At 36.5% G+C, this 57,671-nt stretch carries 54 protein-coding genes, 1 other RNA gene and 2 pseudogenes (2 of these 57 cut by a window edge); 43 read left to right on the top strand and 14 right to left on the bottom strand.

From position 1 onward, the window contains the following. From KP78_RS12690 to KP78_RS12725, 8 genes are all read left to right on the top strand, one after another. Window positions 1–818, top strand: the 3' portion of a protein-coding gene (locus KP78_RS12690; RefSeq protein ID WP_041089454.1) for a VirD4-like conjugal transfer protein, CD1115 family. It extends 763 nt beyond the left edge of the window; 818 of the gene's 1,581 nt are visible here — the last part of the coding sequence; the start codon falls outside the window, past its left edge; its stop codon occupies window positions 816–818. A 1-nt stretch (window position 819) separates the two neighbouring features. After that, window positions 820–1,323 (top strand): hypothetical protein, encoded by a 504-nt coding sequence (locus tag KP78_RS12695; protein WP_041089457.1) that lies wholly within the window; start codon window positions 820–822, stop codon window positions 1,321–1,323. A gap of 15 nt (window positions 1,324–1,338) precedes the next feature. Continuing rightward, complete coding sequence (locus tag KP78_RS12700; protein WP_041089459.1) at window positions 1,339–2,187, top strand: conjugal transfer protein TrbL family protein; 849 nt, start codon at window positions 1,339–1,341, stop codon at window positions 2,185–2,187. A gap of 878 nt (window positions 2,188–3,065) precedes the next feature. Next, complete coding sequence (locus KP78_RS12705) at window positions 3,066–3,890, top strand: TIR domain-containing protein (RefSeq protein WP_041089461.1); 825 nt, start codon at window positions 3,066–3,068, stop codon at window positions 3,888–3,890. Between the two features lie 480 nt (window positions 3,891–4,370). After that, window positions 4,371–5,210: a BglG family transcription antiterminator LicT gene (gene licT / locus KP78_RS12710; protein ID WP_041089467.1), complete on the top strand. Its 840-nt coding sequence runs from the start codon at window positions 4,371–4,373 to the stop codon at window positions 5,208–5,210. Window positions 5,211–5,364: 154 nt separating this feature from the next. After that, window positions 5,365–7,221, top strand: coding sequence for a beta-glucoside-specific PTS transporter subunit IIABC (locus KP78_RS12715; RefSeq protein ID WP_041089469.1), 1,857 nt, complete (start codon window positions 5,365–5,367; stop codon window positions 7,219–7,221). A 36-nt stretch (window positions 7,222–7,257) separates the two neighbouring features. Further along, window positions 7,258–8,658 carry a glycoside hydrolase family 1 protein gene (locus KP78_RS12720; protein WP_041089470.1) on the top strand — a complete coding sequence of 467 codons (1,401 nt, stop codon included), beginning with the start codon at window positions 7,258–7,260 and terminating at the stop codon, window positions 8,656–8,658. 29 nt (window positions 8,659–8,687) lie between these two features. After that, window positions 8,688–9,116, top strand: a complete 429-nt coding sequence (locus KP78_RS12725; RefSeq protein ID WP_052474799.1) for a DUF6241 domain-containing protein — start codon at window positions 8,688–8,690, stop codon at window positions 9,114–9,116. A 33-nt stretch (window positions 9,117–9,149) separates the two neighbouring features. Here the strand turns inward: KP78_RS12725 and KP78_RS12730 are convergent, their stop codons facing one another. The 3 genes from KP78_RS12730 to KP78_RS12740 all read right to left on the bottom strand — a co-directional run bounded on the left by KP78_RS12730 (window position 9,150) and on the right by KP78_RS12740 (window position 11,862). Continuing rightward, window positions 9,150–9,935 carry a DUF5677 domain-containing protein gene (locus KP78_RS12730; RefSeq protein WP_235420947.1) on the bottom strand — a complete coding sequence of 262 codons (786 nt, stop codon included), beginning with the start codon at window positions 9,933–9,935 and terminating at the stop codon, window positions 9,150–9,152. A 172-nt stretch (window positions 9,936–10,107) separates the two neighbouring features. Further along, window positions 10,108–10,935, bottom strand: a complete 828-nt coding sequence (locus KP78_RS18710; RefSeq protein WP_052474800.1) for an SMI1/KNR4 family protein — start codon at window positions 10,933–10,935, stop codon at window positions 10,108–10,110. 315 nt (window positions 10,936–11,250) lie between these two features. Then, entirely contained in the window at window positions 11,251–11,862 is a 612-nt protein-coding gene (locus tag KP78_RS12740; protein ID WP_041089474.1) for a recombinase family protein, read from the bottom strand. Between the two features lie 338 nt (window positions 11,863–12,200). On the opposite strand from KP78_RS12740, the gene KP78_RS12745 reads away from it, so the two are divergent. From KP78_RS12745 to KP78_RS12760, 5 genes and pseudogenes are all read left to right on the top strand, one after another. Beyond that, window positions 12,201–12,473 carry a hypothetical protein gene (locus tag KP78_RS12745; RefSeq protein WP_041089477.1) on the top strand — a complete coding sequence of 91 codons (273 nt, stop codon included), beginning with the start codon at window positions 12,201–12,203 and terminating at the stop codon, window positions 12,471–12,473. Between the two features lie 517 nt (window positions 12,474–12,990). After that, window positions 12,991–14,184, top strand: coding sequence for a PTS transporter subunit EIIC (locus tag KP78_RS12750; protein WP_422723706.1), 1,194 nt, complete (start codon window positions 12,991–12,993; stop codon window positions 14,182–14,184). After that, window positions 14,111–14,704: a PTS sugar transporter subunit IIA gene (locus KP78_RS21230; RefSeq protein ID WP_422723707.1), complete on the top strand. Its 594-nt coding sequence runs from the start codon at window positions 14,111–14,113 to the stop codon at window positions 14,702–14,704. The genes KP78_RS12750 and KP78_RS21230 overlap by 74 nt, the downstream gene beginning before the upstream one ends. Window positions 14,705–14,784: 80 nt before the next feature. Continuing rightward, window positions 14,785–15,423, top strand: a pseudogene (locus KP78_RS12755) (family 1 glycosylhydrolase); the annotation flags it as partial. Between the two features lie 267 nt (window positions 15,424–15,690). Beyond that, window positions 15,691–17,430, top strand: a complete 1,740-nt coding sequence (locus KP78_RS12760; RefSeq protein WP_041089479.1) for a methyl-accepting chemotaxis protein — start codon at window positions 15,691–15,693, stop codon at window positions 17,428–17,430. An 810-nt stretch (window positions 17,431–18,240) separates the two neighbouring features. On the opposite strand, the pseudogene KP78_RS12765 reads toward KP78_RS12760, so the two are convergent. Next, window positions 18,241–18,711 (bottom strand): annotated as a pseudogene (locus tag KP78_RS12765) (DinB/UmuC family translesion DNA polymerase); the annotation flags it as partial. 483 nt (window positions 18,712–19,194) lie between these two features. Between KP78_RS12765 and KP78_RS12770 the strand changes: the two are divergent. The 8 genes from KP78_RS12770 to KP78_RS12805 all read left to right on the top strand — a co-directional run bounded on the left by KP78_RS12770 (window position 19,195) and on the right by KP78_RS12805 (window position 30,564). Beyond that, a complete protein-coding gene (locus tag KP78_RS12770; protein WP_235420922.1) occupies window positions 19,195–22,143 on the top strand; it encodes a GH32 C-terminal domain-containing protein in 2,949 nt (982 codons plus the stop codon). Window positions 22,144–22,400: 257 nt separating this feature from the next. Further along, a complete protein-coding gene (locus KP78_RS12775) occupies window positions 22,401–23,384 on the top strand; it encodes a LacI family DNA-binding transcriptional regulator (protein ID WP_041089973.1) in 984 nt (327 codons plus the stop codon). A 363-nt stretch (window positions 23,385–23,747) separates the two neighbouring features. Then, on the top strand, window positions 23,748–24,686 hold the full coding sequence (locus KP78_RS12780; protein WP_106388567.1) for an ABC transporter permease: 939 nt from the start codon (window positions 23,748–23,750) through the stop codon (window positions 24,684–24,686). 18 nt (window positions 24,687–24,704) lie between these two features. Beyond that, window positions 24,705–25,613: a carbohydrate ABC transporter permease gene (locus KP78_RS12785; protein WP_106388568.1), complete on the top strand. Its 909-nt coding sequence runs from the start codon at window positions 24,705–24,707 to the stop codon at window positions 25,611–25,613. 92 nt (window positions 25,614–25,705) lie between these two features. After that, window positions 25,706–27,343 (top strand): ABC transporter substrate-binding protein, encoded by a 1,638-nt coding sequence (locus KP78_RS12790; RefSeq protein ID WP_235420923.1) that lies wholly within the window; start codon window positions 25,706–25,708, stop codon window positions 27,341–27,343. A 74-nt stretch (window positions 27,344–27,417) separates the two neighbouring features. Continuing rightward, the gene (locus KP78_RS12795; protein ID WP_041089487.1) at window positions 27,418–28,380 is read left to right on the top strand and encodes a PfkB family carbohydrate kinase; all 963 of its coding nucleotides are present in this window, start codon (window positions 27,418–27,420) and stop codon (window positions 28,378–28,380) included. A gap of 61 nt (window positions 28,381–28,441) precedes the next feature. Next, complete coding sequence (locus KP78_RS12800; RefSeq protein WP_041089976.1) at window positions 28,442–29,932, top strand: glycoside hydrolase family 32 protein; 1,491 nt, start codon at window positions 28,442–28,444, stop codon at window positions 29,930–29,932. A gap of 32 nt (window positions 29,933–29,964) precedes the next feature. Next, window positions 29,965–30,564 carry a YesL family protein gene (locus KP78_RS12805; protein WP_041089490.1) on the top strand — a complete coding sequence of 200 codons (600 nt, stop codon included), beginning with the start codon at window positions 29,965–29,967 and terminating at the stop codon, window positions 30,562–30,564. Between the two features lie 611 nt (window positions 30,565–31,175). Here KP78_RS12805 and KP78_RS20730 read toward each other — a convergent pair. Genes KP78_RS20730 through KP78_RS12815 form a run of 3 tightly spaced genes read right to left on the bottom strand, consistent with a single transcriptional unit; the run spans window position 31,176 to window position 31,761 of the window. Next, window positions 31,176–31,328, bottom strand: a complete 153-nt coding sequence (locus KP78_RS20730; RefSeq protein WP_157841498.1) for a YolD-like family protein — start codon at window positions 31,326–31,328, stop codon at window positions 31,176–31,178. A 27-nt stretch (window positions 31,329–31,355) separates the two neighbouring features. After that, window positions 31,356–31,523 (bottom strand): YolD-like family protein, encoded by a 168-nt coding sequence (locus KP78_RS19240; RefSeq protein ID WP_084220026.1) that lies wholly within the window; start codon window positions 31,521–31,523, stop codon window positions 31,356–31,358. A gap of 16 nt (window positions 31,524–31,539) precedes the next feature. After that, window positions 31,540–31,761, bottom strand: a complete 222-nt coding sequence (locus KP78_RS12815; protein WP_041089492.1) for a transcriptional regulator — start codon at window positions 31,759–31,761, stop codon at window positions 31,540–31,542. Between the two features lie 744 nt (window positions 31,762–32,505). Here KP78_RS12815 and KP78_RS12820 point away from each other — a divergent pair. The 8 genes from KP78_RS12820 (at window position 32,506) to KP78_RS20735 (ending at window position 42,994) form a co-directional block, all read left to right on the top strand. Further along, window positions 32,506–32,721 carry a hypothetical protein gene (locus KP78_RS12820; RefSeq protein WP_041089495.1) on the top strand — a complete coding sequence of 72 codons (216 nt, stop codon included), beginning with the start codon at window positions 32,506–32,508 and terminating at the stop codon, window positions 32,719–32,721. Between the two features lie 29 nt (window positions 32,722–32,750). Continuing rightward, window positions 32,751–34,745 (top strand): galactosyltransferase-related protein, encoded by a 1,995-nt coding sequence (locus tag KP78_RS18715; RefSeq protein WP_052474802.1) that lies wholly within the window; start codon window positions 32,751–32,753, stop codon window positions 34,743–34,745. Window positions 34,746–34,757: 12 nt separating this feature from the next. Then, entirely contained in the window at window positions 34,758–35,801 is a 1,044-nt protein-coding gene (locus KP78_RS12830) for a sugar phosphate nucleotidyltransferase (RefSeq protein ID WP_041089496.1), read from the top strand. Between the two features lie 382 nt (window positions 35,802–36,183). Further along, the gene (locus KP78_RS12835) at window positions 36,184–37,326 is read left to right on the top strand and encodes an exonuclease SbcCD subunit D (RefSeq protein ID WP_041089498.1); all 1,143 of its coding nucleotides are present in this window, start codon (window positions 36,184–36,186) and stop codon (window positions 37,324–37,326) included. Further along, the gene (locus KP78_RS12840) at window positions 37,323–40,454 is read left to right on the top strand and encodes an AAA family ATPase (RefSeq protein WP_041089500.1); all 3,132 of its coding nucleotides are present in this window, start codon (window positions 37,323–37,325) and stop codon (window positions 40,452–40,454) included. The genes KP78_RS12835 and KP78_RS12840 overlap by 4 nt, the downstream gene beginning before the upstream one ends. Before the next feature lie 120 nt (window positions 40,455–40,574). After that, window positions 40,575–41,159, top strand: a complete 585-nt coding sequence (locus tag KP78_RS12845) for an SCO family protein (RefSeq protein WP_041089502.1) — start codon at window positions 40,575–40,577, stop codon at window positions 41,157–41,159. 314 nt (window positions 41,160–41,473) lie between these two features. Further along, the gene (locus KP78_RS12850) at window positions 41,474–42,307 is read left to right on the top strand and encodes a protein-glutamine gamma-glutamyltransferase (protein ID WP_041089504.1); all 834 of its coding nucleotides are present in this window, start codon (window positions 41,474–41,476) and stop codon (window positions 42,305–42,307) included. Between the two features lie 489 nt (window positions 42,308–42,796). Continuing rightward, complete coding sequence (locus tag KP78_RS20735) at window positions 42,797–42,994, top strand: nuclear transport factor 2 family protein (protein ID WP_052474803.1); 198 nt, start codon at window positions 42,797–42,799, stop codon at window positions 42,992–42,994. Between the two features lie 258 nt (window positions 42,995–43,252). Here the strand turns inward: KP78_RS20735 and sspO are convergent, their stop codons facing one another. Further along, window positions 43,253–43,402 (bottom strand): small acid-soluble spore protein O, encoded by a 150-nt coding sequence (sspO, locus tag KP78_RS12860; RefSeq protein ID WP_041089505.1) that lies wholly within the window; start codon window positions 43,400–43,402, stop codon window positions 43,253–43,255. Between the two features lie 340 nt (window positions 43,403–43,742). On the opposite strand from sspO, the gene KP78_RS12865 reads away from it, so the two are divergent. From KP78_RS12865 to KP78_RS12920, 13 genes are all read left to right on the top strand, one after another. After that, complete coding sequence (locus KP78_RS12865) at window positions 43,743–44,015, top strand: hypothetical protein (RefSeq protein WP_235420924.1); 273 nt, start codon at window positions 43,743–43,745, stop codon at window positions 44,013–44,015. Window positions 44,016–44,268: 253 nt separating this feature from the next. Next, the gene (locus KP78_RS12870; RefSeq protein WP_041089506.1) at window positions 44,269–44,553 is read left to right on the top strand and encodes a HesB/IscA family protein; all 285 of its coding nucleotides are present in this window, start codon (window positions 44,269–44,271) and stop codon (window positions 44,551–44,553) included. Window positions 44,554–45,147: 594 nt separating this feature from the next. Continuing rightward, window positions 45,148–46,593 carry a phospholipase D family protein gene (locus KP78_RS12875; protein WP_052474804.1) on the top strand — a complete coding sequence of 482 codons (1,446 nt, stop codon included), beginning with the start codon at window positions 45,148–45,150 and terminating at the stop codon, window positions 46,591–46,593. A gap of 260 nt (window positions 46,594–46,853) precedes the next feature. Continuing rightward, a complete protein-coding gene (locus KP78_RS12880) occupies window positions 46,854–47,342 on the top strand; it encodes a prolipoprotein diacylglyceryl transferase (protein WP_041089507.1) in 489 nt (162 codons plus the stop codon). Between the two features lie 377 nt (window positions 47,343–47,719). Next, a complete protein-coding gene (locus KP78_RS12885) occupies window positions 47,720–47,923 on the top strand; it encodes a hypothetical protein (protein ID WP_041089508.1) in 204 nt (67 codons plus the stop codon). After that, a complete protein-coding gene (locus KP78_RS20740; RefSeq protein WP_235420925.1) occupies window positions 47,886–48,119 on the top strand; it encodes a hypothetical protein in 234 nt (77 codons plus the stop codon). The genes KP78_RS12885 and KP78_RS20740 overlap by 38 nt, the downstream gene beginning before the upstream one ends. A 265-nt stretch (window positions 48,120–48,384) precedes the next feature. Beyond that, window positions 48,385–48,687, top strand: a complete 303-nt coding sequence (locus KP78_RS12895; RefSeq protein WP_041089510.1) for a hypothetical protein — start codon at window positions 48,385–48,387, stop codon at window positions 48,685–48,687. A gap of 192 nt (window positions 48,688–48,879) precedes the next feature. Beyond that, entirely contained in the window at window positions 48,880–49,515 is a 636-nt protein-coding gene (locus tag KP78_RS12900; protein ID WP_041089511.1) for a cache domain-containing protein, read from the top strand. A gap of 329 nt (window positions 49,516–49,844) precedes the next feature. Further along, the gene (locus KP78_RS12905) at window positions 49,845–51,395 is read left to right on the top strand and encodes a glycine betaine uptake BCCT transporter (RefSeq protein ID WP_041089512.1); all 1,551 of its coding nucleotides are present in this window, start codon (window positions 49,845–49,847) and stop codon (window positions 51,393–51,395) included. 133 nt (window positions 51,396–51,528) lie between these two features. Beyond that, window positions 51,529–52,197, top strand: coding sequence for a lytic transglycosylase domain-containing protein (locus KP78_RS12910; RefSeq protein ID WP_041089513.1), 669 nt, complete (start codon window positions 51,529–51,531; stop codon window positions 52,195–52,197). Between the two features lie 90 nt (window positions 52,198–52,287). Next, window positions 52,288–52,998, top strand: coding sequence for a thermonuclease family protein (locus tag KP78_RS12915; RefSeq protein ID WP_041089515.1), 711 nt, complete (start codon window positions 52,288–52,290; stop codon window positions 52,996–52,998). Window positions 52,999–53,057: 59 nt separating this feature from the next. Beyond that, window positions 53,058–53,244: non-coding RNA, 6S RNA (gene ssrS / locus KP78_RS19250), on the top strand. Window positions 53,245–53,408: 164 nt separating this feature from the next. Beyond that, window positions 53,409–53,843 carry a peptidylprolyl isomerase gene (locus KP78_RS12920; protein ID WP_041089517.1) on the top strand — a complete coding sequence of 145 codons (435 nt, stop codon included), beginning with the start codon at window positions 53,409–53,411 and terminating at the stop codon, window positions 53,841–53,843. Between the two features lie 32 nt (window positions 53,844–53,875). Here KP78_RS12920 and KP78_RS12925 read toward each other — a convergent pair whose 3' ends face one another. From KP78_RS12925 to KP78_RS12935, 6 genes are all read right to left on the bottom strand, one after another. Further along, window positions 53,876–54,571: a YetF domain-containing protein gene (locus KP78_RS12925; protein ID WP_041089519.1), complete on the bottom strand. Its 696-nt coding sequence runs from the start codon at window positions 54,569–54,571 to the stop codon at window positions 53,876–53,878. A gap of 285 nt (window positions 54,572–54,856) precedes the next feature. Beyond that, complete coding sequence (locus KP78_RS19255; RefSeq protein WP_084220030.1) at window positions 54,857–54,943, bottom strand: YjcZ family sporulation protein; 87 nt, start codon at window positions 54,941–54,943, stop codon at window positions 54,857–54,859. Between the two features lie 38 nt (window positions 54,944–54,981). Continuing rightward, window positions 54,982–55,134 carry a YjcZ family sporulation protein gene (locus KP78_RS19260; protein WP_084220032.1) on the bottom strand — a complete coding sequence of 51 codons (153 nt, stop codon included), beginning with the start codon at window positions 55,132–55,134 and terminating at the stop codon, window positions 54,982–54,984. Between the two features lie 334 nt (window positions 55,135–55,468). After that, complete coding sequence (locus tag KP78_RS12930) at window positions 55,469–55,819, bottom strand: hypothetical protein (RefSeq protein ID WP_041089521.1); 351 nt, start codon at window positions 55,817–55,819, stop codon at window positions 55,469–55,471. 398 nt (window positions 55,820–56,217) lie between these two features. Beyond that, window positions 56,218–56,343: a hypothetical protein gene (locus KP78_RS20995; RefSeq protein ID WP_268747525.1), complete on the bottom strand. Its 126-nt coding sequence runs from the start codon at window positions 56,341–56,343 to the stop codon at window positions 56,218–56,220. Continuing rightward, a complete protein-coding gene (locus KP78_RS12935; RefSeq protein ID WP_052474805.1) occupies window positions 56,343–56,801 on the bottom strand; it encodes a hypothetical protein in 459 nt (152 codons plus the stop codon). Before KP78_RS12935 ends, KP78_RS20995 begins: the two co-directional genes overlap by 1 nt. A 425-nt stretch (window positions 56,802–57,226) precedes the next feature. Between KP78_RS12935 and KP78_RS12940 the strand changes: the two genes are divergently transcribed. After that, window positions 57,227–57,671: the 5' end (the start) of a murein hydrolase activator EnvC family protein gene (locus KP78_RS12940; protein WP_041089525.1), read on the top strand. It continues 842 nt past the right edge of the window; the window shows 445 of its 1,287 coding nt (coding positions 1–445); the start codon lies at window positions 57,227–57,229; the stop codon falls past the right edge of the window.

The following is a 57,671-nucleotide window of genomic DNA, read 5'->3' on the forward strand; positions in this document are numbered from 1 at the left end:
AAGGTCTTATCAATCTCTTTTTCAATCAAATGTTTCGAGAATTATACCGCATTGGATCAAAACATCACGCGAAGCTGCCGCAGCCGGTCGTTTTCATCCTTGATGAATTTCCGAATCTGGGAAAATTCGATGACTATGAAAAATTTTTGGCCACATGCCGAGGATATGGCATCGGCGTTTCCACAATACTTCAAAACATCACGCAGCTGCAGGCCATCTACGGAAGAGAGAAGGCTGAATCCATTTTAGGCAACTGTGCGATCAAGATTTGTTTAGGTAATGTCAATGAAACCACCGCCAAGTACTTCATGGAATTGATGGGAAAAGCGACGGTGAAAGTAGAGACAGAATCAAGCTCTCATTCAAGAGGACAGAGAGACAGTTCCTCTTCGAGTGAAAGTTATAGCTATACGGGACGTGATTTGAAGAACTTAGATGAAATTTTAACAATGAGTACGGAGGAATCCATTGTTGTGATCGCCGGAAAACATCCGGTTATTGCAAAGAAAACCAAACAATTTGAGATTTTTCCGAATGCTGCTGAACTGTTTAAAGTATCGCAGAACGATTATCAAAATTCACCCTCAAAAGAGTCACTCAAAGCCTTTGATAGTCGCGTTCAAGAATTTGATGACAAGCAGCTGCAGAAGCAAGCAACTACCTCAGAAGAGATTAGAGAAGATGAAGATCCTAAAGAAAATGATTTGGAGGACACGAGCAGGAAGGCAGAAGATTTCTTTCAAATGTTTGAGGATGACGACGAGGATGAGGATCAATTAAAAGAAGAGCGTAAAGAACAGGAAAAGGCAGGTGTCTGATATGAAAAAGAGAATCTCAACGGCTTTATTATTTGTCGCTATCACTATCTTGTCTGCTTGTGGTGGCTTTGATGAAGAGAGTGCTGCAAAAGAAAGTCGAGCGAGTCTAGTTGAGTTTTTAAATTCCCACGGTGAACAAGAAGTTCTGCTTGAAGATTCTTCAGATGTACAAGAAGTTGCAGACATTGTATCGGCTGAATTTGAGCCGTATTTCACAGAACAATATATGACGGCTGTTCAGGAGGCTATTATTGCAAATGATGGAGTGAAATCGAAATTCATGGAAACGGAGTTATTTTTTCTTGAAGAGATGTACGAAAATCTTAATGATGATCCAACAGTCGGGTTTTATAATCTATATACAGTAAATTCGGGTCAAGTGGACGAAGAAAATGAAATAGTTACATATGAACTTGAACGAACTGAATCAGGTCTCGGTAACAGTGGTGGTTTAGTCGAAATGGTTGAGGAAGATGGCGACTGGAAAATAAATTCAGTTCAATAAAGAGAGGGAAATTCGATGTTTGACTTTGAAGGAAAGATCCTTGATTTTTTTGAAAGTTCATTCAGAAGTATCTTTGACTCTATCTTTATATTTTTATCTGATATCGTTTTTTCACATGATAAAATGCCGAATTTTTTTATAGATCTATATGGGGTTTTTCTAGTAATTGGCTCGGCAGTTATGTTGGTTTTGGTTTCATTTAAGGTGGTACAAGCAATGATTCAAAATGCGGCTAGTGGAGGATCAAACCAAATTGCATTATCTGATATTGTCGTCAGAACTCTTTTAGCAAGTGCTATGATTCCAATAATGCCATTCATTCTCTTGTTCATTGTAGGGAAGGTTGTTTATCCTTTAGGAGAATATATGTTTAAGTCGATGGGGGAGTCTTCTGCAAAAGGGGTGGTTGATGTATTGAGGGCTAGTGAGTTAGGTGAGTTTTTAGGTTCTCAAATAATGTTGATCATTGTTTTGGGGATTATTACCATCGGAGTTACAGTATTCACAGTGAAAATGTGTATCTACCATGCAGATTTAATATTACTGCAAGTATTATCGGTTTGGGCAGCCATATCTATTATCGCTGATGATAATAACTATGCCTCGGTCTGGTGGCGTGAAGTGCTTTCGCAAGTAACCACTATTGTTGTGCAGGTCGCCATTATGGCTGGGATGGTTCAATTACTATCAAATGACATTACCTGGTGGAGTTTCATGTTGATTATTGGTTTTTCTGTTTTGTTAATTCGAGGACCAAGCGTTACCCGACACATGTGGTATGCTACGGGATCTGGAAAAGCTGCAATAGGTCAAGCAGGGAAGATAGCAACGAGAATAAGCATGTTGCGGGGAGTAACAAGATAGCTTGAAACTCACTGCTTTAAAAACAAATAAAACTTAAATAGTTAGTCATACGGTTCAAGTTTTATTTATGGGACAAAATGTTTAAGGTGGAGGGCATCAGATTTTTCCGAATGATATAAATTCGAAAGATCTTGTATACTTTGTTTGATAATTATAAAATCACGTTGGACATGTAGGATTTTATGTAGGTGATTGAAAGTTTATAGTAGCTCAAACGATTAAAGATGTTGCGGTTGTTGATATGGCTGTAAGCAAGTCTCTTTACCAGTCCATTAAAATTTTTTTCAATTAACCCTTATTGACTTAAATCAATCTTGTGGCTCACTCTGTTCGATAATTTGCACTGATTTAATTGTTATTTTGCACATTCAAATTTAAAAAACCAATTTCTGTTCGGTTTTAGTTAATATACTTTTTGTATTGACTATTACAATTTAGATGTTTCTGGATTAAGGTACTGGATTAACTGATAGGGAATAAAGATACAAGTTCGTTTATACTTTTAAACCACCAATGAAATTATAATTGGTTAACCACCAAAAAACCCCACTATAGATAATTTCTATAGTGGGGTTTGTTATTACTAAAATTTTGTTAATGATAAATGAAGTATCAGCTTTGTTTAGTCATTCTAAAGTGAAAAGAAAAATCTAAATAAAGTAGACATTAAAAGCCTTCTATCGCGGAGGGCTTTTTTTATTTGGAAAAATTGAATTTTTCATTTAAGGGTTCAATGTAAGCTGGTATTTCAATTCCTTTTGCTTCGTATGCATAATAATACGACCTAAAGTCTTCGGTTTTTCCAATTCGTATACAATTATAAAATAAATATATTATAATATTACTAACAAATAACAATAGTATGGGGCGATCATTGTATGTTTTACCATGTTTTAATAAGAGCAAAAGCTGAAGGTAAATATAAAGAGATGTTTGAACTAGATATAAAAAACGAGGATGAAGTTTTAGAAGATATAGTAATTCCTTACCTTCAAGATGAAGAATTCCTATTCGATGGGTATTTTATCAAACGAGATAAGATCGAAAGGATTGAGATTAAACTTACTGAGGAACCCTCTAAAGTGCTTTCAGAGTACGAAAATAATAACATGCCTTCGGATTTAATTATGTATGTTAGTAAAGAAGATGTAGTAGGCTATGAAAGGCATTCAAAAGATATTACAAAAAATTTACTATCCAGTGCCGCAAAAGAGCTACAGACTAGCAAAAAAGAAAATAACAAAGTCGAGAACTTCATTGATAGATCAAAGGTATTTATTGTTCATGGTCACGATGAATTAGCTGAAGGAAAAGTAGCCAGATTTGTTGAAAAATTAGGGTTGGAAGCTATCATTTTACATGAACAAGCTAACCGAGGACAAACTATCATTGAAAAAATTGAAAGGTACTCTAATGTTGGGTTCGGAATTGTTTTATATACTCCGTGTGATGTAGGAGCAAAAAAAGAAGAAGAACCTCAATTGCAACCTAGAGCTAGACAAAATGTAGTTTTTGAACATGGATTTTTAATGGGAAAAATCGGAAGAAGTAATGTATGTGCATTAGTAAAAGGTGGAGTAGAAACTCCGAATGATATCTCGGGGGTAGTTTATATAACAATGGATCAAAATGATTCTTGGAAAAGTAAACTAGCTAAAGAAATGAGAGAGTCTGGATATAATATTGATATGAATAAAATATAAATATTTAAACTCGAACCTTTATCTTTTTCAGGATAGAGGTTCTTTTCTGTTCTTTCTAAGTAGACCCTGTGCGAACATTTGTAAGTGTAGTACTATCAAGGTGATAAAGTGTTCATTCAGAGTTGTTCAATCGTAAAGGAGAGATATTATGAAAATTGGCTATGCTCGTGTAAGCTCCGTCGATCAAAATTTAGATAGACAGATGAAAGGCCTCAAATCGGATCAAAAAGCCCGGTCCTCTGAATGGGTCTCACTGTCATCCTGCGGTTCTCAGCCCTACGGCCTCTAAGCAACAAATTTTACCTTAAAGTAAGGGTTTACATTGAAACGAAGATACGGTATTATGTATTCAACAAGTAAAGAGATTCGATTGAAGATTGTTACTGATGATGCAGGCAAGACTTCAACAAAAAATGGGACGCTAGTTCTTTTCTTTGTTGAAGTCTTGTCTTTTTTATGTCTTTTTATGGAGGGACTTACATGGTGATAAAACAGGTTATCAATAATAATATTGCCATAAGTGTAGATTCCCAGGGGGATGAGGTCATCCTAATTGGAAAGGGTTTAGCGTTTAATAAAAAGAAAGGGGATGAGATTGATCATCAAAAAGTTGAAAAACGTTTCTATTTAGAGGATCAGGGATTGTATACAAAATTCAAAAAACTTTTGCGGGAAGTTTCCATTGAAGAGATTAATATATCGGATGATATCATTAGTCTAGCGAGAAGACGGTTAAAGAAAGAGTTAAATGAGAGTATTTATATATCATTGCCAGATCATATTAGTTTAGCGGTGACACGTGCAAAGGATGGACTAAATGTCAAAAACGGGTTGCTGTGGGAAATAAAAAAATTGTATAAAGAAGAGTATTTAATTGCTCAAGAAGCTATTCAATTAATAAACGAAAAGTTTAACGTTGAACTTGGCGATGATGAAGCCGGATTTATAGCTTTTCACTTCGTTAATGCCCAATTAAACAGCGGTATAAACACGGTTACTAAAATAACGCAATTTATAAAAGAAATTCTTTCAATTATTACTTATCAGCTTAATACTGCTGTTGATGAAGATTCCCTGCCAGGTTTTCGATTTTTAACCCATTTAAAGTTTTTTGCAAACAGAATTTTTTCTCAAGAAACAAACGAGAATTCAGAAGATCCATTTTTATATGAAATCGTAAAAGAAAGATACTCACAAGCCTTTACTATTGCGCAATCGGTAAAGCAGCATATCCGTAATCAATACTCGTATGAAGTGTCCGATATGGAGGTAACCTATTTAACAATTCATATTCAGCGTTTGTTAGATAGGAAAAACTAGATAATTTTATTCAACCTTGTTACTCTTCGGGAGGCTAGACTTGGATTAAACCTAAAACGTGTTTTAAGACAATGTTTTTTAGGTTCAATTCAAGTCTTTTTATTTTTACGTAGATATATTTTGTAATTGAAAATTAAATAAAGGAGAAATAATGATGAATAATAAAGAACTAGGTGAAAAAATAATTGATTTAGTAGGTGGAGAAAAGAATGTCAATTCTCTCATTCATTGTGCAACACGTCTAAGATTTAATCTAAAAAATTTCGATAAAGCGAACAAAAGTGCATTGTCCGATATTCCTGATGTCTTAACTGTAGTCGAAAAAGGAGGACAACTTCAAGTTGTCATTGGAAACAAAGTAGGAAAAGTTCATACAGAAATTATGAAATCCCACAATATTTCTTCCGGAAGTGAACAAGACGGGAAGAATAGCGAAAAAAAGGCTGGTTTAATGGCCAACGTATTTGAATACATCTCAGGTACTTTTACACCTTTAATACCAGCATTGGCTGGTGCTGGTATGATCAAGGCGCTACTCGCAGTTTTAACAATCCTTAATTGGATTAATGTAGAGGGATCAACCTATGCTGTGTTAAATGGTGCTTCAAGTGGTCTATTTTATTTCTTGCCTATTTTTGTAGGTGTTTCGGCTGCTAGAAAATTAGGGGCTAATCCCTATGTTGCTGGTGTCATTGCGGCAGGTTTATTAGATCCGAATTTCACCGCTTTAATAGAAAGCACTGGGGACACAACTTTTATGGGAATACCATTAATCGCCGCAAGTTACTCAACAACTGTATTCCCTATCCTTATAGCGATGGCGGTTTATGCTCCATTAGAAAGATGGCTGAAACGAATTTCACCAGACACTATCCAACTGTTTTTTGTATCAATGATTAGTATTCTAGTTATGGTACCCCTTACTGCCTTAGTATTCGGTCCATTTGGGGAATATATTAGCTCCGGGATTGGAAGCGCAGTTGCCTTTATGCTAGATACTTCTGCAATTCTCTCAGGTATTTTAATTGCACTAGCTTGGCCAATCATAGTTATACTCGGTGTTCATTGGGGTATTTTCCCAATTATTCTTGATAACATGTCCCGTGGTGGAGATATGATCAAACCAATTACTGCAGCTGCAGTTTTTGCTCAAATAGGTATTGCATTCGGAATCTTTCTTCGTGCAAGAAAAAACAAAGAATTACGTTCTTTAACTTTCGCAGCAACTACGTCAGGATTGTTAGCCGGAGTAACGGAGCCAATTTTATATGGTTTAATTCTACGCTACAAAAGATTGATCCCACTCACGCTTATTTCTGGTGCGATTGGTGGAGCAATGATTGCAGTATTTGATGTAAAGATTTCTACGTTTGTATTTAACAGTATATTTACGATACCAAATTATACGCCAACACTTGGATATGTAATCGGAATTGGATCATCATTTCTTGCAGCAACTGTGTTAGCGTTCATTTTTGGAACAGAAGGAAAAAAAATAAAGTCTGAAGATGAAAATGCTGTTAATGCTCAGGAAGAAAATCCAAGCATAGAATCTGTAAAATTTGATATTCAGTCCCCTCTGAAGGGGGAATTAATCCCGCTGGAAGAGATTGATGATCCAGTATTTTCAAATGCTTCTATGGGTAAAGGTGTAGGAATTGAACCTATCGAAGGAGTTGTTTACTCTCCATTCAATGGGAAGGTAGTTACTTTATTCCCAACAAAGCATGCAATTGGGTTAGTTAGTGAGGATGGTGTTGAAGTACTGATTCATATTGGTATCGACACTGTTCAGTTAGAAGGTAAACATTTTGAAGCACATGTCGCTACAGATGCGATTGTGAAAAAAGGCGATAAATTAATTACTTTTGATATTCAAGCTATTCAGGATGAAGGGTATAAAACAACCACACCTATTATCATCACAAATACGAAAGACTACTTAGACGCTATACCAATGAACCCTAAACAGATAAATGCGGGAGAGCACGTATTAACAATTTTAAGATAAATTTTAAAAGATTAATAAATTTCGGAGGTAATCAAAATGAATAAAACCAAATCATTCCCAAAGGATTTCTTATGGGGAGGGGCAATTGCTGCGAACCAGGCAGAAGGTGCGTATTTAGAAGATGGCAAGGGGCTATCCACTGCTGACTTGATGCCATATGGTCTTATGAAAGGTATTCAAGAAAATAGTACAGATTTAAACCTTTATCATGAAGCAGTGGATTTTTATCATCATTATAAAGAAGATATAGCCATGTTTGCTGAAATGGGATTTAAGGTATTCCGCACATCGATCGCATGGAGCAGAATTTTTCCAAAAGGTGACGAATTGATTCCGAATGAAAAAGGACTAGAATTCTACGACAATCTTTTCGACGAATTATTAACATATGGAATTGAACCTATTGTAACGATCTCCCACTTCGAAACACCATGGCATCTAGTAAAAGAAAATGGTGGCTGGAAAAACCGTAAGACAATCGATCATTATATTCGTTACTGTGAAACAATCTTTACCCGTTATAAAGATAAAGTTAAATACTGGATAGGGTTTAATGAAATCAACAATATTCATACGATCCCAACAGCAGGCGGTGGCATTCTAATTGAAGAAAATGAAAATCGTCTTCAAGCCATCTATCAAGCAAGCCATCATATGTTTGTTGCAAGTGCATTAGCAACGAAATTATGCCAGGAAATCATCACTGATGCTAAGATGGGGGCAATGTTATCACTAAGCGGGGTTTATCCAAACACATGCCACCCTGATGATGTATTTGAAACGTACGAACTTAGAAGACGTTCCTTATTTTTTAGCGATGTTCTTCTTCGAGGTACGTATCCAAGCTATATTAATCGGATTTGGGATAAACACGGTGTACAGGTAAAAATGGAGGGAAATGACCTGGAATTAATCAAAAAACACACTGCTGATTATCTGGGTTTTAGTTATTACCGATCAACTACACATAAAGCAGGGACACCAATCCTGGGGCATACAGGTGGAATTACCGGAACTCCAAATCCATTTTTGGAATCTACTTCATGGGGCTGGCAAATTGATTCAAAAGGTCTTCGTTATGTATGTAATGAACTGTATGACCGTTATCAAAAGCCACTATTCATCATAGAAAACGGAATGGGGACAAATGATGAAATAGTAAATGGAGAAATCAATGACGACTATCGAATTGACTATATAAAAGTTCATCTTAAAGAAATGAAAGAAGCTATTGATGATGGCGTTGAACTAATGGGTTACACCTATTGGGGACCGATAGACATTGTGAGTGCTGGGACTGGAGAGTTAAAAAAGCGCTATGGGTTTATTTATGTTGACCGAGATAATGAAGGTAAAGGAACATTTAAGCGCTTGAAGAAGAAAAGTTTTAATTGGTACAAAAAGGTGATCGAGACAAATGGAGCAGATTTGGAGTAAAAGAAGCATTTTAACTCAAGGAAGTAACAATGACAGAAACTACTGCTGAAGATGGTGAAGCAATAATTGAAGTTGAAGAAGATGTAAAAGTAATCGAAGAAGAATTTCATCTTGATATGGCAGATTCTGAAGTAGCAGCTGCGATTCATGCTATGTCTCATCAAAAAGTAATCTCTGAGGACGATGAAAAATGGGGACCCAAAATACCATTGACTCAAGAGCGAGTAGAAAGATTGCTTGAAGTGGTTAAAGCTCGTCAACATGATGCTAATTTTGAGAATGAAGAAACTTATTTTGAAATTTTGAATCGGTGGGCAAAAGGAGACTTCTCTCAGGTGGCACGAGACCATAATAATATTTGGTACAGCCAAAATGGAAACATTGGATACGCTACTGGAGTTATGCCTGTTGAAGAAGAAATGGAATACATCAGAGTAAATTTCAATGTGAATGATTAAAAGAAAAAAGTGCGCTGCAAATGCAGTGCACTTTTATTTTGATTTTAATTTGTAATTTATTTTTACCATCTCATTAAAATGCCTTAATGCTTTTTTTAATCCATAGTAACTATAGATATTCCTGATACTGTCGGCTAAAAATATATTAGCTAAGCTAATTTGAAATTCACTGCTATCTGTATGGCTAAGTACTGCTAATTCTCCTTCATTAACTTTAATTCTTTTCATTACATCCTGAGCATGAACTTCATCAGAAAACCTTCTATAAAAGATATGGTATTCAGGTTCCATATCAAACCTCTTACATAATTCCAAAAAATTCCTTGTTTTATTATCTAAGTTGTACCATTCGTGTCCTTCTCTTCTAAGCTCAAAGACATCTTTAAATTCAGTTGTTAATTCTTTTATTTTTTTTTCAGGGTCAAAGCCACTTTCTGTTTTAACACTCTGCAAATCAGTTGCCATTAATTCAAGGATTCTCTTTCCAATGTCATCTTCAGCAATAATTGTATTTAATATTTTTAATTCTTTAATTTTATTGGCCGCATAATAAGACCTTCCTAAAATCCTATTATCTTCTGATAATAACAATTTTAGATATATAGTATTTTCCATCATACCCCTAGACATGGAGTCAATTCCTGCATCCATTTTATTTTCAATCAAAAGTTGCAAAGATTGCCCTTTTTTAAATAAATCTTCAAAAATACCTAAAGTAATGGCATCTTCGATATTGAACTCTTTACTTTTTGCTTCATAACATTGTGTTATTACAGTTTCCAAAACTTTATCCGCTTCTCTTAAAAGCATTTTTAACATTTTCAAGAGGATTCCTCATTTCTTAACCCTAAATAAACGAGGAGCTTTTTTGCTTCCTCTTATACTTGAGATTCTTCTATAACTATAAGCCACTTTAGTTTGAATTATCCACTACAAAAAAAGTCAGTATGTAAGTTAGCTACCTCTAACTAATATACTGACTTCCAAATTATCATTGATTTTGAATAAGTTTTAAATATTTTTTATTTATTTTTTTAGCAAAATTTTGAACATCGTTATCACTATGGTTACTAAATTCATTAATGGTTTCTTTGATTAAACCATTATCTATATCTTTTTCATTAATTCTCTCATTTATAATTTTTAATAGTGCTTCTTCAGCATCCATTACTATAAATCTATTTTTGTGTTTGCTGAGATTTTTAATATGTTTTAAAAACCAATTTGTATTACTTTTATTTTCTGCAAAAAATATTAAAGCAAATCCAATTTCACTAATAGTCCCATTTTTAAAAGCTTTGTCTCCTTCTTCGTATGTGAACTCAGTTTTATCCTCTTCGAAAATCATATCAGGTGCCAAGTAAATATTTTGCCCATCATTATATAGTTTGTCTTGAAATTCATCAAAACTCTTTGCTATTATTTCGTCTTGGCCTGTTTCTACATCATAATAAATCACTTTTGGTTCATCAGATGTATCAATTTCTCGGTAATCTAAGGCAACACCCGAAGGTCCTGCTGTATATAAGATAACTAAATTTTTAGGCATTTCCCACTCTTTTATATAGTAATCACTCTGTAATATTCCCTCATTCTTATTGATACCTATCCCAAAAATGTAATCAATAGCAATATGATCTGCATCATCAAAAAAACTGACTGGATACTTGTTAAAATTTAAATAGCCACCATTTTGAGTTTCCATAAGATCTTTATAAGATTTTGGTAAAATAACTTTCAAATCATTTTCAACTTGTGAAATTATTGAATTATTTAATTCCTCTAATTCGTAAGCGTCTAAAGCACTGGATTTAAACAAGTTTTTTTTTTTTCCAAAGTGAGATCAACTCCTATATTTTATTAAACTAATTGTACTACCAATTAAATCAATACGTAAATTGCAATATTAAATGCAACACCTTATTTGGTCATAGTGATAACCTCCGTTGTGTAGCTTTGGTGGACTAGGCCACCAAAGCTACACAACGGTCGAACATTTCCGTCGGTGTCTCGTAGTCCAGTGTATATTTCCAATGAATAATTGATCGGGGAATAGTGTTGTTCCATATTTGATGAAAATTTTAAAATATATTTGAAATTTCATTCTTTGACGAGTTTCTTCTATTATATATACCTATTTAGGTAATGTCCTTTCGTACTCCCGAACCAACTTATAAAAAGTGGTTTTCTTAATGTCCAATTCCTCCATGGCTTTGACTGCCGTAAGCACTCCAGACTTCCAACGATCATAGACCAATTTAAACTCTTCTGTAATCACTGCCTTCGGTCTTCCAAAAGCAATCCCATTTTTCAAAGCCATATCAATTCCTTCACGCTGCCTTTTTCGAATGCGTTCTCGTTCCTCTTCAGCCATCCAGGAAAGAATCTGTAAAACAAGATCAGCAATGAACGTTCCCAAACTATCTTTGTATTGAGTTGTATCGAGCAACGGCATATCCATCACGACGATATCGGCCTGAATATTTTTTGTTAGATCATTCCACTCCTGGAGTATCTCTTCTTTATTCCGACCAAATCGATCAAGTGAATGAATATAAAGAATGTCCCCTTTTCGGATGATTCTTTTTAGCAGCTGATAATGAGCGCGTTCGAAATTTTTACCACTTTGTTTATCCATAAAGATGTCTCGTTCATTAATCCCCATTTTTTTCATTGCTTCAAGTTGACGACCTTCATTTTGATCTTTGCTGCTGACTCGTATGTATCCAAATCTTTTATTATCCATTTATTTACTCCTTGCTTTGGTTTCCTTTCTTTTATTCTACCAAAAACGTTCGTAAAAGTATGTGTAAAAAGTTGAACGTTCGTAAATAATTTTAATAGTTTTACGAACTTAGAAAACAGATTAATACGAATAAAATTGAAGTGTTCGTAAAAGTACACTTTTACGAACACTTCAGTATGAGAGCCAACTATAGCGTCATGCCAAGAAAAAGCAGCATAAAGTTTCAAATAAAACTGTAAGTGCCACATGGAATTTGGAACAACAAATTGAAAAGCTTACACCGATAAGCTCAGGCAAGCCGTTTCTTATCATATAAAGGAAGGCATAACGATGAAGAAATGACAAAGACGATTAGGCTGGAGCTGGCATTTCATACGGCAATGAAAGAGCCAAAAAGAGATGTGGTGATACAGATTTTATATAGAACTCAAGGTGATGCAATGTCTGTATTTAAAGCTGGATTGCTAGTATATAAAGAAGAAGATCCGGCGCTAAACCTGAATGACCATTTTGTCACCGAAAGCGAATTTGACGAAATTCAAATAGGCATGAGCGCGGCTGCTATGAAAGCCAGTATAAAAGCAGGCTGGCACAACGGTGAGCAGGTTTAAAAAATGAGGCAAGAAAAGACCATAATGCAAAATAGATACATTTTAGATGAAAGACCCTTCCGAAAGGTCGTCATGTGTCAGGGTAACAGCTTACACTTGATTAGGGGAAAAAATACTTAAAACAAGCATTTTTTAAGTGTTTGTTTCAGGTGTTTTTTTGTTCAATTGACAAATTATTCAACAGTAAAAACAAATTTATATTTTCAAAAAGAAAGCGTTGACATTGGTTTTTATCCATGATAATGTTTAACTATCAACTGAATAACAACTCCATTTTAGGATTGTTACTGGTTAAGCAGGCAAAACCTAAATCATAGAACGTATCAGAAGCCTATTTATGTCTTTCTGTCGTTGCATGATTTAGGTTTTTTTAATTTCATATGAAAAACAGGATTGTGACTGTTCGGCAGGCAAAACCTGGATTGATCTGAAGGCAGAAGTGTGCGCACCCTTTCTGTGTTGAGATCAGTCCGGGTTTTTTCTTTTAGCAAAACCAAAATGAAGGAGTGAAGACATGATGAGTTACACTAAACTTGCAAGCGATATCATCAAGAATGTCGGAGGTGAACAAAACATCTCCAGCCTTGTACACTGTGCCACAAGACTACGGTTTAAATTAAAAGACCGGAAAAAAGCGAATAAAGATGTTTTGCAAGACATGAACGGTATTCTTAGCGTCGTAGAAAGCGGCGGGCAATTTCAAGTCGTCATCGGAAACCATGTCAACGATGTCCATAAAGAAATTATGAATCAAGTAAATCTAGGTGACACGTCAGATTCTTCAAATGAAAGCAGCGAAAAAGTAGGCATCCTTTCCAAAGTGTTTGAAGTTGTTTCAGGAAGTTTTTCTCCATTGCTTGGCGCACTTGCAGGCGCTGGTATGTTAAAAGCGTTGCTAACCGTTTTAACAATATTTGGCTGGATGTCGGCAGAAAGCGGCACGTATTTCGTTCTTTCAGCAGCTGGAAACGCTGTTTTCTACTTCCTGCCAATTTTCCTTGGCATCACAGTAGCTATTAAACTTGGCGCAAATCCATATATCGGAGGCACGATCGGGGCGGCTTTGCTGGAACCGAATCTAACATCGTTAGCAACAGCTGAAGGTACACAGTCATTTTTAGGTATTCCGCTTGTTTTAATGAACTATTCTTCTACTGTTTTCCCAGTTTTTATCGCTGTATTGATTTATTCAATGTTAGAAAGATTTTTGAAAAAAGTCATTTACAAAGATGTTCAAATGTTTTTAGTTCCAATGATTTCATTAATGGTCATTGTGCCATTAACCGTTCTCGCTTTTGGTCCATTCGGTGTTTATGTTGGTAATGCAATTGGCGACTCTGTTCTTTTCCTTGGCGAGAAAAGCGGTATTTTAACAGGAGCTGTTATGGGAGCCGGCTGGACATTCTTAACGATTTTCGGCCTACACTGGGGACTAGTCCCAATTATGATAGGGAATTTTGCGAACGGCGGAGATCCGCTAGGGCCGATGTTGGCGGCAGCTCCTTTTGCCCAAATCGGTGTAGCGCTGGCTATTTTCTTTAAGGCAAAAGACAAGCAGCTAAAAGCGCTTGCTGGTTCAACCGTCATGCCAGGCGCTTTAGCGGGTGTAACGGAGCCGATTATTTACGGTTTCACCGATGGCTCTTTATATGATCGGCATTTTCACAGCGTTTGTTCTTGCTTTCGGCTTAACATATCTCTTCGGATTTGAAGATAAAAAGCAAAAAGAAGCGGCTGAAGAGTCATCTCCAACAAAAGAAGCGGCGCCGATGGTCCGCAAAACAATGATTTCAAGCCCGCTAAACGGTGAAGTAAAACCGCTTAACTCTGTTAATGACCAAGTGTTTGCATCCGGTGCTCTTGGCAAAGGGGTAGCCATTGAACCTGTATCCGGGCAGGTGTATTCACCGGTAAGCGGCAAAGTAATGACGCTGTTTCCAACAGGTCATGCAATCGGCCTTTTATCAGATGACGGCGTAGAGGTGCTTATTCATATTGGCATTGACACGGTTCAGTTAAATGGTGAGTACTTTTCTCCAAAAGTAAAGCAAGGCGATCAAGTAAGTAAAGGTGATCTGCTTGTTGAGTTTGATGTTAAAAAAATTCAAGAAGCAGGCTACCAAACAATAACACCTGTCATTATCACAAATACAAACGATTATCTTGATGTACTTGAAACCGAAAAACCGACAATTAACCAAAATGATGACCTTCTGACGATCATTGCGTAAAAACAATTAAAACGAAAAGCGTAACAAGGAATTTTTCTGGGACGCTTTTCGTTTATACCATTTAAAGGAGTCATGTTGAAATGACAAAACAAGTATTTCCTGAAGATTTTTTATGGGGCGGCGCAGTAGCGGCCAATCAAGTAGAAGGGGCTTATTTAGAAGGCGGCAAAGGATTATCTACCGTAGACCTTCTCCCTTCCGGCCCAAATCGAATGTCTTTAATGAAAGGGCGTGTTGATTCACTCGTTCCTGATCCAAATGAGTTTTATCCTTCCCATGAAGCCATTGATTTTTATCATCGATACAAAGAAGATACTGCCTTATTTGCAGAAATGGGCTTTAAAGCGCTTCGGGTATCGATCGCCTGGGCACAGATTTTCCCCAATGGAAATGACGAAACACCGAATGAAGAAGGTCTTCAGTTTTACGATGACCTATTCGATGAGTTATTGAAAAACGGCATTCAGCCCGTTGTTACAATTGCCCATTTCGATGTGCCCGTTCATTTGGTTGAACAATACGGAAGCTGGAGAAGCCGTGAACTTGTCAGCTTTTTCGAAACATATGCCAAGACGCTTTTTGTTCGCTACAAAAACAAAGTGAAATACTGGATGACATTCAACGAAATTAATATGCTGTTGCATTTGCCGTTTATCGGAGCCGGCCTCGTGTTTAAAGAAGGCGAAAATAAAAAGCAGATCCAATATCAGGCTGCCCATCCACATTCAACATAGCTGCACTGCTAAAATTAATATTTTAGCATAGTGAGAATTTACTTTTTTCACTTTCTTCCATCTATGCTCAGTTATCCACATTTATAAAAATACCTTTCTTGATTGTACATGCAAAACTGGACGATATAAAAATATAGTAACTTATAATATTTTGTGATATAAAAGACTTGGGTCTTTAGTTTGGTAAATGTCGGATGTTTTTGTAGAAACCGGGCTTGTAAGAAGAGATAAGAACATTTTGGAGGGGTTAGGTTGAAAAAGGGAATAAGTTTAAAATATCAGTTAATGCTGTTTATTTTTGTGATTTTAGCAACTGTTTTAACCGTTATGTTTTTGATTGCCTACGACAGCGCGAAAGATGAGATTATCGATCTTGGGGAAGAAATGTTCACCAATGTGAATAAAGATGTAATCGGCACTGCGGATTTGTTAAATGAACGAGTAGAAGCAGGCGACATGACGTTAGAAGAGGCACAGGAAACATTCAGAACATATGTAAATGGCCCGAAAATGCCTGACGGGTCCAGGGATATTACCCAGACCAAAATGTCTCAGAATGACTATATGTTTTTCTGGGCTTTTCAGGAAGACGGCGTAATGACGATGCACCCCGCCCCTACGGAAGGCCAAAACCTTTGGGATTATCAAGTAGATGGGAAATATACGGTCCGGGATACCTGGGCAAACCGGGAAAAGACGGGCGGCATTTATAGAGAAATATGGCAGAATGAAGGAGAGCCTATTTACACTTACATCAGCCATTTGGAATACTACGAGCCGTGGGGCTGGATCATCGGTGCCGGAGGGCGGGAAGAAGTTTTGTATGAAAGAAGAATGGACGGCCTGCAGAGGGAGTTTTTGATTACCGCCATTCTGTCACTGATTGGTGCACTGGCTGCTTCTTATTTCTTTGCCGGGCTCATCTCTAAAAAGATAAACAAGCTTCGTTTTGCGATTGAAAAAGCAAGCGAAGGGGATTTAACACAGTCTGTCCAGATCGATTTTAAAGACGAATTTGGCCATTTGGCTGATAATTACAACAGCATGACAGATAATCTGCGGCAGATTGTCCGGCAGGTGTCGGATGCTTCCCAGCAGGTAGCGGCGACGTCCGAACAGCTAACGGCAAATGCAGAACTGACAAGCAAATCCAGCGAACAAATTGCGGAGACGCTTGACAGCGTGGCAGCAGGTACAGAAAAGCAGCTGCAAAGTATAGAAGACACGGTTCAGGCAGCGGAGGGTGTCGCCCGCGGTGGGGGACAGATTGAAGAAAATATGGAGAAGGCATCTACTCTAGCCGTCCAGACTTCCCAAAAAGCGGCGGAAGGGGACGAATCCCTGAAAAAAGCGGTACATCAGATGAATTCCATCAATAAAACCGTTGGAGGACTGGCGGATGCCGTAAAGGTGCTGGGTGAAAATTCGAAGGAAATTGGGCAGATTGTCCAGGTTATCACTGACATTTCCGAGCAGACAAACTTATTGGCCTTAAATGCGGCCATTGAAGCGGCAAGGGCAGGAGAATCCGGAAAAGGATTTGCGGTTGTCGCAGATGAAGTCCGAAAGCTTGCGGAACAGTCTGCAAAATCCGCCGAACAAATTAAACAGCTGATCAATGTCATTCAGGCGGAAACAAACAAAACCATCAATTCAACACAGCACGCCACAGCCGAAGTATCAGAAGGCATTCAGGTTGTCGGCCAGGCCGGTGAATCATTCCAGCACATTCAAGAAAGCATCGGGGAAGTGTCTGTCCAGTTTGAGCAGGTCCTCGCGGCCGTAAAGAAAGTGTCTCCTGAAACGGAAAAAATGGTTCATTCAATTAGCCTTGTGTCAGAAATAGCTGAAGGAACAGCGGCCAGCACCCAGACCGTTTCAGCATCTACGGAAGACCAGGTTGCTTCCATGCAGGAAATCACGGCTTCAGCAGCGGCTCTTTCCAAAATGTCTGAAGAGCTGCATAACCTGGTAGGAAAGTTTAAAATTTAAAGCTTAATCCACCAGCTATCCAGGCACTGCTTCTTGTAGCAGGGAAGGAAAAATTAGACAAGAGCATTCCTCAAGAACAAGAACCCTCAGTACGCGTACACTGAGGGTTCTTTTAATAAACACGACACGAGGGAGTGTTTATTTTAAAACAAAAGCGGCATTTTTATCCAGTCATACTTTTGTGAAAAGTACATGTCAGACGATACTCTTTATTTTGCAAAAGAAAAACAATAAGAAAAGGGCTGCACACCGGATCATCCCGCAGCCCATTACGCTGCTTTTTTAAAAGGAATTCTTACACGATAATAAACGGTGAATGTAGAAAGTTTAATTCAACTTATATAATAGAAAAACTTTTTGATTTTAAGATAGTCTAAATTGCTAGGAAAGTAAAAAATTAAAAAAGCGCATAAAAATGAAGAGTAAAAACTCATACTTTTTCTCATAGTACTTTTTGTTTTGGCTCATTCTTATTTAAAATGAAATCCGAAAACGTTGATTTAAAGCCATTTTTTAATTTAATTTCTTCCTATTTTATAGGCGGCATGATGTAATCAAATCTAAAATAAAAGGCTATGTTAGTTCGCGTCAGGACAAACAAAAAGAAACTAAAAAGCCTTGATATGTAGTGCGGATGCGTACTTTCTTCCGCACTACATATCAAGGTCAGTAAGCGAAAGCGCTGTAGATACTATACGACCTATAGACGTGTGGACTGATGAAAAAACTGGCTTTCCGAGGTCGGCCTTTATCTTTATTTTGTCACTTTGTAGAAGAACTGTTTCCAACCATCTAAAGTTTTTTCAAGCTTTATGCCCCCCCAATTAACTCAGACCTTTTGACTGCAGTTCCAGCCGGAGTATAGGAAACAGCTCTCAACAACGATTTTGATCCATGCTTATTACGAATCGCATCCATGACATAACCCAATTCAATTTCTTTCGCTTTTCTTTCATTAAATAAATCGAGTTGCATGTTGGTGTCTTTTTCGATATTGGAGAGCGTAATGCTGATTTGTCGGACAGTTTTATTCGTATAGAATTCTTTAAAAAGGAGTAAGCATACGTTATAAATTTCTCTTGTAATGTTTGTTGGCGTCTCCAAGCTTTTTTCTCTTGAAAAGCCACCCCCAAGTTCCTCTTTACTATAGCCAATTCCAAGGCTAATCGTTCGTCCAGCTTTGCGTGCATCACGAGCGCGCTTGGCCACATCTTCACACATTTCGAGGATGACGCGTTTAACTTCTTCAGGATCTTTATAATCACGCATAAGTATTTGGCTTTAGCCATGCTGGTGAAGCAGGCGAAGGGTGGTCTAGTCCCCTCGTTCTGACATTGATTATTATTGGTGTAATTGCACTTATCTTGTTTGTATTCCGAAAAAATAATGATCAGCCGTTACTAAACTTACGTGTATTCAAATACCAGATGTTCGTATATGTCAAGGGGTTGACCTATAAAGGGGAATGACATATAATTTTTTGTAAGGGCTTACATAAAAGTTTAAAAGTGTAGATATTGGAATTTAATAGAATAAAGAATTAGAAATTATAAGTATATATATTTGAAATTTTTTTAGAAAAGTATGTCATGCGGTTGACATAAAACTTTAGATGAAATGCGTTCTAAATTTAAGTGAAAATAAAAATGATTTTGTAGACGGTATCAAAGGGGGTGATGGAAAAGTTTTATTTTTGAATTTATTTTTCTAAAAGCTTTAATGATAGGTATAGCTGAATGCAAATTTTTAAGAAAAGGTGATAGTGTGAATCAAATAATTATGAAGTCTTTAATCCATGTATTAACTGTTTTTATCCTAATGATTCTATTATTCATCCCATCATTAGGAACTGTAAGCGCTACATCTCTGCCTATTAAAGTGAAAAATGAAGGTATTATCCATCATTGGACGTTCAATCAAAGTGAAGGTAATACAGTAAAGGATGAAGTGACAGGCGAGAATCAAAAAGTTGAATATGTTTTTTCAAATGCTAAATATAAACCTTCCTCTGATCCATTATGGAGAAAAGGTGTATTAGAAAACGGACTTCTTTTTGATGGATATTCTACCTATATTGAACAGGAGGCAACCCAATCAATACAGCCTAGTGAAGCACTTACAATTGAAGCCTGGGTTGCACCTCGTTCTTATGAATGGGGAGATCTTGGACAATTATCTGCTATTGTTAATCAGCATAATAAGGCTCGAGGTGAAGGGTATATTTTAGGAATGGGCAGACATGGAAAATGGTCATTTCAAGCTGGGTTAAATGGTGAATGGAAAGAGGTATGGGCAGAAGAAGATAAAGTACTAGAAAAAGATAAGTGGTCATATATTGTTGCAACATTTGATCAGAAAGCAAAAAAAATGAGAATCTTTTTAAACGGTGAGTTAGCAGGTGAGGTTAATACACCTGAAAATGCAACAATAACAGCCTCTGATGAGAATTTATTAATAGGAAAGCACAACACAGCTGCAGTATTAGGACCATTTACGGCTAATATGTTTAACGGAATGATAGATGAATTAAAAATCTATAACAAAGCGTTAACTGCCAAAGAAATAAAAATGAACTATGACCAAATAATTGACAATCAAGAGAATAATCAACTACCAAGACCGGATTTATCTTTTGACCGAAGTGTATATGATGGAGATCGTTATCGACCTCAATACCATTTTCTTTCTCCAGGTCATTGGATGAATGAGCCACATGCACCTTTTGAGTATAATGGAAAATATCATATTTTCTATCAGCATAATCCACAGGGACCATATTGGCACCAAATTCATTGGGGTCACGCAGTTAGTGAAGATATGGTTCATTGGGAGGATGCTCCTGTTGCTTTAGCTCCATCAGGGGTATCACCAGACGGTGTCTGGTCAGGCGCTGCACACTTCGATAAAAATGGAGAACCTGTATTGTTTTTCACAGCTGGAGATGATAGTAAAACACCAAATCAAATGACTGGCCTAGCAACACCAACTGATGTAACAGATCCGATGTTAGAGGATTGGAAGATGCTGTCTAATCCTGTTACTGTTCAAGCTCCTGATCTACCAGCGGAGGAAGGAAAGGTCATGTTCGGTCAATTCCGTGATCCGTTTGTATGGAAAGATGGAGATACATGGTATCAAATTGTTGGTTCTGGTATTGAAAATATTGGTGGAACCGCATTACTTTATACCTCAAAGGATTTGGAAAATTGGAAATATGAAGGACCATTCTTTGTAGGGGATTCAAAAGCATACCCTAAGACAGGCGATGTGTGGGAATTACCGGTGCTGCTACCACTTGGAGAAGATGAAAATGGAGAACAAAAATATGCATTTTTCATTAATCCTTGGTTTAAGAGCTATAGTGAACATAATGTGAAGTATGTATTCCATTGGGTTGGTTCGTGGGATAAAGAAAACAACAAATTTATTCCAGATCATGAGGAACCTAAACTATTTGACTATGGTGTACATTTTACTGGCCCAAGTGGAATGATCGATGAAAGCGGACGCTCTATATTATTTAGTATTGCGCAAGATCGTAGAACAGAACAGCAGCACTATGATGCTGGATGGGCTCATAATGCAGGCTTACCTTTAGAATTGTCTTTACTAGAAAATGGAGAGCTTGGTATCGAACCAATTAAAGAATTAGAAAGTTTACGCGGAGAAAAGTTAATTAATATAAAAAATAAATCACTTAAAAAAGCGAATAAGTTACTAGCTGATGTCAAAGGTGATATGTTAGAAATAGTTCTTGAGATTAAAGTGAAATCGGATGAAAAGTATGGAATAAATGTACGTCAATCAGACGATTCATCTGAAAAAATCAGCCTATATTTTGATGAAGCATCTGAAAAATTTGGAGTAGATGCAACAAAAATGAGCTTAGATCCTGATATTGCAAAAACAAGCAGTGAAGGTGAACTTACTCTCGATGGAGAAAATCTAAAGCTTCATATCTACTTAGATCGATCAATGATTGAAGCCTATGCCAATGGGAAAAAGAGTATAACAACTAGAGCATATCCTACGAGAGCAGATTCTCTAGGTATTGAGCTATGGAGCCAAAGTGGAAAAGCGAAGATTGTGTCTATGGAAGTATTTGAAATGGGTTCAGCATATAGTGAAAATCTTGAACTAGCTTATTATGAAGAGGAATCTCCAAAAAAAGAAATACCACATAGTGAGTTATTAAATCATGATTTCCAATCTGGTGACTTAACCGGTTGGACAGTTTTAGAAGGAAATGCCTTCACAGACGATCATGTTACGAATAAAAATGATTGGGGCTGGGGTGGTCCATTCGGACAGGCGACAACATCAATAGACCCGAGCCGATATCATCTATGGGGCTTTCATCCAGATCATGGGGGAGATGATGCAACAGGTGTGATCAAATCCGAAAACTTTATTTTGGGGGGAGATGGTCAGATTGACTTTTTAACCTCAGGAGGTGCTGATGACAAGCTTTTATACATTGCACTTGTAGACGCAAAAACAAATGATATTTTAATGAAAGCTACTGGTCATAATGGTGAAGCATATCGTCGTGTCTTTTGGGACGCATCAGAATATATTGGGAAAGAACTCTATATTCAAGTTGTTGATAAGCGCACAGGTGGATGGGGCCATATTAATCTAGATGACGTAAATGTGCCAGTCCATTTAGAGAAAAAATCAAATAGAGAAAAAATCAAAAATAAAAACTTATAAGTAATGAAGTTGATACCTTTCTGGTCTTGTCAGAAAGGTATGTTTTTTAAATACAGAAGAACAGGGGGAACAAGAAGCCATTACTAAGTGTACTATTAATTTAAGATGTTTTTGTATTTGCAAATTTTTTTCATGTGAAAACTTTGTTACCCTCTCGTAAATAATTATGGTAAGATTATGATCGATAATCTTGCAGCATTTTATAAGTAATAGCTATGATTGTACTCTTATCGTATTTTTTGGAGGGAGAAGAGATGGTGAAACCAAAAATTGAAGACGTTGCCAAGCTTGCTGGTGTTTCACCAACAACTGTTTCTAGGGTATTAAATAATCGTGGGTATATTAGTGAAAAAACTAGAAAAAAAGTTCACGATTCGATGGAACAATTAAATTACTATCCTAATGAAATTGCTCGTTCACTGTTTATCAAGAAAACGTACTTAATAGGGCTTATTTTTCCAAGTACTGGTAATCCGTTTTATGGACAGCTTATTTTTCATTTAGAGAATATTTGTTCTTCATTGGGTTATAAGGTATTACTCTGTAATAGTCAAAACCGTGAAGATAAGGAAAGAAATTATTTGAAAATGCTACAAATGAATCAAGTTGATGGAATCATAGCTGGTGCTCACAATAGAGGAATTGAAGAATACGAAATACCAATGCTGCCAGTAGTTGGTATCGATCGTTATTTATCAAATAAAACACCAGTTGTATCTAGTGATAACTATGAAGGTGGTCAACTAGCGACTCAACTATTAATTAATAAAGGATGTAAACAAATCATCCATATTAATGGACCACATTATTTAGAGACTCCTGCAAATCTAAGAAGAAAAGCATATGAGGATGTTATGAGAGCTAATAACCTAAATCCACTTACATATGAATTTCCTCTTAATGCAACAGGTGAAATAGTCATAAATATTGTGAAACAAATATTTGATGACCATCCTCAAGTGGAAGCAATATTTGCAAGTGATGATTTGATTGCATCTAAGGTCTTAAGAGAGGCTAGAAAAAGAAACATTAATATTCCACAAGATTTAAAAATAGTTGGGTATGATGGTACCGAAACCACAAGAATGCTGCTGCCTGAATTAAGCACAGTCGAACAACCCATTAAAGAAATAGCTGAAAAGGCTGTAGAAATTATCATTAAACAGATTAATGGTGAACATGAAGATATTCAATTAGAAACCATTTTACCTGTTAAAATAATTGATAGTGAAACGACGTAGAAAGAATAAACTTGAGTAAGAGGAAAAATTTTATGAATTATATGTCATGCGGTTGACACGTAAAAAAAGATGGCATATAATTCTGATTGTAAGGGTTTTCATAAAGGTGTAAAAGTCTTTGGATACTGCGAACTAATAGATTTGAAATGCTAATCTTTAGAGGTTGAAAAATTTTTTGAACAATATGTCATGCGGTTGACATAAGGGGGATGTCCCATATTATTAATAAATAAATAGTTTTTAATTTCCTAGATTTAGATATTAACGGTAACTTACTGAAGTCAATTAGGTACCAAACTAGCTTGCATAGTAGCTTAAATATATTTTTGAAAGTGAGGAAAAGATATGGATACGGAGGTTAGGATGTCAACAAAAGTAGATCAACCTACACAAAACATAAAAAAAGCTAAATTTAAAAAGCTGTTAAACAATTATCAACTCTATTTATTTTTATTACCTGCATTAATTTATTTTATTGTCTTTCACTACTTCCCAATGTATGGAGTCATTATAGCCTTCAAAGATTTTATTGCAACACAAGGTATTATGGGAAGTCCTTGGGTAGGCTTTAAGCATTTTGAGAGATTTTTTGAATCATATCAATTCTGGAGTTTAATAAAGAATACACTTAGTCTTAGTGTTTTACAATTAATCATTGGATTTCCGTTACCAATTATTCTTGCATTAATGATGAACCAAATAAGACATGAGAAATACAAAAGTTTCGTACAAACGGTGGTGTATGCCCCTCATTTTATCTCAGTCGTTGTATTAGCAGGTATGATTTATGTTTTCTTCTCAAACAATGGACTTATTAATAATTTCATCATGATGTTTGGTGGAGAATCTATTTCGTTTATGGCGAAACCAGAGTGGTTTAAACCATTATATATTGGATCGGGAGTTTGGCAGGAAACTGGATGGGCAGCAATCATCTATCTAGCAGTTCTTGCAGGAGTTAGTCCTGAACTTCATGAAGCGGCAGTAATGGATGGTGCGAATAAGTGGAAGCGAATTTTACATGTCGATATCCCTGCTATTATGCCAACAGCAGTCATTTTACTTATTTTAAGTGTAGGTAATATTATGAACATTGGGTTTGAAAAGGCTTACTTGTTGCAAACACCTTTGAACCAGCCTTCAGCAGAAATTATTCCGACATACGTTTATAAAATGGGTTTGCAACAGGCTCAATATAGCTTCGCTGCAGCAGTAGGGTTGTTCAATGCCGTTATTAATTTAATTTTATTGGTGGCTATAAACAAATTTGCTAAGAAATTATCAGGTCAAGGTCTGTGGTAACTAGGAGGGTGAAGGATTATGGGGTTGCTCGCAATGAAGAAAACACCAAGAAGATCTAAAGAAGATAAAATTTTTGATTTAATTAATATTTTCCTAGTCGCAATCATGGTTATATTAGTCGTCTATCCTCTTTACTTTATCGTGATTGCGTCGATTAGTAACCCGGATATGATCTATGAGGGGAAAGTATGGCTACTGCCAAAAGACATTACCTTTGAGGGGTATCAAAGAATCTTCAGTGATAGCAAGATTTGGTTAGGTTATAAAAACTCGATCATCTATACGTTCGTAGGAACTCTTGTAAATGTTTCATGTACATTAATGGCTGCTTACGCACTATCACGTAGAGATTTATATGGAAGAAACCTAATTATGTTTCTATTCCTCTTCACGATGTTTTTTTCCGGGGGATTAATTCCGACTTATTTAGTAGTTAAGGATTTAGGATTACTAAATACGATGTGGGCATTAATTTTACCGAAGGCTGTTGCGGTGTGGAATGTCATCGTTGCAAGAACTTATTTCCAAACATCTATACCAAATGAGTTATTAGAGGCGGCAAAGATAGACGGCTGTTCTGATGCAAAATTCTTTTGGAAGATTGTCCTGCCACTTTCAAAACCAATTGTGGCAGTAATGGTTTTATTTTATGCGGTTGGACACTGGAACTCGTATTTTGATGCATTAATTTACTTGAATAATGAGGATTTGTATCCTCTTCAATTGATTCTACGTAATATCTTAATTCAAAATGAAGCTTCTACTCAAATGATGAGTGACATTGATTCTTTAGCAGCAAAACAAAGAGTTTCAGAGCTTATAAAATACGGTGTGATTATTGTCGCATCCATTCCACTCTTGGTCTTATATCCATTTGTACAAAAGTACTTTGTTAAGGGAGTTATGATTGGTGGAATTAAAGGTTGATCAATTCAAACAGGTTTCTTAAAGGAGGTGGGGACTCCGATTTATACTCACTTAAGCATTAATATTGTTTATATATTAAGGGGGAAAAAGGAATGATTAGAGCAATGAAAAGAAGCATAGAAAGAAACAAGAAAAAGAAAATGTCTATAGCCCTTGCACTTGGCTTAAGTGCTTCATTTGCCTTAACAGGTTGTTCAAGTAATGAGTCAGAAAAAGAAGCATCAGCTGTACCTTTTAATGAAACAGGTTTACCGATTGTTGAAAAAGAGGTGACATTAAATTTTGTTTCACCGAAACAACCTCTAGCACCTGATTATTCTGAAATGGTCATCTTTGACAGACTTCAAGAAGCGACGAACGTGAGTATAGAATGGAACAATATCCCTGGAGATGGATACCAAGAAAAGAAAAATTTATTACTGGCAAGTGGTGATCTACCAGATGCTTTTTATGCTTCAGGTTTTACAGATCAAGATCTAATGCAGCATGGGCAAAGTGGTACGATTATCCCTTTAGAAGATTTAATCGATAAATATGCACCTAATTTAAAGAAATTATTTGAAGAAAGACCAGAGCTTAAACAAATTGTGACTGCTCCAGATGGGCATATTTACTCTTTACCTCGTGCTGAAGAGATGGATTTAATAGGGATGCCAAATATCATGTATATTAACCAAACATGGCTAGATAAACTTGGTTTAGAAATGCCAACAACATTAGAAGAATATCATGATGTCTTAAAAACATTTAAAGAAAAAGATCCAAATGGGAATGGAAAGAAAGATGAGATCGGTTTAACATTTTGGTTTAACGGTTGGGCAGGTAATGAAGGAGATTTAATCGGTTTATTCGGTTTGCCAGATGCTTCATTTGAGGCTGATCATCGAGTTGTTCGTGATGGAAAAGTGATTTACGCAGCAACACAACCTGAGTATAAAGAGGCAATTGCATACTATCATCAATGGGTTAAAGAAGGACTAATTGATCCAGAGGTTGTCACTCAAGATACTGCCCAATTATTCGCAAAAGGTAAAACAGAAGATCCAACACTTGGTTCTTTCATTTGGTGGGAAGATACAGAAGTAGTTGGTACAGACCGTGTGGATGATTATGCGATTTTACCACCTCTTAAAGGAAAAGACGGTGAAATTATTGTAGGACGATCCAATTATTCTGAATATGGTAGAGATGCATTTATTATTACATCTGCTAATGCAAATCCAGAGATTACAATGCGTTGGGTTGATCAATTATATGATCCGAAAATGTCTGCGCAAATTAACTGGGGACCAATCGGTGAAATCTATGAAGAAGATGAAAATGGTAAGTTAGTTAACAAAGAATTACCTGAGGGTGTTGCGATGGGAGAATTACGTCAAAAAGTTGCACCAGGTGGACCGTTTGTTGTCTTAAAGGAGCATTTTGGAAAAGTGGTAGAAATGGAGCCAAGAGCAAAAGAACGTTTAGAAATTCTTGAAAAATACTACAAACCACATATGGTTGAGGAAAACTATCCACAAATCTTCTTTAGTGCAGAAGAGCTTGAAAAGATTAATACAATTGAACCGGAAATCAAAGAATTTGTGAAACAGAAGGAAGCCCAATGGTTAGTTGAAGGTGGAATAGAAGAAGAGTGGGATGAGTATGTCGAGCAATTAGAAGGAATGGGATTAAATGAATTAATGGAAGTTTATCAAACTGGGTTAGACCGTTTTAATAAAGAGTTATAATGTATCCTTTCCTTAAGGCCAGATGTTCTTTTTATCTGGCCTTTCTATTTAAAATGTAGAAATAGGTGATAGACATGAAAAGAGTAACAGCTTTAGGAGAATTATTAATTGATTTTACACCTTCAGGATATTCAGATAAAGGACATGGATTATTCGAAACGAATCCTGGTGGAGCCCCTGCGAATGTTTTAGTAGCTCTTTCAAATTTTGATATTCAAACATCTTTTATCGGTAAAGTTGGGGATGATCAGTTCGGCCATCATCTAAAAAAGGGATTAGAACAATATAAAATTGATACTACTAACCTTTTATTTTCAGATCAAGTAAATACAACGCTAGCTTTTGTCCATTTAGACCCTACTGGTGATCGTTCCTTTCATTTTTATCGTGAGCCAGGTGCAGATATTATGCTAACGGAAGAGGAAATTAACGAAGAGTTGATCCAACATTCACAAATCTTTCATTTTGGGTCATTATCGTTGACACATGAGCCTGCTGCAACAGCTACATTTAAAGCATTAGAATATGCAAAGAAACATCATGTAATGATTTCATATGATCCTAACCTGCGTATTCCTTTATGGGATTCACTTGACCGTGCGAAAGAAATGATACTAAAAGGGTTAAAATATGCTGATATTGTCAAGTTGTCAGAGGAAGAACTCGTCTTTTTGACTGGATATGAAGATTTGGAAAAAGGTACGGAAATGATTCAAACTCAATACGGGTGTTCTGTTGTGTTTGTCACTTTAGGACCAGAAGGCTGCTTTTATAGATCGAAAAGTCATAGTGGAAGAACATCAGGATTTCATGCCGAGGTTGTAGATACAACTGGTGCAGGGGATGCTTTTGTAGGCGGTGCTTTATATAAAATACTAGAGTTGAATAAACATGTAAACTTGTTAAATCAATCTGAATTAATTGAGATAGCCACATTTGCTAATGCAGTAGGGGCATTGGCGACAACTGAAAAAGGTGGGATTCCAAGTATGCCATCAAAAGAACAAGTAGAAAAAATTTTACTTACTAAATGTTAACTAATAATATATGAGATTTTAAAAAGCTGGGGAGAAAGGAAGTACTAAGTTTATGAACAACATGGAGACTAAACAACAATATTACACAGAGACGTATCGACCGCAATTTCATTTTTCACCAGAAGCTAATTGGATGAATGATCCTAATGGTATGGTTTATTTTGAAGGTGAATATCATCTATTTTATCAATATCATCCAAATGGAACGACATGGGGACCAATGCACTGGGGGCATGCTATTAGTACAGATCTTGTCCATTGGGAACACTTGCCGATCGCATTAAAACCAGATGAGCATGGGATGATTTTTTCAGGCAGTGCAGTCGTTGATTGGAATGATACAAGCGGTTTCTTTAATGGTCAATCCGGTTTAGTAGCAATGTTTACTCATGCTGACACCTACCCAGGATCTGAACGCCCTAGGCAAAGACAAAGTATTGCTTATAGTAAAGACAATGGACGAACATGGGTGACTTATGAAGGAAACCCTGTCATTTCAGATGAAAGTATTACTGATTTTAGAGACCCAAAAGTATTCTGGCATAAAGAAACAAAAAAATGGGTGATGATTTTAGCTTCAGGTCAAACTGTGAGACTATATACATCCAAAAATCTTAAAGAGTGGGAGTTTGCAAGTGAATTTGGAGACGGTCATGGATCACATGAAGGAGTATGGGAGTGTCCCGATTTGTTTGAATTACCAGTAGATGGGTATTCCAATCAGAAAAAGTGGGTCTTGTTTTTGAGTATAGGTGATGACCCAAGCTTTGAAGAAGGATCAAGGACACAATATTTTATTGGGGAGTTTAATGGAGAAACATTTACAAATGACCACAAACCAGAAACGACACTTTGGATCGACAAAGGAAGAGATAATTACGCTGGAGTAAGCTGGTCGGATATTCCTAATGAAGATGGGAGAAGAATTTACCTCGGCTGGATGAGTAACTGGAGATATGCAAATATCACACCAACTAAAGAATGGCGAAGTGCGATGACGATTCCAAGAGTCCTTACATTAAAAACAATGAAGGAAGGAGTTCGATTAGTTCAACAGCCGGTTCAAGAATTACAAAAAATTCGTGAAAAATCGATACACATAATGAATCAAACAATCGTGCCAAGCGAAAATATCATTTCTAATGTAAAAGGAAACACACTTGAAATTATTGTTGAGTTTGAATTTGGTACTGCTGCGGAATTTGGTTTAAAAGTGTGTAAATCAAATCTAGAGGAAACGGTCATTGGATATGACGTTACTCAACAACGATTGTTTATTGATCGCACGAATTCTGGAAAATCAGATTTTAATGAATCCTTTGTTGGTAAACATGAGGGAGAATTATCTCCTTATGATAACAATAAAGTGAAGTTACACTTATTTGTTGATTGGTCTTCTGTTGAAGCGTTTGGAAACAATGGAGAATTGGTGCTGACAGATTTAATATTTCCAGATCAGAATAGTAAGGATCTTGAACTGTATGCTGTTGGTGGGAATGTAAAAGTAAACACATTAGAGATTCATATGCTAAAATCAATTTGGAGAAAATAAACATTAAAGATTAGGGATAAAGGATGAGTGACGTGAATAATCGACTATTGAACACAATAAATACAATCGTAGATTACTTTCTTTTGAATGTATTGTGGGTAATTGCCTCAATCCCCCTAATAACCATTTTCCCAGCAACAGCAGCAATGTTTGGTGTTGTCCGTAAGAGACAGTTACAGAAAGAAACGAATGGGATTTTTAAAAGTTTTTATATACAGTTTAAAGATAATTTTAAACAAAGTATTTTATTATCTATCGTTTGGGGTATCGTTGGTGCTTTCTTGTATGTTGATTATAAGATTATCAGTCCAGAAAGCTCCGCCTTTCAGTTGATCCTTTATATATTGCTGATAATTGGTCTTATTTTATTTAGTTCTATAACTATTTACCTTTTTCCAATCATGGTACATTTTGAGTTGAATTGGAAGAATGTTATCAGAAATGCATTTTTCTTCTCACTTATGAATCCTATTTTAACAATTCTTTTATTAATCATTGTTGGAATAGGTGGTGCTATATTGTATGCATATCCAGTTTCCATATTTATTTTAGGAAGTTTTCTAGCATTTATCGTTTATTATTTATGTCAAATGATGTTTAACCAAGTGATGATTAAAAAGGAAATTGGCTAAACAATTAATTTATACGGACATATAAAAAATATTTTTTCATTAAGTTTAGCATTAAATGTGGGAGGGATTTCTCCCTTTAATTTCATAAAACAACTATGTAAGAAAGGCTTCTATTGAATTGGAAGCCATTATTCTTATTGTGTGGTGGTTTAATGAATACTTTGGCTAACTGATGGTTCATCTTTGTGAAGAAGTGTACTTAAACAAACGGGTGCTTTAGCTTAATAAGCCAAATTAAAAAAGTCGATTCCTTTATATATAGGAACCGACTTTTTTATGCTAAAATTTGCTTAACGTTGTAAATCAGCATTTTTCTGACGCAACCCTAATAAATGCCTTTATTATTTTTAAGTCACCATTAAAATGCTTGTTAAACCTTTTGCTATCTTTCCAGCGCTATGTTTTCCGAGAAAGGATATTCAGAACTCACAAACTTGAAGATATTTGCAGATAGAATAGCAACACCATCCCTATACTTTTGAGTAAAGAAACCACTTTCTATAATGATTTTGAGCTATCCTTTAAGGATAGCACCCACTACATAGTCCAATGCTATTTCTTTGGCTTTTCACTCATTAAATAAATTGGTTCCAAGGAATAACCTAACCCTCTTAAGGGATGCGTTCGTCCAATTTCTTCACATCCACGACGATATCAAATGGGAAGATATGCAGATCGCTATTTTCATCATAAATTCGATAATGACGTTTGTTGAAATCGATGAAGGATACATGCCCTTTTATAGTATGGATGAATCCGTTCATAAAACGGCTGAACTCACATAATAATCCTTACTTCATAGCTTCATGAATGTTCATTTCAATTTCTTGCATCATTTGTTCATCAATTATAGGCTTTTCTATTTTTTCATAGTCCATCCGTGCTTTGTCGAGTAATTTAACGTACTCCGGAAGCATCATTGCTGATTGCCATTTAATATTTCCTCGGTCTTTTATCAATTCAAAAACCTCCTTGTCAGATCACCATTTTCTCTTTTTGAATAACCGGAACAAAGGAAAGAATGTTGTTGTAAGAAAACGCACGTTGCGTTTTACGTAAAAAGCAGTAGGCAACCATGAACCCTTCATTTACTTTTAAAACGTTAATTCGCCTCTGACTGATTTGACCGCTGTTTGATAGATAAATCATTTCAACAACTTGGTTACTCTCCATTGCATGCAACATTTTGTTCTTCACTTTGCTCCCTCCTTTCCTTCTATTATAGAACAAATGTTCGCTTTGTATTCAAAAAAATAAATCCTACTCATCCAGTAAGATCCAATTTTGACGCTATCCATTCAATTGTGCTTAAAGATTCAATCAGACAAAGTTACTCATACAAGTTCATTTTAATGGTTAAAATATCTTTTTTTCATTTAAGCCTCTTTAATTTTCAGCTTACGATTTTTTTATCACCTTGGAGAATACGCCCTTTTTCTTTTCCTTTTCTTCTAATTTTTCGTGTAACCTCATAATTTCCTGTTGTTGGAGCCCATGAGACAAGCGAACAATCAATGTCTAATATAGGAATAGCCGGAGGTTTCTGCAACACGCCCTCAGGCTACCGAAAAACATATCGCCAAATCGTGGTAAAGGAGCAAGAAAAACATGATAACGAACAAAGAACAAATGATTGACTGGTCCATCCGGACAAAAATATACTTTCGTATATTGATGATTATAAAAGAGAACTGTTAAATTAGAAAATGGTTTTTCTGCTAAATTATTGTGTTTGATATTTATACCCGACTCTATCTTATAAACATTACCTTCGTACTTTATTCAAGAAAAAGGCCTAAATATTCATTTCATAGTTATTTATCCGTATCGTTAGATGGAAATTTTTCATCTACTATTAAAAGCTTATTTTCTATTGTTAATGATGTGTACCCTTTTGACGACTCCGCTACTAGGAAAAATGTGAAAGGAGAATTTTAAAAAATGACATCAAGAAAAAAACGATATATCGTTCACAAATCTTATAGCGTTAGTAAACTGAATAATAACGAGTACCTTGATCTGGATATTGATGAGATCAAAAGAGGCTTGAAAAGTGTTCAAAACATGCTTAACGCTCAAACTCAGACAAATATTAGTGAAAATACGCTTTGCGATCAAGAGATCTACAATGTAGACATCATGTATTACAGTGAATAAGCATAAAAAACAATATAAAGGAGAATCATATGTTAGAAAATGTCTCGATCATCATCCCTTTTCAGACTGATTACGGTCCAAGAGCTGAGGCATTTGAGTGGGTAAAAAAATACTATTCTACTGTAATGCCAGAAGCTGAGTTATGTTTAGGTATATTTGAAAATAACGAGATAAATAAATCAAAAGCAGTAAACCAAGCCGCAAAAAATGCTACAAGAGATATTTTTGTGATTGCTGACGCAGACATCATTTATGATCCAGTCGTGATTACTGAATCAATTAAGTTACTCAATGAAGCAGCATGGGTTGTGCCATTTACTGAAATATATGATATTCCTCAGAAATTAACTAAAAAACTAGTTAAATCAGATCCTACCTTGCCTATAAATGTTGAATTAAAGCACTGTCAAAAGGTGAATTGGCTCTATGATGAATTTGCAGGGAAATTAAATGTTATACCAAGGGAGCATTTCGAAGCGGTGGGTGGCTTTGATGAACGTTTCATCGGCTGGGGAGGGGAGGATGACGCATTTTCTCATGCAGTGAATACACTTTGTGGTCAATTTGTGAATTATGAAGGCAGACTTTTTCACATGTGGCATCCCCCATCTCATTACAATACGAATCCAAATGGTCAAGCAAACATAGCACTTTTAAAGCGATACATTGCGGCAAGCGGAAATAAAGAACAAATGGAGCAGCTGATTAAAGAGCGTAAAAAATATTTAGCAAACCAGTACACAAAGGATGAAAGTACATTATCTACTTGTAAAATTTGCTTCAGTGTACTCGTTCATAAAGACCGTGAACTTGTCAAACAACTCGTTGAAAATATACGGCTTTATTGTCCAAATAGCATAGTAGTTCTATATAACGGTGGGGATGATCCAGACCTTTGTGAAGACTTAGGAGTGCCAGTTTGTCCAACCAGTCATAAATTAAAGCGTGGTTTTACAACGATCTATTTTCTTGAAACCATGGAATGGATAGAAGAATTGGCTATCGAGTATGATTACTTTATCAATATCGATTCAGATTCATTATTTTTTAGAAAAGGGTATGAAGAGTTTATTGAAGAGCAAATGAAAAATACGGACTATATGGCCGTAAGTCTCCGAAAACCAGAAGAAGATTGGTATATAGGTAAGGAAATGAAAAAAGATATTGATACATGGAAGCAGCTTTTTAGTGTTGATCCATTATATGGAATTTTTAATGTTGGCCAAGTGATAAATAGAAAATTAGTTAAAGCGTTATTAGAACCACAACTAAAAGAAAAATTAACCGTGTCTCTTACAAAAACAAATTCATTTGGAACGGATGAGATTCTATTTGTAAACATGGCTAAACAATTAGGATTTAGGATCAAAAGCTATCCCCGTAAGACAGACTCTAAATTAATTAGGTTTCGCCCTTATTTCACATTAAAAGAAATGATAGACTCGATCAATTTGATAGAAGAAGGATGGTTGTGCCATCCAATTATCCGTGAACAGAGTGATCCAGCAAGAGAATTAATTATACGATTGGATAGCGAACATTACATCAAGCAATTTAAAACAAATCAGTTTCCATGGTACGAAAATGATTCTTATCGTTTTCATCCTTCCATTCCAATTAAAACTAATTTTGGTAATGATGAACTTATCGTTCAGTCCGATGGACATTTATGTCATTACTGGGAAGATCCTATAAATAAGACATGGACTAAGAGCGAGACATTTGCTGAGGGGGTATCTGGTACACCATTGTTTTATGAAAACCTATCCGGACAGTTCGTGGTCGTTTGCAAGCTTGAAGCTGGCGGCGCTGCGCTATGGTGGAGAGATAATAAACAAATTGGTTACCCATGGAATGGTCCTTTTCAAATCACACAAGAGAATATTGAGCCGATTATGCTTTCGCAAACGAATAATGGGCATCACTTTATCGTATGTAAATCAGGGGATAAATTAGAGTATTGGGTTAGAAGGCTCTTAAATCAGAAAGAAATATGGGAAAAAGCCATTCCATTAGACAGCTAGGAGGTGAAATGATTGAAAGGAATTATCCTTTGTGCAGGAAGGGGCACACGGGTGCAGCCGTTTAGCTATTCATTGCCAAAAACTTTATTGCCCGTGATGAATCGACCGCTCCTGGACCACGGGCTTGAGAAAATGATAGCGGCTGGGATCAGAGAGATCGGAATTGTCATCAATCCATCTCAAAAAGTCATTTTAGAGCATATAGAATCAAACTATCCTGATGGTGCCATTAAAGTTTTTGTACAAAATAAACCTTTGGGAATTGCACATGCACTTCGATCTGTGCAAAATTTTATCGGGCAAGAATCATTCTTGCTGTTGTTAGGCGACAACCTGCTGGCTGAACCGTTCGAGTCTTTGATTGAAGCGTCAAATGGTAATCGTTCTTCTATTCTCTTAAAGAAGGTTGTCAACCCAGAAGAATTTGGGGTGGCTTTAATTGAGCAGGGAAAAATAACAGGAATTGAAGAAAAACCCACCAACCCAAAAAGCAATTTGGCTGTGATGGGTGCCTATATTTTTCAAGCTGAACTCTTTGAAGCCATTCATGCTATACAACCGTCTGATCGCGGAGAATATGAGATCACAGATGCTATTCAATGGTTGATCGATCAAGGTCATGATATAGCCTATATTGAAACACACCTGCCTACTTTTGATGTTGGGACTACTGAACGATGGCTTGAGGCCAACGCTTGGATGATGGGAGCACAAAGTTCAGAAGTGAGTAGAGGACAAAACACGCGTATAGAAGATTGTTTATTTTATGGGAAAGTTCATATCGGAGACGCATGCATTCTTAAAAATGCCATTATTGGTCCTAATGTAACGATACAAGATGGCTGCTTCATTCAAAATTGCAGGATTCAAAATAGTATAATTATGACTAATGCAACTATAAAGTCTAATTATTTAATAAGAAACAGTATTATAGGCAATGCAGCCGTTTTAAAAACAGAAGATTCCTCAGATGGTGTACTAACATGCATGCTTGGGGATCAATCAATTTGGAGTTTAAATCGTCAGGAGTCCTCTATTTTTAAGCAAGAAGGATAAAGTATAATTAATTGAACTAAAGTACCTAACCAGAGAATCTTTATAGAGCTCTCTGGTTTTTTTATTTGTTTCAAAATGATCAAATGATTTTTTTATTTACCACAGTACTATGCTGTACTACCTGTTCGGATCTATATAGTAAAGGAAAATACGTAAACTGTACTTAAGGTATTTTCACTGAAGACTAATAATAGAGGGGGATTTCTTCAGTCAATGGTATATCAGTTTTTGGAAAAGGAGTTTTTCTGGTCTAGGGGTAATTATCTATTCACTAATGGCTTTAAATACCGCATAATCCCACCACCTCCCAATTCATTCGTAAAACACCCATCATTTGATATAATGACAGCAATGGAAATTGTAGAAACGAGGCGTTAACCACATGAAGTTTATTCACACAGCTGATTGGCATTTAGGCAAGCTTGTACACGGCGTTTATATGACGCAGGATCAGCAGCATGTTTTACACGAATTAATCCGCATTATAGAAGAAGAGAAACCGGATGCTCTGGTGATTGCAGGTGATTTATACGATCGCTCTGTACCGCCGACCGAAGCTGTTAATCTATTAAATGATACGCTTAGAAAAATAAATGTCGATATGGAGATTCCGATTGTTGCGATTTCGGGAAATCATGATAGTGCCGATCGTCTGTCGTTTGGTTCTTCCTGGTATCGCCATTCAAAATTATATATGGCCGGGAAATGGACAGAGGAAGATACAATTGAAATAAACGGAATTCATTTTCATTTAATTCCTTTTTCTGAGCCGGGACCGATTCGAGAGCAGCTTGGGTTAAACGCTATACACTCCCATCACGACGCGATGAAGGCAGTGGTGGATACAATTACGAAAAATATGGATACAAGTATTCCAAATGTTTTGGTCGGACATGCGTTTGTATTAGGGGGTAAAACGACGGATTCAGAACGAACCCTATCTGTAGGTGGATCAGGGACGGTTGGTGCGGATCTTTTTGAACCATTTTCCTATACCGCGCTTGGCCATTTACATAGTCCGGATGCAATTAAGCATGATACCATTCATTATTCAGGCTCGCTCATGAAGTATTCTTTTTCTGAAGCAAAACAAAGAAAAGTGGTTAAAATCGTGGATATTAACGAAGATGGGACGTTTACGGTTAAAGAGCGCCCATTGCGTCCAAAGCGTGATATGCGGGAGCTTGATGGATATTTAGAGGAACTGATGGATGCCAGCTTCTATCAAAAACAAAAGCTGGAAGACTTCTTGAAAATCACGTTGTTAGATGAGGGGGCATTAATTGACCCCATGGGCCGTCTTCGCCAGGTATATCCGAATGTGCTTCATTTAGAACGTAAAACAGCTTTGCGTGATCAGGCCAAGAAAAAGCATATGGAACTGGATACGCGTGAAGGAAAAACGGATCTTGCACTTTTCCAGGATTTTTATGCTCAAATCACAACGGCAGGATGGAATGAAGAAAAAGAAAAAAAGATTAGAGAAATAATGGAAGATGTTCGTGTGAAGGAGGAGCAGTCATGAAGCCTATTACGCTGACCATGCAGGCTTTTGGTCCTTATGCTAAGCAGGAGCATATTGATTTCAGGCGCCTAGAAAACCGGACAATGTTTGTTATATCTGGTAAAACGGGTGCAGGGAAAACGACTATTTTTGATGGGATCAGCTTTGCGATTTACGGGAGAACAAGCGGGGAAGAACGAACAGGAACGGATTTACGCAGTCATTTTGCCCCGCCATCCTTACTGACCGAAGTGAAACTTCATTTTGAACTGAAAGGAAAGCAATATAAAATTATCAGATCGCCTCAGCAGGAAAAGAAGAAGGAACGCGGCGATGGTTTCACAACCGTTAATTCAAAAGCAGAGATGTATGAAATAAGGGATGGACTGGAGCTGCTTCTGGCTGACAATGTACGAGAAGTAGATGAAAAAGTGAAGGAGATCATGCAACTTGATTTTCATCAGTTCAGACAGATATTAATGATACCGCAGGGGGAATTTCGCAAGTTATTAACTTCTGATAGCAAAGATAAAGAACAAATATTACAGCGTTTATTCCATACACAGCTTTTCCGGTCTTTTCAGGACCGCTTAAAAGAAGAAGCGGGTCAGCTAGAACGGCAGGTTGGCGAGTCCCGTCAAGAACGCAACAAATGGCTTGGGTCAATTGAACCATTAGAGCATGAAGAGTTGCGTGAACTGCTTTTAAACGATCCAATCAACGAAGAATTGGTTATTTCAGTAGCAAAGAACTTAGTAGCAACTAAGAAAGAATATAAAACACTGCTCAATAAAGAATTAATCATACAACAGGAAAAACGAGATAAGCTGTTAAAGGAAATTGAACGTGCTAACTATATTCAGGATGCTTTTAACAGACTTGCGGTGTTGCAAAATCAACAGCTCGGGCTGATTAATCAACAACCAGAAATAGATATGTCCCAAAAAAACCTGGAACTGGCGAAGCAAGCGGAGCGCATTTGGCCGTCTAAAAAAGAACGTGATGAAAAGATACAGGCTGTAAATGAACGAAATGAACGTATTAGCCGTCTAAAAAAAGATGTTGAAATCGCATCATCAGAAGCTGAAAAAGCGAAGACTTCAATTGAAGAACTGCAGCTGCACCTTCTAATCAATGAAGAAAATCAACAGCTTCTTCGAGAGCTTTTATCGATGGAAGCGAAGCTGAATGAAAGAAAATCAATTGAGAAAGCTCTTTTTAACATTAAAAATGATGGAACGAAGCAAAGAGAGCTTATGGATCAATTAGAACGTAACGTAACCGCTAAAAGGGAAGCGTTCGTCCAGGCAGATCAAACAGTTCTACAGCTAAGCGATGTGAAAATAAAAGTATTGGAAGAAAGAGAAGCCTTAACTACTAATCGCTATCATTTGGAGACAATGGGACGGGCAGTACGGCATGCCGAGCAACTTAATCAATGGTCTCTAAGAAAGGAAGCATTGCTACAGGATTTAACGAAGCAGGAGAAGCATGTTCAGAAGGCACTGGCCAAAAAAGAAGAAATTGATGCAAAATTCTTTGCTTCACAAGCATCCGTGCTTGCCCACACACTTGAGGACGGTCAGCCGTGCCCTGTATGTGGTTCACTAGATCATCCAGACAGAGCAAGTGGACAGAAGCATGTAATTTCTGATGAGATGAGAATTGTTGCAACGGAAAACTGGCATAAAAAACAAACGGTGAGAGATCGTATTCAATTTGAATATAATCAAGCAAAAAGCAGAATTGAGGAGCTTGAAGCAGATAAGTTAAATTTTATAGCTGAAATTCAAATCAACAGCCCACATTTTAAATGGGAAGAGTTGGAGTCAGTTAAAAATGAATTAATTGAAAATATGCGCGAGCAGGAAAAGTTTATTCAACATCTTGAACGAGATGCCGAGCGTTCGAAGCAAGCGCTCGCGCAAAAAGAGATATTGCAGAAGGAACTGGATCAACTTTTACTTAATCTTGAAAATACCAAGCTTGACGTCCAACAAAAACGAGAGCAATATATTGAAGTTCAGGCTGATTTAAAACGACTGAGCGAGGGACTTCCGGAGGAATATTTAAACGATCGAACCTATCAAACGAAGATAAACGAAACCAAAAAAGCGATTGCTCAATTCGAAGAAGCCAAAAAAAGAGTTGAACAAGCATTTACTCAAGCTAACGAAAATCTTCAAGCGCTTCAAACACGACTGATTCAAAGTGAAGAGGAGCTTGAAAAGGAAATAGAACGAATGCAAAAAGCCGAAGAAATTTTTCGTTCTATAATAGAGGATTCATCATTCAATACGGAAGAAGAGCTTGTATCCGCAAGGCTGTTGGAAGCAGAAACGAACCGTCTGGAGCAGGAGATTCATACGTTTGAACAACAGCTCTACTCTACAAAAGAACAACTTAAAGCACTGAGTGAACAGCTAAAAGATCAGGAAAAGCCTATTATTGGAGAACTTACCAGCAAGCTGGTTTCCGCTGAGGAAAAAATTGAAGAAACCATTTCCTCGCAGCAAGTAATATCGTCTTATATTGAACGTCATGAACGTCTTTTTGAACAACTAGATGAAAATGCCAACGCAACGAAAAAGCTGGAGAAAGAATATGCATTAATTGGTCATCTTGCTGAGATGGCGAATGGGAAAAACCAGCTGCGCCTAACATTTGAACGATACGTGCTAGCTTTTTACCTAGAGGATATCCTGCTCGTTGCAAATGAGCGGTTAAATAAGATGACTTCTGGCCGCTATGAGCTGATTCGAAAAGAAGATAAATCAAAAGGGAATGTACAAGGCGGGCTTGAATTGTTGGTTTTTGATCAGTATACAGGCCAGCAGCGACATGTGAAAACCTTATCTGGAGGAGAAGCATTTAAGGCTTCATTATCTCTTGCACTAGGACTTGCGGATGTCGTCCAATCACATGCTGGAGGGGTTTCATTAGAGACAATGTTTATAGACGAGGGCTTTGGTACGCTTGACCCTGAATCGCTTGATCAAGCCATTGAATCGCTGATCGATATTCAAAGCAGCGGAAGAGTTGTTGGGGTAATATCCCATGTTCCTGAATTAAAGGAGAGAATAGATGCAAGGCTTGAAGTCGTGTCCACCCAGCAAGGCAGCACGACTGAGTTCCATTTTACTTCCTGAATGATTACTCGACACAAAATCTACAATTTAATAGTAGAAGATCCGTTGAGATTCGCTTATTGTTTTTGTACGATAAGAAAGAATATGAGTGGAACGTAAGGAGAACGGAGGAGGTTTGAAATGAAAAGAAGTTTGTTATTATACTTGCTAATCATGACATTTACCATTATTTTAGCTGCCTGCTCAGGCGGTTTTCAAGGGAATATGGATACAGAATTAAATGACTTTTCCTTTAAGGATCAAAACAACGAGATCATCGCTTTGGAAGATGTAAAAGGAACACCACTATTAGTCAACTTTATTTTTACGAATTGTGAAACGGTTTGTCCACCAATGACCTACAATATGACGCAAGTTCAGGCAGCCATTGAAGCAGAAGGAATCGAGGATTACCAAATTCTTTCCTTCAGTGTAGATCCTGAAAATGATTCACCAGAAGCATTAAAGGATTTTATGTCAATCTATAAAATCAATGAGGAAAAGTGGCATTTTCTAACTGGCTATTCGCTTGATGAAATCATTGCATTAGCTAAGGACTCATTTATGGCGATCGTCGCGGATGATCCATCCTCTGACCAAATGATTCATGGGACAAGCTTTTACCTAGTAAATAAAGAAGGCCGTGTGGTAAATAGCTATGACGGCATTTCTAATGTACCAACAGAAGAGATCGTGGCAGATTTAAAAGCTGTTTCAAATGAATAGAGGCTTAATCTAGCTTCTGCTATTCACCAGTTATCAGAACCATATCCAAATTTTCAATTCGTACATCAAAAAACGGAGCATGAAATCACAATGATTTCATGCTCCGTTTTTTTGTCCTGGCAACATTCTATTTTGGCTTGACCTGCATTTTTATCTATCAGTCATGAAATGTATAAATGGACCTAAATCTCATAACACCAAGCTTCTAATTATCTTGGATATTCCGGTTCAGTTATTCATATAATTCAGTAAAAAGTATATCAGGTAGATGTCATTCATTATAATAAATTTTAACAAAAGGGCGGATAGCATAGATGATAAAAATTAATCAAAAAGTGATAGATATAAGTCAGCTCAATCATGTGATTTTATCGAGTGGGAAATTTAAAATCCTTGAATTTATGGATAAGTACAGTAGGGTTTATGAATATGAGACAATTAGTGAACTTGAATTTGAACTGGGGATGAGGCTTCAGATCATTCAAGCTGCTAGATTGTTAAATAAAAGTGGGGTAAAATTTGCAACCTTTAAAACATCTAAATGTAATGAAGAATATTGGCGGCGCACAAATAAAGGGGCCTTTGAGCTAAAAGTAAACGTTTCTCCGCAAACAGGTATTGAAGACATCTTCCTAAATGGAAAAAAATACGCTTTTGAATGTGCTACAGCGATCGTCATCATATTTTATAAGGCGATTTTAGATACAATTAATGAAGAACAATTTAACCGCCTTTTTTTAGGTCTTATTCTATACGATTGGCAATACGATCAGGATCTTGAGCTTATCATTCATGAAGGTACGGATTTTTTACCGGGGGATTGTGTTTACTTTAATAATCCTGACTATGACCCAAAGACGCCGGAGTGGCAAGGAGAAAATGCTATTGTTTTAGATGATGACCTTTATTTTGGACATGGGATAGGAATTGGAACAAGTACGCAGATAATTGGCGTTTTAAATTCAAAAAGAAAAAGAAATTTTGAAAAATCATCCTATTTGTCAAATCATATAGTGGGTATAAATTTTAACCATATAAGTAATTATAGATTAAAAAAATTTCGTAAAAATTCCCTTGTACATCATCAATTTAGTGATTTTTCCAATCTCATCGTTTCGGAAATCGGTTCAAAAATTTATCTTTTGTGATGTAGATTAATCTTTTTTTCTTGCTCATACTGACGATGGTTAAATTGGAAATGGACATGTTGAAGTATTTACGAGCTTAATGATAACCTTTATCAACCAATTAATGCCATGTCATCTGATACAAAAAATAGCTGTAAAAAAAGATACCGTCTTCTCATGGGGAGGCGGTATTTAAAATGGGACTCATTATATTCAGGGAAAAAGCCTCTACAACTTTATATAAACAAGACGCACATGATTCTTTTACTATCTCTGTATAATCGAACTTCAAAAGACTGGATACCTATATACTAATGTGATAAATTGGATAGCACTGATGAGATGATTTTAAGAAGATCATTGTAGGGAGGAAAATAACATGGGATCTTCTATAGTAAAAAGAGTAACTTTACTCAAAGAGCAATTTATAAATGCTTGGAATAATCACAACGCTACTAGAATGGCTGAGCTGTTAACAGAGGAGGAAGCCAAGTAAAAGGACGAAATGAAGTGTTATCACATCTTGCGCCCATTTTTCTAACCCATCCAACACCTCCCTATATAAGTAAAGTGAAAGAGGTACGGCTATTAAAAAATAACCATGTACTTTTACGCACGATTGTAGCAATCGTTCCACCTGGGAAAAAAGATCTCAATCCTGAGCTTAATGCCCATCAAACACTTGTTGTCGTTCGTAATGACAATTAATGGAAAATTTAGCTTATTCAAACGACCCCCGGCGCAATTTCATGGAAGGCCTGATATAGTTGAGTATTTGACAGGAGAATTAAGAAAGTTGCTACAATAATCTTGGAGTATCAAAAATGAAGGCTATTATGTTTTATAAGAAAAACCAATGAGAAAGGGCTTAGTGTCCATATCTCATTGGTTTTTATGCTAATCAGACCATCACTTTTGATGACCACCACGTTAAAAATGAGAATTTCATTTAAGCGAAAAATGGGTTTATTGATTCTTTTTACGTTTCTTATTATTTTGTTTTTCTAGTTCAGTTAATGGTTCATTGCCTATTTCTTCATTGTATCCTGCACCTTTGCCTTGTGCACTCGCTGCGTTCATTCCGGGAATTATATGCTTTGCTCTTCTTTTTGCCATGAAAATGCCTCCTAATGATGGGATTAAACGTATACTGTATTAGTTCTAATGATATCCATTTTGACCATTTGCTGAACTGGATGTTTTATGTTTAGGTTTATTCTTACTTTTTGCTTGTGGTTTACTGTCTTTTTTATGCTTAGCATTACTCAAAGAGCTCACCTCCATTACTTTTATATTTTTGCCGTTTTCAAAGAAAGCATCCTAGAAATTCTAGGATGAAAATTGATAAATGTACCATTTTCGATAAAATGAAATAGCTCACTTATTGAATAAAAAAGAAATAATTTTGCCATAGTAAGGACGTGCTAATATGTGAAAAAAAGAGGAGGTCTTTGCTTTGGAGAACCATAACCATACGGAAATGAGCTGGAAACATGATAACTTGATCTCTCAATTGCATAATTCTGTTGATAATGTAACAGCAGCTGTTGGACAAGCACTTTCACACCCAACAGAGCAATTGATCCAACATGCACTGACGATGATTGATCGAGCAGAGAACGCACTGACGAATGCTCTACAAAACATTCAGCATCAAGAACCTATCCATCAACTGGAGGAACAGCTGAATTTGAATAAAAAGGAATTAGAGCGACTGTATACACATTAATATTGAATACCGTAACTAATTGGTAGCTTAACTAAGTATTTATTTCATGCAGCGTTGTTATGTAGGAACATAATAAATAGAATCAAAAATGTAAAAACCATATTAATGAATCGTTAGAGTGAGCACCTTACGGCTTACTCTTTTTTCTTTACACTTGTCTTGCACAAAGAATTGAGTGACAATAAAGTTAATCAATAAAAACATCATCATTATTTCTGGAGAATCATGAGTGCAGAATTAAGGAGGGGAAGAAATGATTAACATTACACAAACTGCGTTAGACATGATTAAAAAAATGCAGAACGACATTGAAGAGGAAACCTTTTTAAGATTCGGTATACAAAGTGAGTGCTGTAACGAAATCTCTTATGCATTAAGCTTGTCCAAGAAAAAAAACGCAGAGGATCATATCATTGATTTGGGAGATATCATTGTTCTTGTTCACCCGTCTGATGTTCGGTTTATTAAAGGAACAGTAATTGATTACTCCGCAGATGGAATGATCATTAAAAATCCCAATCCATTAGTTTCGATATGATCAATAATAAATGGTTATTGGTTACAACCAACTATATTTTCTTTCTATTATAAATAATTATGTTGATGAAGACGTAAGCTAGAAAAAAATATTAATCCAATCTAATGCTTTTTTTCTCCCCAATACTCCTCCTTTTAAATTTTGACGTTAATGAAAATGACAAGTTATGTTCGTTGACCGTGATCTTTTTCTAGAATAGTTAATAACATTTTAGCAAAAGAAAAGTGTCCATTTGCTACTTCACACTTTCAGGGTATGAAATCAAAAAATTAATGTTATCAACTGTTGCTAAATATCATCCCCAAAATACTACTTGCTCCCTACAAATGAATTTAAGAGCAGCAAATTACTCATTGATCTGCTTAAAAGCTGTAAAGATGAGCGTTTTTTGTGTAAATCAGGTTATTAAAATTATTCGATTCCTGAATCTGAAAATGGCTCACAAAATATGTGCTAACTAGTTCATTTCATAAGCAAGTTGTTCTAGTAGCAGCTCGTTATTATAAAAACCGGCTCAAAGATTGTCAATCCTTGTTGTGATAGCTACAATTAGACTATTAAACATAAAAACTTTTCACAATAGGAGGAGTGCACGTGGTACAGCGGAAAAAACGCAAGTGGTGGATGAAAAAAAGATGGATTGGTCTGGCAATTTTTCTTTTAATCTATACCGCTGTTGTTACCTACCATCAATACAAGCCGCTTCCCGAGGGCGTTTCTTATGAGAGTAAGTACTATGAAGTTGAAGATATTCAGTTTTATAGAGACCTGACCTATACATTAAATCAAAAGCAAGTAGTGGATCAGGAGATTTTTGATCGGATCGGACAAATGATTGAGTCGTCAGAAGAATTTATTGTGATTGATATGTTTATGATGAACGGGCTTGTGAAAGAAGAGGGTAAATTTCCTCCATTAAGTGATAACCTGATGAATAAGCTCATCCTAAAAAAAGAAAACCATCCTGAGATGGAGATCGTTTTTATAACAGATCATGTCAATACAGGCTATTCTTCCTACGAGGGAGAGTGGCTTGAACCGATGAGACAAGCTGGCATTGACATTGTATTCACAGAGTTAAATCCTCTCCGTGATCCAACTCCGCTTTATTCTGGTCTATGGAGAATGGGTGCTCAATGGTTTGGACAAGAAGGGGACGGCTCGGTACGAAATGCTTTTGTTCCAGATGGTCCTAAGATGACTGTGCGCTCCTACCTGCAGTTAATGAATGTAAAAGCGAATCATCGAAAAATGATTATTACAGATGAGAGTGCCATGATATCCTCGGGAAATGCACATGATGAATCAGGCTTTCATAGCAATGTCGCGTTTGAAGTTAGCGGCCCAATTATCCAGGATATGCTGAATGCTGAACAAGCAGTAATCAATCTTTCTGAACACCAGTTTACACTTCCTAAATATAATGGAGCAAACGATTCGAAAGGTGACCTTACCATTCAATATGTAACGGAAGGAAAAACATGGACGCAAATTTTGGAGACCTTAAACGATGCACAATCAGAAGATGAGATTTGGCTTGCCATGTTTTATCTTGCAGATCGCAGTGTAGTAGAAGGGCTAACGGACGCTGCAAATCGTGGAGCGAATGTATTCTTACTGCTAGATCCAAATGAAACGGCCTTTGGAAATGATAAAACAGGCCTTCCAAACAGGCCAGTTGTCAACGAAATCATTGAAAATACGAATGGTTTTGTTCAGGTACGTTGGTATAATGTAACTGAAGAGCAATTTCATCCAAAAATGATGCTGGTTAAAAATCAAGATAAAGCAACGATTATTAGCGGCTCAGCTAATTTTACGAAACGAAATCTTGTCGACTATAATTTGGAATCTAACCTAATTGTTCGTGGTCCAATCGATGAAGAGGTAATGCAGGAAGTTGATGGCTATTTTTCTACCCTATGGAATAACGATGGAGGCTCCTATACTGTAGGGGTAACCGAATACCAAGATACACTTTCCTTTTGGCAACGGGGAATATACGCGTTACAGAAATTTTTTGGATTTACGACCTATTAAAGAAACTTAGGGTTGTTTTTATATGTCAAGTAGATTTTGACGTGTAGAACAGCCTTTTTTTCTGCCTTTAACCAAAAAATGAGGTAGGGCTTTAATCACTCTTTTTTTATCACAGTTTTGATAGCGATTTACGAATGAAGAAAACCGTTTTTACACTAAATGCAGCGTGAAATTTCGACATGATTCGTTGTACACTTTATATGGTAATATAATTGTTATAAAAGTAAATAAATTAATCATTCCAACCAAAGGGTGAAAAGATGCAAAGTAAAAAAGAATGGATGTTACTTTCTTTTATGTCATTTTTAATTCTGTCTAGTGTGCTGGTCATGGGGATCATTATTTTTAAGCCGAAAACTGACACCCCTTTAACTGAGCAGATTGATGAACAGCAACTTCAAGAAACAACAAATGATCAACAAAATGGAGAAAGTGAAATGAAAGAAATGACAGATGATACCAAAGATCAAGAACAACCAGTAAAAAAGGAAGAGCAGCCATCTGAAGATAAACTGGATGAACAGCCTGCTTTAGAAACATCATCTCCATCATCAGAAGAAACGTTAGATGAAAATCCTGTGCAATCTGAAGAAGAAGATACAGATCAACTAGAAAGTGAACCGAGAGTCAGTGAATCCTTTCCTTCTGAAAATAAAAGCAATGATCAAAATGGATCAATAACTCTGACTATACCAAATGAACCGATAAAACCGATATTACCTGCCATAAATCATGATGAAAATGAGTAGAAAGGACGGAAAATCTGATTATTTTTACATAATAAATTTTAAATGTAATAGTATAAATGTAACGACTTAATGATAGTGGAACGAATGATACATTTGTCCTCCTTTCCATGATATTAGTAGTTAACAGTCATGGGTGAAGGGGTGGCTAGTATGAAGACTTCTTGATATGTGCGAAACTTGCGATTCAATCAATGGAGATTAACGTCATCATGGAATAGATGTAAGTAGGGACGGAAGTAAATTATTACTAATTTGACAAAGATCAGTTCTCGACTGATCTTTTTTTGTTTTTTTAAAACAATTGGTTGGATAGAGAAAATAGTCTAAATATTTAAAATAAAAAAATTTATTCAAAAAAAAGAAGCGGAGTGATTTTGTTGAAAACATTTGTTGCGTTGTTGTCTTTTCTGTTGATTTTTAGTTTGGTGGCTCTATCGGTTTCTCATGCTAATGAGGTAGGAGATTCCCGAAATCTGACAGAGTCCATTGATATTGAAGAACTAATAGAAGAACAAAGCAAGCTAACAGAACCTGAATACACATATGAATATAACGGTATTGAGTTTTTTTGGAAATACTGAATTAAATGAAGACGAATTAAAGCTTATGTATGACAATCTTAATCTAATTACTGGCGTTAAAAACGCTTTGAATAACGGATATACTAATGATGTTGGTGTGGGTATTATGGCTGAAGAGCACCCTGGGGTACACAAGTCATCGCACCAACTTATCGAACGTTTACAAACACAGGTTATAAATGGGCGGCTGAACTAGTAACTGCTTATATTATTGCTAAAGCACCTACAAAAGCAAGAAATACCGTTTCTGGTGGATGGGTACTCACCAAATTTGCAGGATGGACTAGCAAAATTACCCCAACCTACGTTGGGTCATGGGTCTATCGTTCATGGAGTAGTTATTCTAAGAAATGGATTTATAAAGCAACATTAGTACACTTTAAGAATAAAAATTATACTGGTGCTATTTCTGTTCAATATTGGGATTGCACACACTGGTATGAATAAGGAGAGTCTTAGAAATGACACAATTATTAAACAATGATAGTCAAGTAAAAAAAACCAAAAAATCCATTGAAACATTCATGTGCTTTGTTGGAATATCTCTAGCGATCGTTGTCATCACTGTATTAGAGAGCTCTACAATGGAGGTTTGGATAAAAATTATCATAGGTTTAATAATTGGCATTGCGACTTTATTGCTTACTAAGAGCCTGACTAAATATGTTCAACACTTCCTTGAACGCTATAAAATAAATTTGTTATCCTTATATGTAGGCTATATTGTGCTTTATTTAATCATACGAGTCTTAATAGATAGGTAACATCAAGCAAGAGAATGCTCAGTAGCCCGATCGTCGCGGCTACTTTTTTATTGTAATCTTTTAAAGAAAATCCCTCAAAAAAGACCAGCTGGGAACTGGTCTTTTTTGAGGGATTTTATCGAAGATGTCTTTCAGAGAATCGTTCGAGGGGGAATACAGGGAATTGAGTATATGAGGTGGAGGCTGTTGGCAATGGTGGTTATAATGATTTCGGTTATTATAATTTCATTTGGTGCAGTATCTTATTGGTATAAACAGGAACAGCTTGATCAAAGTGGACGAACAGATCTGTATCATTCTACTAGAGGGGAAATTGAGTTACTTAACCATTTACAGGATCGAGTTGAACAAGGAGAACTTCCCCTGTTAGCAGCACAGGAAGAAGCAAAAATCCTGTTATCTGGCCCGAAACTAGAAGACGGGAAAAAAGATTTTCATGAGGCGCTTTTTTTCTGTAAAGAAAGCGATTGCATGGGTGCTTTTAGTGATGATTATATAGCTCAGGCACATCCTGCTGACTTGGAGGGGGAGATGCTTGGTGATTTGCAGGATTCTGATGACCAATACATGATACGTGATCTTTTTCAAGCATCCTTAAGCGGCCATGTAAAAGTAATCGTTGCAGCAATGAAAGAAGTAAACCAAGAAGCAGAAAGCGTGGATCAGGAGCTGCAATCACTGATATCGATATCGGAAGCAGCAGGCAGCAATACGAATATGGTAGCGGCATCCTCAAAAAAGCAGCTAGCGACAGCTTCTACCTCATTAAGCGTGCTGGCTCAAGAGCTTCAGCAATTGACAAGTCAGTTTCAAAAAAATGAGAAATGAGAAAAGTTGACACGTAATTAAGTCATTCATACCATTTTATGTAACCCTTGAGGTTTTGAGTGATATAAATACTGAAGTAATGATTAGATATTCATCATTATTAGTAAATCAAAATATCCTATCATTCCCAGAAATAACTCTTAAAAAGATTAAAAAACTTTGAAAAAACGCTTTCTGATCTTTTAAAATTTATTATATGTAAATTCCTATCGAGAAATCCTAATACTTGTATCAATTAGTAGAACATGTTACGGTTAAAAACATGTTTATTAACTAGAAAGTAGGTATATTTATGTAGGATGCAGTTATCAGATTGAAGGGAGAACAACATGAAAAAAATATCAAACGTCTTTTGGATTACACTTGGAATTCTTGTAGCAGCAACAATCTATGCTGTTATTTCACCAAGCAGTTTTGAAAAAGTAACAGAGAATATACAAGCATTTATTACATCCTCTTTTGGATGGTATTATTTAATTATTGTCTCAATAATGGTTATTTTTTGTATTGTTTTAGCGTTAACGCCAATAGGGCAAATTCGTCTCGGAAAGCAGGACGAAAGACCTGAATATTCAACAACTTCATGGTTTGCCATGCTGTTTAGTGCAGGAATGGGGATTGGACTTGTCTTTTGGGGAGCGAGTGAGCCGCTGCTTCATTTTGCATCCAACCCTCCTCTTGCAGAACCGGGAACAGATCAAGCTCTTAGAGATTCAATGAGATTTACGTTTTTTCATTGGGGGATTCATGCTTGGGCCATATATGCTGTTGTAGCACTTGCACTTGCCTATTTTAAATTCCGTAAAGATGAACCAGGATTAATCTCAGCGACACTTGTACCGCTTTTTGGAGACAAAATGAGAGGTGGTTGGGGTACTGTAGTTGATGTACTTGCTGTGTTTGCTACTGTAGTAGGAGTAGCAACAACCTTAGGTTTTGGTGCAGTTCAGATTAATGGTGGTTTATCTTACCTTTTTGGTATACCGATCGGATTTAATATGCAATTTATTATTATCATTGTGGTCACCATTCTTTTTATGGTTTCTGCATGGTCAGGCATCAGTAAAGGAATCCGCTATTTAAGTAATGCAAATATGGTATTAGCCATCTTTCTGGTTATTGCTATGCTGATCGTTGGGCCGACGATGCTCATTATGAATTTGTTTACGAATACAATTGGCTCTTATGCACAGAACTTAATTGAAATGAGCTTCCGTATTGCGCCACTTGATGAAGGAAATCGAGTGTGGATTGACGGTTGGACCATCTTTTACTGGGCATGGTGGATCTCATGGTCTCCATTTGTAGGAATTTTTATCGCTCGTGTTTCACGTGGACGTACGATTCGAGAATTTATGGCTGGTGTATTACTTCTGCCAGCTTTCGTTAGCTTCTTCTGGTTTGCCGTATTCGGTACGAGTGCAATCGAAGTGCAAAAAGCAGGAATAGTGGATCTTGCTGGGTTGTCAACAGAAGTAACGCTTTTTGCTGTTTTCAACGAATATTCTTTCGGTATTGTTTTGTCTATTATTGCAATTCTGTTGATTAGTACATTCTTTATTACTTCTGCAGACTCTGCTACCTTTGTGCTCGGAATGCAGACAACATTCGGGTCTTTAAACCCTCCTAAATATGTCGTCCTGACGTGGGGTCTTGCACAATCGGCAGTCGCAGTGATCTTACTTTCCGCTAATGGACTGCAAGCATTGCAAAATGCATTGATTATTGCCGCATTCCCGTTCTCGTTTGTCATGCTGCTCATGATGATTTCCACCTATAAGTCACTAAATCAGGAACGTAAGGACCTCGGTTTAATGCTTACACCAAAACTGAGAAATAAAAAAGAAACACTTGATAAAAAAGCAGAAAAACAATCATAAATGCTGACTCCCTTTTTTCAATAAGAAAAAGGGAGTTTTTTTATGTCTAAAGGGAGTTTTTTTGTTACAATAAGCAAGATGATTGTCGAATTTGCGTGAAATGTGGGATGAATGACCGAGGGGTGGACTTATAATGGCTAAAAAATTTAAGAATAACTTAACTGCTACGAGATGGCTGGCAGTAATCCTTGTATTACTTACCCCAATTGCCATCGTTGTGACCATCGCGGCATTTTCTGCATTTATCATTTTTCAGAATGATGAGCTAAAAGGAAAAGCGAGCGACTGGTTGGAACAAGCTGGAGCACCCGTAGAACTTTCAATTCCAGATGAATATATCCCGATTTATAAAGCAGCAGAGGCGGAATATGGCGTGTCTTGGACTTTATTAGCCGCTCATCATCGAGTTGAAACTCGCTTTTCGACAATGGAAACCTTGATATCTCCAGTAGGAGCAGAGGGTCATATGCAATTTATGCCTTGTACATTTGTTGGCTGGAGCCATCCAACTTGTGATGGACTTGGAGAGGGAAATATTCCTGAAGCAGAATTGACTGATCCTGAAGTCATAGCCGTATATGGAGGTTATGGTGTTGATGCGAATGGTGATGGAATTGCTGACCCATTTGATATTGAGGATGCAGTGTTTAGTGCTGCCAATTATTTAGCAGGCAACGGGGCGGCGGATGGAGAGTTAGAACGAGCAATTTTCACTTACAATCGAAGTGATGAGTATGTAGAAGATGTACTTTTTTTCTATAATCAATATGAAGAAGAGAATCAAGCAGCATTGGGACAGTAATAGGATGCTCATACTTCACACTTTTATTAAACATAAATCAGTCCGGATATCGTTTCGGGCTTTTTTTTGTAATCGGTAAGGAGAGACATAATGACAAAAACGATATTTTTATGGTTTATTGCAGTAAGTATGTTAACAGGCGGCACATTATTAGAGGATACGGAACCGGAGTCATCATTAGCTTATATACAAGGAACCGTCACAAATGTTGTCGACGGAGATACAGTTGATGTAAAAATGGGGGATGGTGCAGAAGAGCGGGTTCGTCTATTATTAATCGATACACCGGAAACAAAACATCCACGCTTAGGTGTACAGCCTTTTGGACCTGAAGCCTCTGCTTTTACGGAAGAGAATCTTGATGGTCAGGAGATCGAACTTGAACTTGACGTGTCAGAACGTGACCGCTACGGTCGGGTGCTTGCATACATATGGCTTGATGGAGAACTATTTAATGAAGAGTTAGTTCGGCAAGGCCTGGCGCGAGTCGCTATTTATCCACCTGATATTAAATATGTAGATCGTTTTGAAGAAGTGCAGAAAGAAGCACAGCATGCTGCAGTTGGGATATGGTCTATAGAAGACTATGTATCGGATCGAGGCTTTGATGGTGAAATAGAATCAGAGGAAGAAGAGCTGACACAAGAAGAAGGCTGCTTAATAAAAGGAAATATTAACAGCAGCGGCAATAAAATTTACCATGAGCCATACACAAGAAATTATGAACAAACAATTCCTGAGGCTTGGTTCTGTACAGTAGAGGAAGCGGAAGCAGCAGGCTTTCGTGCCCCTAGAAATTAGTACACAGAAAGGTAAAACAAAACAATTGATTTATCAGAAATACGGGTGTATTATATAAAAACAGGCTGCGCTGTTCGTACTTATAATAAAGTTTTAACCTTTAAGCTGTAATAGGGAGTTTTACATCGAAACAGAAATGTCATGCCTCCTTAGAAGAGGACGACAGGATGGTTTTTGCGAACACCCACTTTGAGGAGTGGTGGTTTAAAACTTTCTTACTAATTATACGGCAATTGCGGCTTGCAATATTTCATTCAATTTCACTTGATGTTTTAGGACAGATATAAACCAGTTTCCTTTATAGGTGACTGGTTTTTTCTTTATAGAGGAAAGGCACTTTTTGTGCTTTCAGCGATTAATAATGGTATGATAAAGACTGATTAATTTTAGGTGAAAAGGAGATGCTTTAAATGACTAAAACAGGATACATAGAGTTAACGAATGGAAGTAAAATCAATTTTGAACTATATCCGGAGGAAGCTCCAGGCACAGTTGCAAACTTTGAGAAATTAGCAAATGAGGGCTTTTATGATGGCTTAAACTTCCACCGTGTCATTCCAGGATTTGTAAGTCAAGGTGGCTGTCCGAATAAAAATGGCACAGGCGGTCCAGGCTATACCATTAAATGTGAGACAGAAGGAAATCCTCATACTCACGTTGCGGGTTCATTATCTATGGCACATGCAGGCAGAAATACAGGCGGAAGCCAATTTTTTGTTGTACATGAACCACAGCCTCACTTAAATGGTGTTCATACTGTTTTTGGTAAAGTTACAGATGGCTTAGAGCATGCTCTTACAATGGAGCAGGGTGCAGGAATAAATACAATTAAAATATCTGAGTAATCCCATTAGGAGAGCAGAAATGCTCTCCTTTTTTATATTTGATCATCCCAGGTATCGACATAAAGAGATCCGTCCTGCTGAATTTCCGCATAAAAGACGTCTGAAATAGACGTAACGCCAGCTTGCTCCAACTGATGCTTGAGCCAATTTATATCCAGTTGTAACGCTGTTAGATTTCGTTTGTTTACTTTACCATCGGAAATAATTTCAGTTGCAATTGGAAAAATATTCTTAGCTGTTTTCTTAATTTTTAAATCGTCCTTCGTTACAGCCTCTTTGAATTTTTTTTTCATAACAGATAACGTGCCGTCTATTTCAAAAATGGCATATTCAACATCTGTTATTGAAAAGATATCATGTTTTCTCAGCAGTGAATTGAAAGTGTTGATATCCATACGAGCCTTACGGAGAGTTTTTTCCATCACCATTCCGTTTTTTATTAGAATGAATGGCTCTCCTTCAATAAGTCTCCGTGTTTTCTTTGACTTTAAAGAAATAAATTCTGTTAAAATTGTTAGTAATGCCCATCCTGTCAGCGCAGCGATTCCATTCCGTATACTTGAGTGTGGGTTTACGACCAGGTGTGAAGCGATTGAACCGATCGTAATGGCTGATACAAAATTGATAAAGCTCATTTCGCTAATTTCTTTTCGCCCAATCATTCTGGTTAATAATAAAAGAATAAAGTACGATAAGAGGACCCTAACAATCAATTCTAAAAGATCCATATCAAATTCACCTTTTTATTTCATTCTTGAGCAAAAGAAGAAAAAATATTCAGCCATGATCAAGTAGGGGACATTATTTTTCCTATATGTAGAAGGATCTTAGTTGTCTAGAAAAAGTATAAAAATATATTAATAAATTATTTGAAAAATAGCATTCAAAAGAAAGAGACTGCAAGAAGCAGTCCCATCTTATCAAAAAATGTGGATCGTGTATCAAACACAAGATTTTAAAGTCCTAAGCAGACCTTTATCCTTAAAGATAAAGGTCTGGGTATCATTAGGATATTACCAAATTCGACAAGAGCAGCCAATAATGATAAGCAGCACAAATAACACAATGATTAATGCAAATCCGCTTCCCCAGCCATCCATTTAGAACACCTCCACTCATGTATATCTTTTATAGTTAATTACCATTTAACGAAAGTTGCGCCAACAATGATCAATAGAATGAACAAGACAATAATTAGCGCAAATCCGGAACCAAATCCACCACAACCTCCACCATAACCGTAAGCTGGGTAAGCGGGGCCACAACTACCATAGCCATATCCACCAAACATAACATCACACCCCCAATTCAAATGGTGAGAAAGAAAATAGCTTTCTTAATTTAAATTATGTTTAAAATAAGGAGATGTACTAGACGTATTACACGGTTCACAGAAAAATTCAATAATTTATTTTCATGCATCATACCTTTTGTGATGTGAAAATAAATACGAAAACTGGTTAAGAGAAGGACCAGCAGCTAGTATGCTGTAGGTCCAACATTCTATAATGAACTTTGAAACGCTCAATTGAAACGTATGCGATGATGGAAAAAGTGGTATGAACATTGTTCATGCTGCAAAAAAACAGCAATCATTTGAAGCATTAGTAGTTGATCTTAAAGACTTAGTAATAATATCCTCCGTATGGATAGTAAGGATAACCATATGCAGGATATCCGTAACCATAGCCGTATGGAGATAACAAAGAACCAGCTAATAATCCTCCTGTAAATCCACCTAAAAACGGTGCGCCAAAACCAAACCCGCCAAATGGTCTGCCAAACCCGAAAGGACGTCCAAACCCTCCAAACCCTCCAAACCCTCCAAACCCAAAAGGTCTGCCAAATCCACCAAATCCAAAAGGTCTTCCGAATCCACCAAATCCAAATGGCCTACCAAAAATTCTCTCTTCTGAATTGCTTGCTTCATTCTCGTAAGGATTAACCTGTGATAAAGAATAAATATTTGAATTCATTTAAATTACCCCCCATTTTAAATTTGTGTACATTAAAGCTTATGCAATTATTGATATACATTCTTGGGTAAGTATCCTGTCTATAAGGAATATGGGTGATTATTGTGATTTGAAAAAACTATGTATTTGTTTCTTAAAGATTGCCAAATCAATTGTTGATTTCTTCACAGACGATATATATGTAAGAACTTGATGTATTTTGTGCTTCTGATCTATATAGGAAATGCATTGCAGTCACTCTGGAGGAGAAAAACTAAAGGGGAGCGGTTGAATATGTATTTTCTCAGCATTCACGCTGATCCTACCCGTATCGTTTTCATTTCTAAATTAGTGGTTAGAGTTTGATTAAAAAATAAAAATAGCCATATATGGTAAAACCAAACAGGCTATTTTTGTTCTTAAATTTTTGGGGTATCACTTTCTTTAATTTGTGTAAAAAAGAAAATAAATATGAGGATAGGGGCACCAATTAAGAATAAAGTCTCTTTTGAAGGAGAAAATGATGGTAAATCCGATAAAGCCATTAAGGCCACTCCTTTTTTAATATATTTAATATCCTTGAATCTACTTTAAAGTGTTTAGAAATATTATCTCTCATAAACTCATAATCCTTTTGGAGATAAGGTAAGGCAGGCACACGTTTAGCCACTCCGAAAATAGGACCTGTTACATCGATAGAAAATCTACCAGGTCCTACTAATATGCTCGTAACGCCAATTTCATCAATGAGTAATAAAATTGCAAGAATGATATCAATAATGTCGATTAACATGGTGGAAAAAACATTTCCATTTAAACCCTCTAACCGTTCATTTCTTAAAAGAGGACCGCTTAAAGAGGGGACAAATCCACCTGGATTAACAAATATTCCGACAATTGTAATTTGTCCGGTCATTAATAGTGCTGCTGTGACAAGATTGAGATCTCGCTGCAGAGAAGCAATGATTTGCAAATCTTTCTGAATTTTACTCTTTTCGTCCATAATCCTCACTTCCTCTTACGTACTCCTTTTTTATTCTATTCAAAATCAAGAAAAGTTGTGAAAGACAATATAGTTTTGGTGCGAGCATTGTACACATTAATTCAACCACCATGAGGACATGTGTTTGAAGCGGTACTCGAGCCCTTTAATAGGTCAATCGCTATATTAATAAATGATTCTCTTTATATTTCAGATGGAAATATAATTGTAATATAATTATATTTTTTGGGAAGCGTTTAAAATGGTAGAATACTCTTAGCCTTATTAAAGCATCCGTATTTCATTCATTTTTAGAGGGTAAATAAGTACATCTATTCAATCGAATTATGAACGTAGATTAATAGGCTTTGAAAATAAAAGATTAATAATCAAATAAGCTTTTGTAAGAGAATGATTATTGTGTTCGATGAAGAGGAGTTCATACGTTGAAAAAGTCATTTTGGAGTATACCGATTACAGCCACGCTTCTTCTTGGAAGCATTTCAGGATATGCAGGAACGGTTAAGGCAGAATCTATAGATAGCCTGCAAAGTAAAATAAATGATATACAGAATGAGCGCGAACAAATAAAAGGAGATATTACGATCAAAGATACGAAGATAAATGAAATGATTTCCAGTCAAAATGAAGTTACTGCTCAAATTAAACTACTGGATGAAAAGATCCAAGCGGCTACTACCGAAATAGCAGCAGTATCTACTGATATTGAAAAAACAAATGCAGAGATTGAGAAATTGAGGAAAGAAATTGAAGAATTGAAGAAAAAAATTGAAGAGCGTACCGCTCTTTTAGAAGATCGTGCGCGTGCTATTCAGTTGAGCGGTGGTAATGTAAGTTATATCGATGTTCTGCTAGGTGCTGAAAGCTTCA

It is taken from the genome of Jeotgalibacillus soli (assembly GCF_000829435.1).
Taxonomy (GTDB): Bacteria; Bacillota; Bacilli; order Bacillales; family Jeotgalibacillaceae; genus Jeotgalibacillus; species Jeotgalibacillus soli.

Bases quoted from the DNA above. Each gene is read 5' to 3' on its own strand.
- KP78_RS12695 (WP_041089457.1), top strand. From the start codon at position 820: ATGAAAAAGAGAATCTCAACGGCTTTATTATTTGTCGCTATCACTATC.
- KP78_RS12700 (WP_041089459.1), top strand. From the start codon at position 1,339: ATGTTTGACTTTGAAGGAAAGATCCTTGATTTTTTTGAAAGTTCATTC.
- KP78_RS12705 (WP_041089461.1), top strand. From the start codon at position 3,066: ATGTTTTACCATGTTTTAATAAGAGCAAAAGCTGAAGGTAAATATAAA.
- licT (WP_041089467.1), top strand. From the start codon at position 4,371: ATGGTGATAAAACAGGTTATCAATAATAATATTGCCATAAGTGTAGAT.
- KP78_RS12715 (WP_041089469.1), top strand. From the start codon at position 5,365: ATGAATAATAAAGAACTAGGTGAAAAAATAATTGATTTAGTAGGTGGA.
- KP78_RS12720 (WP_041089470.1), top strand. From the start codon at position 7,258: ATGAATAAAACCAAATCATTCCCAAAGGATTTCTTATGGGGAGGGGCA.
- KP78_RS12725 (WP_052474799.1), top strand. From the start codon at position 8,688: ATGACAGAAACTACTGCTGAAGATGGTGAAGCAATAATTGAAGTTGAA.
- KP78_RS12730 (WP_235420947.1), bottom strand. From the start codon at position 9,935: ATGTTAAAAATGCTTTTAAGAGAAGCGGATAAAGTTTTGGAAACTGTA.
- KP78_RS12740 (WP_041089474.1), bottom strand. From the start codon at position 11,862: ATGGATAATAAAAGATTTGGATACATACGAGTCAGCAGCAAAGATCAA.
- KP78_RS12745 (WP_041089477.1), top strand. From the start codon at position 12,201: ATGACAAAGACGATTAGGCTGGAGCTGGCATTTCATACGGCAATGAAA.
- KP78_RS12750 (WP_422723706.1), top strand. From the start codon at position 12,991: ATGAGTTACACTAAACTTGCAAGCGATATCATCAAGAATGTCGGAGGT.
- KP78_RS21230 (WP_422723707.1), top strand. From the start codon at position 14,111: ATGGCTCTTTATATGATCGGCATTTTCACAGCGTTTGTTCTTGCTTTC.
- KP78_RS12780 (WP_106388567.1), top strand. From the start codon at position 23,748: ATGTCAACAAAAGTAGATCAACCTACACAAAACATAAAAAAAGCTAAA.
- KP78_RS12785 (WP_106388568.1), top strand. From the start codon at position 24,705: ATGGGGTTGCTCGCAATGAAGAAAACACCAAGAAGATCTAAAGAAGAT.
- KP78_RS12790 (WP_235420923.1), top strand. From the start codon at position 25,706: ATGATTAGAGCAATGAAAAGAAGCATAGAAAGAAACAAGAAAAAGAAA.
- KP78_RS12795 (WP_041089487.1), top strand. From the start codon at position 27,418: ATGAAAAGAGTAACAGCTTTAGGAGAATTATTAATTGATTTTACACCT.
- KP78_RS12800 (WP_041089976.1), top strand. From the start codon at position 28,442: ATGGAGACTAAACAACAATATTACACAGAGACGTATCGACCGCAATTT.
- KP78_RS20730 (WP_157841498.1), bottom strand. From the start codon at position 31,328: ATGAACGGATTCATCCATACTATAAAAGGGCATGTATCCTTCATCGAT.
- KP78_RS12820 (WP_041089495.1), top strand. From the start codon at position 32,506: ATGACATCAAGAAAAAAACGATATATCGTTCACAAATCTTATAGCGTT.
- KP78_RS18715 (WP_052474802.1), top strand. From the start codon at position 32,751: ATGTTAGAAAATGTCTCGATCATCATCCCTTTTCAGACTGATTACGGT.
- KP78_RS12835 (WP_041089498.1), top strand. From the start codon at position 36,184: ATGAAGTTTATTCACACAGCTGATTGGCATTTAGGCAAGCTTGTACAC.
- KP78_RS12840 (WP_041089500.1), top strand. From the start codon at position 37,323: ATGAAGCCTATTACGCTGACCATGCAGGCTTTTGGTCCTTATGCTAAG.
- KP78_RS12845 (WP_041089502.1), top strand. From the start codon at position 40,575: ATGAAAAGAAGTTTGTTATTATACTTGCTAATCATGACATTTACCATT.
- KP78_RS12850 (WP_041089504.1), top strand. From the start codon at position 41,474: ATGATAAAAATTAATCAAAAAGTGATAGATATAAGTCAGCTCAATCAT.
- sspO (WP_041089505.1), bottom strand. From the start codon at position 43,402: ATGGCAAAAAGAAGAGCAAAGCATATAATTCCCGGAATGAACGCAGCG.
- KP78_RS12870 (WP_041089506.1), top strand. From the start codon at position 44,269: ATGATTAACATTACACAAACTGCGTTAGACATGATTAAAAAAATGCAG.
- KP78_RS12880 (WP_041089507.1), top strand. From the start codon at position 46,854: ATGCAAAGTAAAAAAGAATGGATGTTACTTTCTTTTATGTCATTTTTA.
- KP78_RS20740 (WP_235420925.1), top strand. From the start codon at position 47,886: ATGAATATAACGGTATTGAGTTTTTTTGGAAATACTGAATTAAATGAA.
- KP78_RS12895 (WP_041089510.1), top strand. From the start codon at position 48,385: ATGACACAATTATTAAACAATGATAGTCAAGTAAAAAAAACCAAAAAA.
- KP78_RS12900 (WP_041089511.1), top strand. From the start codon at position 48,880: ATGGTGGTTATAATGATTTCGGTTATTATAATTTCATTTGGTGCAGTA.
- KP78_RS12905 (WP_041089512.1), top strand. From the start codon at position 49,845: ATGAAAAAAATATCAAACGTCTTTTGGATTACACTTGGAATTCTTGTA.
- KP78_RS12910 (WP_041089513.1), top strand. From the start codon at position 51,529: ATGGCTAAAAAATTTAAGAATAACTTAACTGCTACGAGATGGCTGGCA.
- KP78_RS12915 (WP_041089515.1), top strand. From the start codon at position 52,288: ATGACAAAAACGATATTTTTATGGTTTATTGCAGTAAGTATGTTAACA.
- KP78_RS12920 (WP_041089517.1), top strand. From the start codon at position 53,409: ATGACTAAAACAGGATACATAGAGTTAACGAATGGAAGTAAAATCAAT.
- KP78_RS12925 (WP_041089519.1), bottom strand. From the start codon at position 54,571: ATGGATCTTTTAGAATTGATTGTTAGGGTCCTCTTATCGTACTTTATT.
- KP78_RS19255 (WP_084220030.1), bottom strand. From the start codon at position 54,943: ATGGATGGCTGGGGAAGCGGATTTGCATTAATCATTGTGTTATTTGTG.
- KP78_RS19260 (WP_084220032.1), bottom strand. From the start codon at position 55,134: ATGTTTGGTGGATATGGCTATGGTAGTTGTGGCCCCGCTTACCCAGCT.
- KP78_RS12930 (WP_041089521.1), bottom strand. From the start codon at position 55,819: ATGAATTCAAATATTTATTCTTTATCACAGGTTAATCCTTACGAGAAT.
- KP78_RS20995 (WP_268747525.1), bottom strand. From the start codon at position 56,343: ATGGCTTTATCGGATTTACCATCATTTTCTCCTTCAAAAGAGACTTTA.
- KP78_RS12935 (WP_052474805.1), bottom strand. From the start codon at position 56,801: ATGGACGAAAAGAGTAAAATTCAGAAAGATTTGCAAATCATTGCTTCT.